The sequence below is a fragment of the Acinetobacter sp. 228 genome, assembly GCF_048147885.1.
The window spans coordinates 57672-98883 of sequence record NZ_JAYWYV010000011.1 but is presented as its reverse complement, the minus strand read 5'-3'; the positions used below and the strand labels follow the sequence as shown (position 1 = coordinate 98883).

The window sequence follows — 41212 nt, the reverse complement described above, 5'->3', positions numbered from 1 at the left end:
TGGCGCAGCGGACGGGGCTCGAACCCGCGACCCCCGGCGTGACAGGCCGGTATTCTAACCAACTGAACTACCGCTGCATCGCAAAAGAATCTGGTGGGCGCTGACGGGATCGAACCGCCGACATTCTGCTTGTAAGGCAGACGCTCTACCAACTGAGCTAAGCGCCCTCAAAAGGTCTATCGTATAAATGGCGCAGCGGACGGGACTCGAACCCGCGACCCCCGGCGTGACAGGCCGGTATTCTAACCAACTGAACTACCGCTGCACTTACACAATGTCGCTAATGTGGCAAACGAAAATCAAGATCTTAAAGTGGCGCAGCGGACGGGGCTCGAACCCGCGACCCCCGGCGTGACAGGCCGGTATTCTAACCAACTGAACTACCGCTGCAACTATAAGGTCTCAACATGAAAGAGCTTGGTGGGCGCTGACGGGATCGAACCGCCGACATTCTGCTTGTAAGGCAGACGCTCTACCAACTGAGCTAAGCGCCCTTTCTAAACGTCTATCATCGTTTGATGGGTGCATTATAGAGAATCTGCACAGCCTGTCAAACGCTTTTCGGAATGTTTTCCACTTTTTAGGTGTGAGTGATTAAAAAATAGGTTGTTTGTTAAAAAAAACAACACTTTTTGTTTATTTTTTAAGTCTCTACCGAAATTTTTTAATTTTCAAAATGAAAGTTGAAGCAAAATTTTGTGTCTTACCCTGCGAAGTTTCAGTCTTAGCGATGCCATGTGCTGCGATTCTGATTAAGAATTATACAAAGCTTTAAAATACTCGACGTTGGGTTCATGTAATCTTTCAGCTGTCATTTATTTTTATTCAGAACATGACAGAAAACCTAATCTGCAACTCATGATTTAATCCGTTTCATGCGAGGAAAATACCAGCTGGGTCAGATTGATGAATTTCTTCTGCTGTCTCAAACAAGCAGATTCAACCCATAAAAATAAAATCATTTTCACATGATCTTAAAATCTACATTTTATTCGCTCTTCGAAAAATCCAGCAAATTTAGATCCAATGGCTGCTCTGAAATATAAACCAGTGCATCCTCACTGATCAGGTCAAATAGTTCAGCGATCTCTGGATTACGCATGCGGATACAGCCATGCGACAGTGGCTCCCCCATCTTTTCAGTTTCTGGAGTGCCATGAATATAGATATATCGTTGATAGGTATCACAGCCCGGGCCTTGATTAAAACCAGCTTCAAGGCCACTCAGCCATAAAATGCGTGTCAGAATCCAGTCCCGCTGCGGGAATTCTGCCGCCAATTCGGCATTATAAATTTCACCTGTCGCCTGACGTGCCACAAATACACTATTTAAGGGAGCATCCTGACCAAATTTTTCGGCGACCTTGTGCCAGCCACGAGGAGTCTGGCCACTGTTTTCAGTTTCGCCAATTCCATTTTTACCCGTAGAGATCAGATATTGCCTGTCTAGACGTGGCAGATACAGTTTTTGTTGAGCAAGGTCAATCAGGATGTCGGCTTGATCCAGCTGTAAGTTATTCATGACTTGTTATTCTCTGACTCTACTTTCTTTAATTCTGCTTTGTTTGACTTTTCTGGATTTAACTGGCTCTCTGCAGACTGCGCTGCCGGCATATCTGTCTTTTCTAGGTCGACTGCATTTTGCTGAATGATGACCGGATTGGGTTCAGGGCGTCGCCATAACCAGATCGCGACAATGAGCATGGTAATATCAGTAAATGCTTTGACTGCCAACGGCGCCGTGGTAAACAGCATGATAATTCCACTGATCAGCATCATAATACTGGCTAACCATTTGGCCTTACGCGGCACAGTACCATGGGCACGCCAATCTCTTAAGGTCGGGCCATATTTAGGATGATTCAATAACCAGGCATCCATTTGTGGCCAGCCTTTGGATGAGGCCCAGGCGGCCAGAATCAAAAAGACCGTTGTTGGCATACCCGGCAGGATTGCACCGATAAAGCCCAGGATCACAAACAGCACCACCAGACTTCGCCAAAACAACACTTTCATACATCAACCCTAACCGCAGAATTCAGGTAGTATAAAGCGTTTTCCGATACTGTCCGTTGTATTTCTGCACTTTTCACAGGTTGTACTATGCCCTTTTCCAGTTTAAACCAAAATCTTGTAGAAGTATGGCAACGTTATCAACATCCTCTGGTGCGTCAGTTGGCATTCGCTGTCGGCAGTCCGAATATCTTGTCCGGTATTCCGGATAAACTTGAGCTTATGCATCACTTTGAACTGCATGACAGCCAGACCTGGCAGCACTATCTCAGCCGTTACCATCCACGTTTAGAATTTCTTGATCAGCATCCAGAAGAATTAATCGAATTTGTGCAGCAACTGAAAAGTACACGTTTAGGGCTGCGCTTTGAAATGCTGATCTGGTTCTGGTTACTGGATGATGCCTATCATCCGTATCAGCTGCTTGCTCATAGTCTGCAAAAGATTGAAGGCGCAAAAACCCTGGGGGAGCTGGATTTTCTGTTATTAAATACTGATACAGGACAGATTGAACATTGGGAAGTGGCATTAAAATATTATCTGGCCGAAGCAGATTTTAGCCTGCCACATTGGTATGGCCTGAACCGTATCGATACTCTGATCAGAAAAATGAAACATTTCACACAAAAACAATTCCAGTTTGATGAGGCTTTGCAGTATTCTATTCAAAGACGATATTGCGTCCTGAAAGGACAGTTATATCTGCCTACACATCGTGCTGACCAGCCGATTCCTGCGTGGATCAATACCGAACGTCGTCTGGGTTTATGGGGACAGTATATTCCTGCAGCCCGGCACGGTTTCTACCGTCTGCAACGACATGAATGGATTTATCCGCAAGCCCAGCCAAGTAGTTTGACTGCGCGCTGGTGGACGAATGGACTTTATAAAAAAGCCGACAGCAACGATTTTTATATGTACCGACAACCGGTGCTGATTCTGAACTCATCGCATAAGCCCCTATAAAGCATTACATTTATTAACCGAAGCGCTATGAAAACCACATATTTTTTAGAGCGTATATTTTTTACTCTAAGTCCCACATCATAATAATTTTATTATTGATTATACGGAGATGATGATGAAAAAAATTCTTGCTGCTTCATTAATGATGGCTTTTGTATTGACTGGCTGTAACACCGTAAAAGGCATGGGCAAAGATGTGTCTAAAGCGGGGAATGCAGTAACCAACACTGCTGAAAAAACTTCTGATGAAATTCGTCAAAACTAGTTTTTTCCTGATCGTTCACAGAACCCTATCTTAGATAGGGTTTTTTTTATCTCATTCATTCACATTCAAGCTCATATTCGCCTATCATAGGGCCGAGAAAATTATCGACTGTTGAAAACTGCATGAGCTCTTCCGCTACCCTCGATTTAAGTCTGCAACTATTACGCCAGCCTTCCGTTACCCCTATCGATCATGACTGCCAAAATATTATGGCTGAACGTCTAGAGAAGGTTGGTTTCAATATTGAATCCATGCGTTTTGAAGATGTAGATAACATCTGGGCACGCAAAGGTACAGAAGGCCCGGTATTCTGTTTTGCTGGCCATACCGATGTCGTTCCAACAGGGAATCTTGATGCCTGGAACTCAGATCCATTTTTACCTGAGATCCGTGATGGCAAGCTTTATGGTCGTGGCAGTGCCGACATGAAGACCGCTTTGGCAGCTATGGTAGTTGCAACAGAACGTTTTGTAGAAAAACATCCAGACCATAAAGGCTCGATTGCCTACCTGATCACTTCAGATGAAGAAGGTCCGTCGATTAATGGTACGGTGAAAGTGATTGAAACACTCGAAGCGCGTAATGAAAAAATCACCTGGTGTCTGGTTGGTGAGCCGTCTAGTACCAATACGTTGGGTGATATTGTCAAAAATGGCCGTCGTGGTTCGTTAAATGCCAATCTCACAGTCAAAGGCAAACAGGGTCATGTGGCCTATCCCCATCTGGCGGTAAATCCGATTCATACTGCCTCTAAAGCGATTGCCGAGTTATGTGACACAGTCTGGGATCATGGCAATGAATATTTCCCGGCAACCTCTTTCCAGATTTCCAATATCAATGCAGGTACAGGCGCAACCAATGTTGTTCCCGGTACCATGAACCTATTGTGCAACTGGCGCTATTCAACCGAAGTGACTGCCGAAGAACTCAAATCACGTACCCTGGAAATTCTGGATCGTCATGGTGTGGAATATGATGTTTCCTGGACTTTGTCGGGATTGCCTTTCCTGACTCCTGTCGGCGAACTGGTGAATGCAGCTAAAAATGCCATTCTGAATGTAACAGGCACTGCAACCGAACTATCCACTTCAGGTGGTACTTCTGATGGCCGCTTTATTGCACCTACCGGTGCACAAGTACTGGAACTTGGCGTATTAAATGCTACGATCCACCAGATCAATGAGCATGTCGATATTGCCGACCTAGAGCCACTGGCTGAAATTTATGAGCAGATCCTGATCAACTTACTTGCGAATTAAATAAATAGATAACGTAATAAAAAAGGAACTCTATAGAGTTCCTTTTTTAGTTGATGCTTTTAGTTACAGTCCGATTGAAGCCTGAATATGGGTCATATTGGGAATATGGAACAGCCGCTCATCCATGCGTACATATTGAAAGATGGCAGGATCATTTACCTGCTGATCGACATCGACTACTTCGGAAATACGAATCCGAATAGTGTTCGGCATTTCATTGCACATCAGGGCAAAGCGCTGATTGATTTCATCGCCCTCAATCACCAATGCCACCCCATTTTGACGTAACGGATCATTCACTGCATAGACCGGCAACTGTGCCTCATGCCATTCCACGGTCTTGACCTGAGTATTGCTATCCAGGGCTGACAGAACAATGTTTTGTGGCAACAGCATCGGTTCTTTACCATGACAGTCAATAATATAGGCATCAATAAATCCGGTCGAAACCGTAATCAGATGCTGAAGTTCCTGCTGGCTAATCTGATCAGCCAGTTTGCCGCTTGAATTGGTCTGACTCATGTATTACCCCTGTTTTTCAGCAATCAGTTGTTGAATATTGGCCAGCAGTTCCGCTTCCTGGAACGGTTTACCCATATAGTGCGTTACGCCCAGGCTAAATGCACGTTCACGATGTTTCTCACCGGTACGTGAGGTAATCATGATAATCGGCAAGTCACGGTGAATATCATGGTGACGGACCAGATTGGTCACTTCAAAACCGTCCATGCGCGGCATTTCGATATCCAGCAACATCAGATCCGGTCTGACGTTTTCAAGCTGCTCGATCGCATCCACACCATCTTTGGCAGTGACAATATCATAGCCTTGACGTTCAAGCAGACGCGACGTTACCTTACGTACAGTCACCGAGTCATCGACAATCATTACCAGACGGCGTGCATTGGAATAACGTGATCCATCACGCTGATCATGCAGCTGTTTGACACGCTGTGTCGCCTGAATCTGACGGGCAATATTCTGTCCATCAAGAATCAGACAAACCTGACCATCACCCAGAATCGTAGCACCCGCCACTACACCGATAGTGGCAAACTGATGTCCAATCGGTTTCACTACAATTTGCGCTCGTGAACCGACCAGCTGATCGACCAGCAAGGCAATGGTTTGACCACTATTACCTTTGATCAACAGCACCGGCAATGAATGTCCAACATTATTCAGACGTGGAATCGGCTGGTTACCCACAAATTCAGATAAATAACGCAGCTTATATTTTTCGCCATCGATCTTGAAATAGTCGTCGTTACTGTTGAAGTACGTTTCCAATGTGATCGGCGCAATACGCACAATTCGGTCAATCTGAGCCAGAGAAATCGCGTATTGCTGATCGCCTACTTTCACCATCAAGGCATCGCTGACTGCTACGGTAGTCGGTACACGAATGGTAAAGATAGTGCCTTGGCCCAGTTGTGAACTGACCGACACATGACCACCCAACAATTTGATTTCACTTTGTACTACGTCCAGACCGACTCCACGACCGGAAATCTGGGTCACTGCTTTCGCGGTACTGAATCCCGGATGGAAAATAAACTGTAACAGCTCTTCCGAATCCAGTGTCTGGTCTTCTTTGATCAGGCCTTGACTTAAGGCCTTCTCACGAATTTTCTCTGCATCAATCCCCTTACCATCATCACTAAAGGACACGATCACATCGGTTCCCTGACGGCTGATATTCAAGACAATCGAACCGACTTCCGGCTTGTTCAGTGCGATACGATCTGCAGTATCTTCCAGACCGTGATCAATTGCATTACGCAGCATATGCTCGAATGGGGTGACCAGACGCTCCAGAATATTCCGGTCCAGTTCACCTTCGGTATTTTGCACGATCAGTTCTGCAGGACGGTTCAGGGTGGTCGAGGTTTGACGCACGATACGCTGTAAACGCGGCAGCATCCGGTCAAACGGAACCAGACGGGTACGCATCAGGCTTTCCTGAATTTCGGCCTGAATACGGGATTGTTGTAATAACAGCCCTTCAGTTTCGCGAATTTTGTCGGCTAAGGTACTCTTGAAGTCGACCAAATCCGATGCAGATTCTGCCAGTGATTTAGACAGCTGGTTGAGCGACGAATACTGGTCCATTTCCAGCGGGTCAAAGTCAGCATAGCGCGAATTCTCTGAACCATGTTTGGCAATAATCTGTGATTCCAGCTCTCCTTCCATTCGACGCAACTGATCGGCAAGACGCTTGATCGCCAGTTCCATTTCGTTCAGTGTATTGCCAAGCTGGCCCAGATCCATCTCGATACGTGAACGGTTAATCGAGTTCTCACCAGACAGGTCAATCATCTTCTCGACCAGATCGGCAGAGATACGGATCATCTCGTTATTGGTATCGCTGGCTCCACTATCCGCCCATTCACCCATCATGTGTGGTGGTTCAGTACCATCGCCTTCAACAAAGCCAAAGTCGCTGACCACCAGATTGTCTGTTTTCGCCAGACGCTCAGGCAATTGTGCCGTGACATCCACAAAGGCGATCTTTTTCAGACTGCTGTGCAGCTGCTCAAAACCGCTATAGTCGCGCTGGAAAATCGCCTGTCTTAACCAGGTCAGGGTTTTCTGCAACAGACCATCATAGGCATTCGAGTTAAACTGATAGACGGCAAACTGCTCGAAAGACGTTTCCAGCTCATAGGCAACGCTGGCCACTTCTTCAACATCTACCATACGTGCGCCACCCTTGATACTGTGGGCAGCACGCTGTAATTGCAGCAATAAACTACGGTCACTACGCTGGTCAAACCATTGATTGAGCAGCTTCTCGGCATTTACCAGAATTTCTTCGGCTTCTTCGAGGAAAGATTCTTCTACAATGGATTTCAGTTCATCTTCTTCAGAACGTTCCACTGAACTATCATTAATTGCATCAGCAGAAGGTTGCGAAATTGCCGGTAATTCTTCAGTTTCAGCCAGATCAGCAACTGGTTGCTCCGTCGTTGCTGATTCTGCCAGTTGCGGTTCAGAAATTGCTGTAGCTTCAATCTCTTCCACTTCAATTGCAGCAGCTGCGCTTTCAACAGCAGTCCCAGCCTGTCCAGAAACTAGCGACTGAATATTCTGCAGAATTGAAATCGCTTCCGTTGCAGGATAGTCAATGCCTTCATCACGAATGGATTGAATCCGGTCCGAAACGTTGTCCTGTACCAGACGGATAACCTGGATTAAAGCAGGGGTCACGGCAATTTGCTGGCGGATTACACGTTCATAAATGCTTTCCAGTTCATGCGCAATCAAGCCGATATGTGAAGCTGAGATCATGTTTGCACCACCTTTTAAGGTATGCAAATGACGCATCAGGTTATTCAGCGAAGCTGTATCATCCTGCTTTTTGCTCCAGGTATTCAGGTCTTCATCAATGCCTGCAAGCAATTCATCCGCTTCTTCCAGGAAGATACTTAATAATTCTTCATCAAAATCACGGTTGGTTTCAGCACTTTGCTGCTGCTGACGATCCAAAGCAATACGCTGGCTCAAGCCTGCAAAATCGACACTGCCTGTTGCCACAGGTTCGGCTGCCTGGGTAACTTCTGTCGTTACCTGAACATGCTGAATTGCATGATCTTCAGCAGGTATTTCAAGATCCTGCTGCACAAATGCAGACAATTCACTGAGTATTTTTTGAATTTCTTCATTCAGAATGACACGCTGCCCTGCGGCCAGGGTATCAAACAAATGAATAAACTCTTGATGCGCCTGTGCAAACAGCTCATAGGCATAATTGCTCTTCAATAACACTGGCTTTTCAAGCAATGCATCATAAGCCGATTTCAGATCACTGGTAAATTCATGAATGCCCTGGGCTGCCCGGCTCTCTGTATGGGCCAGCAATTCTGCAGCCTGCTGACTGAGTGCCTGAATATATTCCGGATAATCAACCTGGGCGCGTTTATCAAATTCAAACTCGGCATCCAACAACAGATCAATATCCAGTTCAACCAGTTTGGACACCAGACCCTGGGTCTGAATGCTATTTTCAGTAACGGCAAAGCCATAATCATGCCAGACACGTTCAAAGGTCGCATAAACCGTATCCAGTTTTGCGATATTGCCCTGACGTAGCAGGTGCAGATAGTCACTCACGAACTCCGCATACTGAATCAGTAAAGCAGTTTCTTTTGAAGTAGAAGCAATTTCATCCTGTAGCAAAGTTTTGAACAGATGTTCCACCTTGGAGCTGGCTTCAAAAATCTGCTCAATCTGCGCCATGGATGAACTGCCGCGCAGGGTATGAATCGCACGGATCAGGGCATTATAATCTTGTGATTTTTCATCTTCAGTACGAAGGAAAGTCGCAATCGTATCCAGATGCTCTTCTGCTTCTTCAATAAAGATTGCCACTGTCTCTTCAATATCACTGCGAACAGGGATTTCTACTTGAGCTAGAGCTGGCTCAGCTGCACCTAACCCATTGTCTGCATTATCTGCAAATTCAAGACCTGTTATTTGACCTTCTGCAGTTAAATGATCTGCCAATATCAATAATTCCTGCAGCGCAGGTTCAGGTGTAATTTGTTGTTGTAATTGTTGCCCCAACAGCACCATTGGGCGCAGATCGAGATCAAGCGGCTGGACTTGTTTGAATTTCGGATATAAAGCATATTGATAGATATTCAATACTGCTTGAGCAAATTTCTGCACGGTCGGTGTCAGTGGAATTGAACCCGACAAAACCCGATTCAGGGTATCTTCCACCGCCCAGGCCATCTCTCCTGCCGATTTGGCACCGACCATACGGCCTGAACCTTTCAAGGTATGAAAATGGCGACGAATAGTCTTCAGATTTTCTTGATGATCTGGATGACTTAACCATTCTGGAAATAAAGCATTTAACTCAACGAAGATTTCTTCAATTTCTTCAACAAAAATTTCAAGAATTTCTGCATCTTGGTCAAGATAACTATCTTCAGGAAGCGTTGTCGTTTCAACTAAATTTTTTAATATTTCTTTCATAGCTCATGCTTCTTACGTTATGCCGCCAAGAAGGGCGCTCAAACTTAATTGTGACCGTCACGCGATACCTAACGTATGAAGTTAAGTACATCTTGTCGAGGCTTTATCTGTATTTCTTGAACGTGTCTCAACCGCAGTCAAGACACATTTCCCCCATCATTTCTGACTTTATTCAGGCAGTTTAAAGTCAGCTACAGATTCACGTAATGCATCGGCCATGTTTGCCAGTTCAGATACCGAACGCGCTGTATCGAAAGTCGCACTGGTGGTTTGCGAGGTAATTTCCTGTACGACATTCATCGTGGTCGCAATATGACCCGCAGAAGCCGACTGCAGTTTCGCAGCATCAGAAATGTTCGCAATCAGTTTTGCCAGGTTATTCGATACCGTTTGAATCTCATCCAGTGCCACACCGGCATCTTTAGACAGGTTCGCACCACGTACAACCTCAGCCGTGGTTTGTTCCATCGAGATTACGGCTTCGTTCGTATCCGTCTGAATGGTTTTTACCAGACCTTCAATCTGCTTGGTTGCAGAGGCAGAACGTTCCGCAAGACGCTGTACTTCATCGGCAACGACCGCGAAACCACGACCTGCTTCACCCGCCATCGAGGCCTGAATCGCTGCGTTTAATGCCAGGATGTTGGTCTGGTCGGCAATATCGTTAATCAGGGCTACGATGTTACCAATTTCCTGAGAAGATTCACCCAGACGTTTAATACGTTTTGAAGTTTCCTGAATCTGTTCACGAATCGTGTCCATACCCTCAATCGAGCGATGTACAACATCAGCACCATTCGCAGCAATTTGTACTGAACGCTCTGCTACCACCGCTGATTCATCGGCGTTGGCAGATACCTGGTCAATCGACATCGCCATTTCGTTAATCGCTGCAGAAGCACCGGCAATTTCTTGTGCCTGATGTTCCGATGCTTCGGCTAACTGGTTGGTAATGCTTTGTGTGGTCGCGGTATATTGCGCAACTTCTTGTGAAGTTTCGGTAATACGCGATACCAGGTCACGTAACTGGTCGATCGCAAAGTTAATCGAGTCGGCAATCGCACCGGTAAAGTCTTCAGATACCGTTGCATATGAACGCAAGTCACCATCTGCAAGGTCGGCGATCTCATCGAGTAAACGTAAAATCGCATTCTGGTTACGGTCGTATTCTTCTTGTAAACGGCCTACACGCTGCTTATCTGACAAGCCACGCAGAGAAAGTAACTTGAATACACACAGCAAGAAACCGACTAATAATGCAATCAGCAGGACAGCTGGAACTACCGTTTTAAGACCTGAGTTACCTGATAATTTATTCAGGTTGTCTAAAAGCACATCAGACTGGGAAAAAATTGATGCAGCGGCTTGACGAACTTTTACGATCTGTGCAGAGTTTTTAAGAATAATTGCTGATGCAGATTCCAGTACGTCATCATATTCAGCCTTGATTCCTTCCAGAGATTCACGCAGGGTTGGATCATCAATACGCTGTACACCCAGTTCAGCAGAACCATTTAACTGAGCGTTTAAATATGAGCCGAAAGTTTCGGTATCGGCACTGAAGTCATCTGCAGATTCACGTGAACCATCAGTACCTGTCAGTACCAGACTGATCGAACGCAAGATACGTTCCGCAATAAATACCTGGTTTTTGGCAATAACAACCTGGTTCGACGGCATGTCTTGACGTGCCATCTGGTCAACCATCAAGTTATATTCAGCCTGAATCCCCGGAATTGCCTCACCAATCGCGATGTTGGTATCGTATAACTGGTTAATAATCTTTTGTTGCGAGGTAATCAGATCAATACTGCTGGAAACTTCTGTCCACTGTTTATCAACCGCCTGCAACGCATCATTATTGGAGTGAATACTTTTAACTGTCTCAAGATTTTCAGCAAAGGCTTTTTGCGAGTCAGTCAGGTTTTTCATAGCTTCTGGCGTACCGGAAGCGGTCGCCTCAGTCGCCTGGCGCGAAATGGTTTGCGAGAGGAGACGCAGGTCACCCAGACTCTGAGTAAGTTCGTTGGTACGTGGTACACTATAAAAAAGATACAATAAAGTGATCAGTGCGGCTAAAAGACAGCCTGCTGCTCCATAGATCAGCGGTTTTGATTTCTCACTATCACCGAAGACACGTGATAACTGATCTATTTGCGTTTGAATCTTAGCTAAAAAAGCATTACCGCCCTTGCGGCCAGTGCTCTCACCTGTATTTTTCTTTTTAAGTTTAAAGCCCATGCAGCCTCTCCCCGGTTGACGCCTTGCTTACTTTCGAGCGCGACATTTAATTTATAAATTTTATAGATGCGTTCATAAATTTTGGATTTTGCAACAGACGACTGAATAAAAACACATGCCATTGTTGGTTGTGCTGATGGAAAAACCCCTGACAATATTCTTGTAAGTTTTTATCCAATTCAGATTTCTTCGAAAAGAAACTTTTCTTATTGAAATGTTGTATACCCAAAACTTGATCTACGACCAAACCCACATACTGGTCATTATGGTTGATGCATAATACTTTTTGAGTCGGTGAAAATTGGCTGCTTTGCCCTGATACATATTGCGTCAGATCAGAAACAGACAACAGTCTTCCCCGGATATTCGCCAAACCCAATACCCAGGCTTGTGTCTTGGGTACCGGCGTATATTTTGGGGGATAAATCACTTCTGATACTTCCCCCAGCGGAGCAACAAAATATTGCCCCATCATCTCAAAAGCAATGCCCGACCATCGGTTAACTTCATTGCCATTGGAAACGTAGTTTTTATTTCCACGTTTCGCAATGCGAAGCAATTCGATAAATCCATTTGCTGCCATAGAGCTTATCCTGCATTGAGGTGCTGCTTAATTACATCTATTAATTGTTTTTCATCGACTGGTTTTGTTAGATAGTCCGCTGCGCCTTGACGCTTGCCCCATACGCGGTCAGTAGCCTGATCCTTGGTACTCACAATCACGATTGGAATGTGTTTGGTTGTTGCCCCACGTGCAATCTGGCGGGTCGCCTGAAAGCCATTCACGCCCGGCATCACTACATCCATCAGAACCAGATCCGGCAGTTCTGCCTGTGCCATGGTGACCCCATCTGCCCCATTAGCTGCTTCAATCACATCAAAGCCATGTTTAGAAAGAATCTCTCTAAAGCGAAAAGTTTCTGTCGGTGAGTCATCCACAATTAGGATACGTGCCATGCCAATTCCCCAAAAAAATCAAATATATTAAGCACTAATATGGTTACGGATTGCAGTTAGCAATTCATCTTTACTAAAAGGTTTGGTCAGGTATTCATCGGAACCCACGACACGACCTTTGGCCTGATCAAATAAGCCATCTTTACTTGATAGCATAATCACAGGAATATTCTGGTAATTCTGAGAGTTTTTGATTAAGGCGCAGGTCTGATAACCATCTAGGCGCGGCATCATAATATCTACAAAAACGATATCCGGATTTGCTTCGGCAATTTTTGATAAAGCCTCAAAACCATCTACCGCAGTAATGACTTCATAACCTTCACGCTGAAGAAGAGTTTCTGCAGTACGACGAATGGTCTTTGAGTCATCAATAACCATAATTTTTAGATTTTGGAATTTATCGTCCATTTGTTTAACCCTTCCCATTTTAGAAACTATATGCCATAAGGCTCATAGGATTATTTTATTACGATCGATAAACATTTTTAACATAAAGTCACTTGCATTATCAATGAACATTTTCTACACAAGTAGACAAAATCATTTATTTTTAACAACAGCTTCACATTTTATTATGGTTATTGGTTTTTTTTTGACTAACGGTAGTTTTTTATTGATAAATTTAAGTCTAATATAACAAGATTATTACTTTAAAATAAGTAATTTAGCCAACTTTAAATTCGGGGAGCCAATGATGAGTCAGTTTTCAACAAAACTTGCTGTCATTGATAAAAATAAAATGACTGGTCAATTCATTGTTGCTGTATTGTTGCTCTTGCAGCTCAGCTTAACTTGTGCGAGCAGTAACCAGCTCCCACAAAAAGCCACTTGGTATCGTTATTACGACAGTAAAGGTGTGGCCAATATCAGCACCAATGTAACGCCCAATCATATCCGTTATGGTTATGAGGCACTTGACCAGAATATGCAGGTCATAAAACGTGCCCGTCCTTATAACGCTGAAGCCGATATCAGACAAGCCCCGCAACGTGCTCAACAGGCGCAGCGGATTGCGGAAGACCATAAACTTAAGCGAGCCTATAACAATAGTCAGACTGCCTTGCAAAAAAAGAATGACAGCCTGACCCAGTTAAAAAAGCAGATTGATTTTCAGCAAGAGCAAATTAAGCAATTGCAAAAAGATCGGATCATGTTCGTTCGCCAGGAACGGGAATATTTACGTAAAGGTCAAAATCCACCGGCGCACCTCAAAACCATGCTGGAAAATAATCAGAAAAATCTCATTTCCCAAAAAGAGAATATTCAATCTTTACAAAGTCGCTATCGAAATCTGGAAGCAGAATACGACAAAATTATCGCCCGTTTAAAAGCACTTGAATAAATGCAAATAGTTGGCCAAGGCTTTGATTCATAGCCAGCTAAAAGGACTCATATGCAACCTGCACCGCACTCTCATGATTTAAATATGCTTTCGCCGCGCTCTGTGCTAATCGTGAGTGCACTTTGCTTAAATATGTTTTCAGTGGCTTGCGACAAAAATGAACCTGCAGTGCAAGCCGAAACCCCAAAATCTATTGAAGTCATTTCACAGGATTTAGTTGCGGTTCAATCTGGCAATTCAGTTCAAAAAACCGCATTTACCGGCACCATCCGTGCAGTCAATCAAAGCAGCATACAGGCACAGGTCTCTGCCACTGCTACCAGCGTAAACGCGCAGGTAGGTCAATCAGTTAACAAGGGACAGGTACTGGTACGCCTGAATAACCAGGACAATGCAGCCCGTCTGGCACAGGCACGTGCCAACCTGGCCTCCACTCAAGCGCAAGCCAATCAGGCCCGCAATATGATGCAGCGTAAAAAGCGCCTGCTAGATCAGGGTTTTATTTCAAAAGTAGAATATGAACAAAGTCAGGTGGACTATCAGGCACAGCTGGAAAATGTCCGTGCCCAGCAAGCCAATGTTGATATTGCCCAGAAAGCAGATCGTGATGGCATCATGACCAGCCCGATCAGTGGTGTAATTACCCAGCGCCAGGTTGAGCCTGGCCAGACCGTTGCAATTGGACAAACCCTGTTTGAAATCGTCGATCCGAAACGGCTGGAAATTCAGGCACGCGTACCCAGTGATCTGCAATCAGGTTTAAGGCTGGGCAGTAAAATCGAATACACTATTCAAGGTAATCCAAACCGGCTCACTGCCGTAATTAGCCGGATTTCCCCTATTGCAGATCAGGCCAGTCGCCAGATCGAATTCTTTGCCACGCCAAATGAAACCATTCCCTCGCTAAGTATCGGCTCCTTCGTTGAAGGCAACATTCTGAGTTCACAACAGATTTCCGGACAGCTGATTCCATTGGATACCATTCAGGATATCCAGAACAAACCCTATGTCTGGGTGATTCGCCAGAATAAAATTATCAAGGTCAATGTTCAGGTACTAGAACAGCGTTATAGCGATAACATTGCCGTGGTTCAAGGACTGGAAAATGGTGATCAGGTCAGCCGGGTTAAGTTTAGCGAAGCCGATCTGCAAAAAACTGTCACCCTTCGCGCCAACTAAAGCCATTCATACAGGATCATTGATATGTGGTTTACCCGAATTAGTGTGAAGTATCCGGTTTTCACCATCATGATGATGTTCTGCCTAATGGTGCTGGGGCTGGCTTCATGGCAGCGGATGGGCGTTGAAGAATTCCCTGATGTCGATTTCCCTTTTGTGGTGATCTATACCAATTATCCAGGCGCTTCTCCGGAAACGGTTGAATCGGAAATCACCAAGAAACTCGAAGATCAGATCAATACCATTTCCGGTTTGAAACAGGTGATTTCCCAGTCTAGTGAAGGCCTGTCCATCATCACCACCGAATTTAATCTAGATGTGACCTCTACCACAGCAGCTCAGGACGTGCGGGATAAAATCGCCTCTGTGACTGCTGAATTCCGGGATGAAATTCAGGAACCGATTGTCGAACGTTATGATCCGACAGCAAATGCAGTGATGTCGATTGTATTTGAATCTGACAATATGGACGTAAAAACACTGAGTTCATATCTGGACCAGCGGATTGTGCCACAACTGCGTACAATCCCAGGGGTCGGTACGGTCAATCTGTTAGGTGATGCACAACGCCAGATCCGGATCCAGGTAGAGCCGCAAAAACTGCAAGCTTTTGGTATCGGTGTAGATAGTGTCATTAATACCTTAAAGACAGAAAATATTGAAGTCCCGGGAGGCACTCTCAAGTCTGGGAATTCGGAACTGGTTATTGAAATCAATTCCAAAGTGCTGCATCCCCTCGCCTTCGGTGATCTGGTCATTGCCAATAAAAACGGCGTACCGATTTTTCTCAGACAAGTGGCCAATATTCAAGACAGTCAGGCAGAGCTGGAATCCGCTGCCTTTTTGAATGGGAAAGCTGCAGTTGCAATTGATATTTTGCGCAGTTCAGATGCAAACGTTATTGAAGTAGTAGACAAGACCTACGCAGTTTTAAAAAATATTGAAGCGCAGCTTCCACAAGGCACTACCTTACAGGTGGTGGTGGACGCCTCCAAAAGTATCCGTGGCACCATTGGCGATGTAGCCCGCACTATTGTGGAGGGTGCAGTACTGGCTGTGCTGATTGTCCTGCTGTTCCTGGGTTCTTTCCGTTCAACCGTAATTACCGGTTTGACTCTGCCGATTGCACTCTTGGGCACGCTGACCTTTATCTGGGCCTTTGGCTTTAGCATCAATATGATGACTTTGCTGGCGCTGTCCTTGAGTATTGGTCTGTTGATCGACGATGCAATTGTGGTGCGTGAAAATATTGTCCGGCATGCCGATATGGGCAAAGATCATGTGACTGCTGCACTCGATGGCACCAAAGAAATTGGACTCGCTGTGCTGGCCACCACACTGACCATTGTTGCCGTATTCCTGCCTGTGGCCTTCATGGGCGGTATTATTGGCCGCTTTTTCTACCAGTTCGGGGTCACGGTAAGTATAGCCGTGCTGATCTCAATGTTTGTCAGCTTTACCTTGGACCCGATGCTCTCTGCACACTGGGCAGAAAAGAAAAAAGATCCGAACAGAAAGCCAGGCCGGATACAACGTTTCTTTAACTGGATTTCCGGCAAGCTGGATAATTTAAGCCATGTTTATGAAAAACTGCTAAAACTGGCACTGCGGTTCAGATTTATCACCCTTCTGATTGCCGTTGCTTCATTATTTGGTGCCTTGGGGTTATCCAAGCTGATTGGTACCGAATTTGTACCAGTTCCGGATAAAGGCGAAATCCGGATCAAGTTTGAAACACCAGTCGATTCATCGCTTGAATATTCACAAGCCAAACTGCAGCAGGTGGATCAGATTATTCGTCAGCATCCGGAGGTCAAAGCCACCTATGGGGTGATTAATGGTGCAACCGACCGCGGTAAAAACCATGTCAGTTTACGGGTGACCGTGACACCGCGTACCGAGCGTGAAAAAACCCTGAATGAGCTGAATAATGAATTCCGTCAGCGTCTGCAATCGGTTGCCGGAATCAGCATTACCTCGGTGGCATCCGCTGATGAAACCGTATCAGGTGGTCAGAAACCGATCATGATTTCGATCAAAGGACCTGATCTGGATGAACTGCAAAAAATTTCCGATCGTTTTATGACGGAAATGGCTAAAATTGATGGCATTGTTGATCTGGAAACTTCATTGAAAGAGCCCAAGCCGACGCTTGGTGTCCAGATCAATCGTGTCCTGGCCAGTGATCTAGGCTTATCGGTGAATCAGATTGCCAATGTGGTCCGTCCACTGATTGCTGGTGATGATGTCACCACCTGGCAGGATGAAAAAGGTGAAACCTATGATGTAAATCTGCGCCTGACCGAAAACCAGCGTAGCTTGCCAAGCGATTTACAGAATATGTATATCACTTCGAATAAAACCACTGCCAGCAATCAACCAATTCTGGTTCCTCTTTCAAGCGTGGCCAAATTTGAAGAAAAGCTCGGCGCTTCGCAGATTAACCGACGTGATCTGGCTCGTGAAGTACTCGTAGAAGCGAATACGTCTGGACGCCCTGCAGGCGACATCGGGGCTGATATCAGCCGCTTGCAAGAAAATTTCGATATGCCACCGGGCTATAGTTTTGACACTCAGGGTTCCAATGCCGATATGGCAGAATCTGCAGGTTATGCCTTGACCGCGATTACCCTATCAATTGTATTTATCTATATTGTACTCGGTTCGCAGTTCAACAGCTTTATTCACCCTGCGGCAATTATGGCTTCATTGCCATTGTCGCTTATTGGGGTATTTCTGGCCTTGTTCCTGTTTAATTCGACCATGAACCTGTTTTCGATTATCGGGATCATCATGCTGATGGGACTAGTGACCAAGAATGCGATTCTGCTAATCGACTTTATCAAGAAAGCCATGGACCGCGGTGAAGACCGTTATGATGCGATTATTGAAGCAGGTAAAACCCGTCTGCGTCCCATTCTGATGACCACCAGTGCCATGGTGATGGGGATGGTTCCGCTGGCCTTGGGACTAGGCGAAGGGGGGGAACAAAGTGCACCCATGGCACACGCCGTGATTGGTGGCGTGATTACCTCTACCCTGCTGACTTTGGTGGTGGTCCCGGTGATCTTTACCTATCTGGATGACTTTAAGAATTTTATGCTGCGTCAGGCATGTAAAATCATGGCATAATTTAATGCAACACAATGAGGTGACATTCCCAAATGCTCACCTCATTTTTTATTGTATAATCCCTGCTTTAACGCTTAATTTTTTAGGACAGTTTCCATGCGCGCGAGTCGCTTTTTATTTGCAACTTTGAGAGAAACCCCGAACGACGCTGAAGTTATTTCGCATCAGCTCATGCTTCGTGCCGGTATGATTCGTAAGTTGGCTTCAGGTTTATACACCTGGTTGCCGATGGGCGTTCGCGTATTAAATAAAGTTGCAGCGATCGTTCGCGAAGAAATGAACAATGCCGGTTCTCTTGAAGTATTGATGCCTGTAACTCAACCGGCATCACTTTGGGAAGAGTCTGGACGTTATATACAGTATGGTCCTGAACTGCTACGTTTCAAAGACCGTCATAACAATGATTTCGTGCTTGGCCCAACACATGAAGAGGTCATTACTGATCTTGCACGTAACGAGTTGAAAAGTTACAAGCAATTGCCTGCCAATTTCTACCAGGTACAAACCAAGTTCCGCGATGAAATCCGTCCGCGTTTTGGTGTAATGCGTTCACGTGAATTCATCATGAAAGATGCCTATTCTTTCCATGCCGATCAGGAATCTTTGCAAGAAACTTACGACAAAATGTACGAAGCCTACTGCAAAATCTTTACCCGCTTAGGTTTAGATTTCCGTCCAGTACAAGCGGACACTGGCTCTATTGGCGGTTCAGGTTCACATGAATTCCACGTCTTGGCTTCAAGTGGTGAAGATGATATCGCGTTTTCGACTGAATCTGACTATGCCGCCAACATTGAAATGGCTGAAGCGGTGCTTGTCGGTGAACGTGCAGCACCAACACAAGAACTTAAACTGGTAGATACGCCAAATCAGAAAACCATTGCTGATGTATCTGCCTTCTTAGGTACAGATCCTGCCCATTCAGTAAAAGCGTTGCTTGTACAAGGTGTTGCGGCTGAAGAAGGTCAGGATGCACCCGTAGTGGCGCTATTCCTTCGTGGCGATCATGAACTGAATGAAATTAAAGCTGAAAAACATCCTTTAATTGCAGTGCCACTGACTTTTGCAACCGAAGAACAAATTCAGGCTTTAGGTTTAACTGCTGGTTTCGTTGGTCCTCAAGGTCTGGTAGAAAAAGGTTTAACTGTCATTGCGGATCGTGCAGCATCTGTATTGTCTGATTTTGTTGCCGGTGCAAACGAAGCAGATCAACACGCAACTGGCGTAAACTGGGAACGTGATGCACAGTTCACTGAAGTTTTTGATCTGCGTAACGTGGTTGAAGGCGACCCTTCTCCAGATGGCAAAGGTACACTTCAGATCAAACGTGGTATTGAAGTGGGTCACATCTTCCAGTTAGGTCAGAAATACTCTGAGGCTTTGGGCTGTAAAGTTCTTGGTAAAGATGGCAAACCATTTACTGTAACCATGGGCTGTTACGGGATTGGTGTGACACGTGTGGTGGCTTCAGCAATCGAGCAAAACTTCGATGAGAAAGGTATTATCTGGCCTGAAGCGATTGCGCCTTTTGAAGTTGCGATTGTGCCAATGAATGCGCATAAGTCACCACGTACCATGGAAGCAGCTGAAGCACTGTATGCAGAATTGACCGCAGCGGGTTATGACGTCATTCTTGATGACCGGGATGAGCGCCCAGGCGTGAAGTTCTCCGATCTTGAAATTACCGGTATTCCACACCGTATTGTAATTGGTGAAAAAGGTCTGGATGCGGGTACGTTTGAGTATAAAGGCCGTCGTGATGCTGAATCTGTAAATATTTCTAAAGAAGAGTTATTAGCGAAAATCGCAAAGTAATTCCTTCTTACCATAAAAAATCCCGCTTCATGCGGGATTTTTTATGGTTATCTCGGCCTCAACAGAATTTATGACCACCAAAGCAGTTCGGCTTAAAATCTTGACCTTGTAATTTTAAATTGTTTAGAGGGAAATCAATTAAAGTCGGGTTTTTAATTTCACTTACATCCAGTGAACCGCCAACAATACAACCACTGATAATGCCTCCACAAATTCGGACATTATTAGTCAAGTCATGGTTAATTCCTGCAATCGTTTGTTGTAAAACCTCATTTGTAATTTGTACTTTATCTGATGGAGAGATACTGCCTAAATCTACCTCATCCTCCATTGCCAGCCACCATCCTTGATTCGCAGCGACTGCCGCGCCTGGCCAAAGAATTTTTTGTGATTGTAATGATAAGGATGCCGGGTTATTTAAATATAGAGCATGGATTAAGCCAAGATTTTGATTTACTGTAATATCAGTCTTGAGACCTGTTAAATAGCCCGTAATTTGCTTATCGAGGGTCAGAGCACCATTTAACAACTGCGCTTTTAATGGACCACTGAAATCTATACGCTCCACTGTGCCTGTGCCTTTCAAGACGATTTCCTTCATACGTGTTCCTGAAACAATAGTAGAAGGAATAGCAAATGGGGCTGTTGATTCCTGCAAAGTGAAGGAATAATCATTTGATTTATAATGCAAATCAAGAGGCAAGGTTAAATTCCCTAATTTACCCCTCACAGTACCTTCAATATATTGGCCCGTAGATGCATAGTCCATAACCCGAGAAGCTGTGTTTGCTACACCTGATGCTGCTTTAGTCTTCATATAACCACTAAAACTGTTAATCCCATTAGGTGTATTGCTATTTTCAGCACCCAAAGTCAAAAGACCCTGAATTTTTTCGGCGCTTAGACGAAAGCCTAGGACTTCACGAGTAGATGCCTGATTTGGATTTTTAATCGCAAATTGAAGAAATGGATTGGTGATCAATGCTGAACTACTTGCGCGATCATCGGCAGTATAGTTCGAATTCGCGGGCAGACCACTTAATGCGATATTATCAATATCAATATCACAGCCTGCCGCCCCATTCACGCCACCGCAACCCAGTTGTAGCTTTTTAATATTGGTATTGATCTCCATCTCGGCTTCTAAACCTAATTTATAGAAAGAAATATTGGACTGATCATAGTTATTACCAAGATTATCTATTTGTTTAAAACCTTTTTGTACTTCCATCGAAAGAAGTGCCTGACCCTCTACCGTAGATAATTCTTCATCATTTAAGCTGGTCATTGCAAAACTTTGTTGTGTAATCGCACACATTGCTACAACCAGACTATTTAAAAGTATTTTTTTCATTTTAATGTCCTTATATTCTTATTAGCGTGGCGTAATACCCATCGTGCTACGAATCGTCCCACCAGTCAGCGCAATATTTGCTATGTTTTGCATATTGCCATTGGTGGCCATCGCAAAATTGGTTTTAAATGGTGTCGCAATATTATTTGTATAATTCAGTTTGACCTGATTATCTAAAGTTACTGTATCGGCACTGACACGGACTTTCCCTTTAACACCCAAATGACCTTCCATCCGGTTAAAGTTAATTGAAGAAGTTTTTAATGCACCGGTTGAATCCATATCTTCATTGGCAATACTAAAATAGCTCCCCAGATTATTTTTGTCTGCATTTTCTTCTGCAGTAAGGGGTCTGAATTTAAAGTTTGCATCAAAAGATAAAAAATTAGTATCTGGTGAATCGCTGGTTGGATCCACTCCTGGAATGATGAGGAGCTCGCCATTTCCATCGAGTTTAAAAGCAATATTGGTCAAAACATCATCACGTTTAGAAAAATTATCGTAAGGCACATAGCCCCCGCACTTAGCGACCGATGCATTGGTACAATTGTATTTAGAGCCTGGTAATTGACCAATCGCAAGCTCAGCTTTAGCCCCTATCAGCAGTTTATCGGCACGAATATAAATACCTTCATCTTCATAGCCAATAATACCTTCCGACTTGATCAGGGCATCGATATTCCTAAAACCCGCATAATAGTTAACTGCCTCACCATGATCGCCATTCTTGCCATCAATCAATATAATTGAGGTTGTGCTTGGCAAACCGGTTTTTTTATCAATTCCGTAACCTTCTGTAGATACCATCATGTTATAAGCAATTGCCTGCTTATTGTCTGCTCCATAAGTCGTTCCCGACAAGGCAACATTGGCATTCAAATTATAGATAGGAATACCGATTCCCCAAGAACCTCCGTCCCCACCAATTTCCGCCAAAGAGTTATCTGATATAAAGCGTGCTTTCGCAGCAATGGATTGAAAATCCATTCCACGCACGGCGATAAAGGCAAAATCTTCTCCATTCGCGGTAGTACTGAGTATTTGTTTAAGCACATTACTACTACTGCCTAGCGTCTTTTGCATATTCTCATTGATTATAAAATCGAGATTTTTTGCAGTAATGGTATTTATATATATATTGCCAAAGTCGATATAAGCATTTTTACCATGTAAGGTTCCGTCAGCATTACGTGTAGTCAATGGTCTAATATTAGAAAATTGCACAGCATGACTTCCCTTACCAGTATGCCCAATCTCAAATGTTGTTGGGGCCATAGTGGCTGGACGTCCGGCACTATTAGCACCAGTAAAATCCGCAGATAATCCTAGGTTCAACCCGCCTTCCCCAACCAGGCTACTGTATCCTGTAGCAGTTTTGTCCTGACGCTCCAGTACCCCATTTACTTTATTACTCACATCAAAAGTACCGATCTGGGTTTGATCAGCACTCATGGATAACCTTGCATTGGTCACGGCACCCGAAGCACCTAAACGCATAATATTTTTACGTTCGTTATTTGGCGTGTTATAACGCAAGTCTATATTGACCCCAGGATTGGTCGGATTAACCCGACCAGCTACGAGATCAGTTGTATCTTCAGCACGCTTAAGATCCACATAATGATCTTGATTACCATTTCTCGTAGTGAGCACCACACCTTCAGCCGGGTCAATATACAAATATCCCTGACCCGCGAAATTAAAATTAAAGTCATTTAGAATTAAGCTATTTTCACCCAATTTATGACTAATCGTGGCATTTTTAAGTTGAAAATCGATACTGGCAATTGAGTCTTTATTAAATAAACCGGCACTGGTTTGTAATAGAACACTCAGCGGTGTAGAAGTACTCATTCCCAATACACCTAAGCTTTGATTAGATTGTTCCCCAGCAGTCCGAATACTATTCGCAGATTGGCTACATGGATTAGTGGTACAGGCAACCTTTACCAACTTTAAATCTGCAGTGGCTTGAAATGGGGAAATACTTGCCGCAAGCCGGAGACCAGCTCCCTGCTGTGTGGCACCTACATCTATTTCAAGTTGACTAATAATTGGTTTATTATTTTTTCCAGTAATTTCAAAATTATGTAAACCTAAACCCATTTTAGTACTGGGGTTTAAGTTTGGATCGTACCAATTCACTTGGGCAATAGTGGCTTTAGAAATTTCATGGGTAATGACCATACCGTCTTGTCCAGTCACCTCACTCAACTCCTGCTCTTCGATAATTTCAAGTGCATAACTTTGTTGTATAAGACACATGCATACCGTCAGCAACTTCAACTTTATTGTTGTTTTTTTCATTTCTATATCCTTATGCTGTACTTAGCGTTGTTACTAACAACGACTTTGTGCTCCACCTGTACAGTTATAACCAAATATTTTCAAATTGCCTGACATATGCAGATTTCCATGCACGTTCAACCCCATAAATCCTTTTTCAGCACCTTTATCAAATGAAGGAACATCTTGGGGCGCGGTTGTATAAGTTCCATCAGCATTATAAATACGGCCAGTATAGGTACTATAAACACCTGTATTGGCATAACCTTCTAAGGCGCCAGCACCTGTGCCCGTTTCAATCGAAACCGTATTAAAACCCAAGTCCCTGATTTTTAAAGGCTTGTCATCGTAAAAGGTAATTTGCATCGCCGTCTGTGGTTCATTACGGTGATTAATAATGGTTGTACCATCAATTGAAAACTTATCAATCTGAATTGTGCCTTGAATGCCTTTAAAGACTAACCACTTCTTATTTCCATTGGCATCAACATGGTTATTCGGCGCTATTGCCAGACGGCAAAATTGTTTTGTTGCTCCACAAGCGGTGGGATCTAGAACATAAAATACTTCGAGCGGATTACCACTTCCGTTAAGCCGGGAAATTTGAGCCTTACTTAAATCTGTTGCATAGATATGGTTCAAGGATAAAGTCCAGCTAAGGTCAGCTCCACCCTGCCCCACTGTATCGGTTAACTCTTGCTGATCAAGGGTTTCCAATCCGGCAAAACTGATCATAGAAGTACACAATAATGTACAGAATATGGTTAATTTGGACATTTTATACTCCTTTATAGACCAGTTGTTTTAATTTTCAGATGCTGAATCAGGACACCATCAATGACAGCAGATCCAAAATTCTTACTTACACCATCAGTATTTTTAAATACGATTCCTGTTGAATTCACACCATCCTTGGCTCGCAGCATATTGGTCCCCGGGACACGCTCTGTAGTCCCTATCGAGATGCTACTGTGAGTCGCATTGCGCCCCTGATAAAGTGCGCTAGTATCTGCAGCATTATTTTTAATTGGTGTACCACAACTATAGACATTACAGGTTGAACCCTTTAGATCTGTGGTTCCCAGTCCGCCTCCATAATTCTGATAGATTTGATTATAGATAGCAGGAATTTTAGGAATACGTGTCACTTCTAAAATAATATTATTACCTTCTGAACCGACTACAAAAGGCTGGTACATATTACCGAGCACCAAGTTAATATTAGGACTATAGAGATATAAACCTTCAGAATCATGAAATATCGGAGCAACACTGCCGTTCAAAGCCGGAGTCGGTCCATCACCATCAAGTGCATTGGTTTTTGCTGCAGTACTGAGACGAATACCTTTACTGTTAAGATTAGCGTCACTACTGCTGAGCGTTTCTGGCCGGTCATTAGTATTTAGCCGGATTATACTTGTCATACCTAAGGTTTGGCTGTAATCCTTATTATCAGATTCCAGGGTTTGAAATAAACGAACTTGCGAGCCATTGAAACTCAAACCATTGGCAACAAATTGGGTTCTTAATCGGTAATCCGTATCAAGCCCTGATGTTGGCCCACCTGTTATAGGATCTACCAGATTAGAGGAGTCAAGCGCGCGAGCAAAAATATCACTCCAGAAGCCCAGCTTGATATTATTATCACTTTCGACGCCTGCGATGGGGCTTAATGGGGCTTCCAAAGCAATATAACCTACATCTTTAGCAGCATCCTTAAACTGTTTGACATTCTCAGTTCCTGCCCGGAATAACCAGGGATTATCTGCCGATCCCCAACTAAAACCCTGATTACTATATCGCGTGCTTAGAGAACCATCACTTTTTGATAATGCCAGACCATAAATAAATACATCGGCTTTAGTTCTTAAAGAACTAACTGACGTGTTTTTTGCCTCTAACAAAGCAGCAGTTTTCGCATCACTCAGAATGCTTGCATAAAGAGCTTCTGTCTGCTTTTTTGCTTCTGCTTCTGCAATTTGACCCGCTTCAAATTTTGCACGAATGTCGGCTGCTTCTTTAGAATATTTTTCTAATTGATTAACAAGTGCTGTAATTTCTGATGCAACTGCATTGGTACGAGTAAAATTACCTAAACTTCGATAAAAAGCAGAACCTGTTAAATTGTTATTGACTTCACTTGCGCGATTACCAAACAGCAACTGAATCATTTCCATAGTATTTTGAGTTGCGTACTCAATAGCCTTTGCTTCAGAACCAGGCAAAGTATTTGCTGTAACTGAACGCATTGAATGACGAGTTGTACCATCTTGGGCTAAACTTTCGCCATCCAGCCAAAGCCAGCCATCCCTATACCCCCAAGTACCGTCCATGTAATCCGAGAGCCTTTGAGTATAATAATTTCTAATGATCGTATTCGACTCAAAGTATTGTTGCGGAATTTCAGACTCTAATTTGGTTCTTTCAGCAGTCAATTTATCCGGAATAGACTGGGTATAGGTACTGTATAGGCTTGTGTAATTCGTATCGTAAGTTGAATTGTAGGTAGAAGTATATAAAGTGTTATATCCTTTATCTATTTTGCCTTGGAGAACATTGCTGTCATAAGAGGTTTTATAAATTTTATCGTAAGCACGCTGACCAAGTTGGTTATAGTTTTCGCCGGTTGGAATAATCCGAATAAAACCGGTATCAGCCTGCCCCGGATTTTGAATTCCTCTCGCGTAACTGGAACCATCAGAAAGATCTTTGGGTCCCTGAAACACCATTTTAAAATCATCAAGTACCAGTGCAACACCCTCACCAGTGGTGTCAGAAAGAGAAGAGTCTGATAATTCCTGCATCGCATGTGCAGAAGGCAACAGGCTGAAACCGATGGTCATCGCCAAATAACTTTTGCGAAATTTTAATATAGCTTTGATCTGAGTCATCTCGCTCTTTCCTTTTTATCTGATGCTCCGCACCTTTATACTTCAGCTTCCCAGCCGCGTCTTTTTTATGGTTATGCGGAATCCATTATGCTGATTTTTAACACAGATGCCAAAGCCAATTAGGCGAAAAATAGCAGTTTCCGATGAATGAAAATCTCAAAAAAATAAACGGGACATAAAGTCCCGTCATTCAATAGCTTAAAGCAATTAGGTCTTTGGTAAAGTAACACCTGTCTGACCTTGATATTTACCGCCACGATCTTTATATGAGGTTTCACAGACTTCATCAGATTCAAAAAACAGCATCTGTGCCACACCCTCACCTGCATAAATACGCGCAGGAAGATTGGTAGTATTTGAAAACTCTAAAGTCACGTGTCCTTCCCACTCTGGCTCAAGCGGCGTCACGTTGACAATGATGCCACAACGCGCATAAGTCGATTTGCCCAAGCACACGGTCAAGACATTACGTGGAATGCGGAAATATTCGATGGTACGCGCCAAAGCAAACGAGTTCGGCGGAATGATACAAACATCCGACTCGATATCAATAAAGCTGCGTTCATCAAAGTTCTTCGGATCGACAATTGCAGAATGCACATTGGTGAATACTTTAAATTCACGTGCACAACGCACGTCATAGCCGTAGCTGGATACGCCATACGAAATCAGCTTTTGACCATTTTCATCCAAACGTACCTGGTTTTCTGCATACGGTTCAATCATGCCGTGTTTTTCGCTCATTTCGCGAATCCAACGATCAGACTTAATTGCCATTGATATAATCCAAAAATCTTAAGAACAAGTTATTGCGACGTACTTTAACTGAAATTGCCACTAATGAAAATAAGTGAAAGTCTGAGAGCTCATGTTGCCCAAAAATTGCTGATCGAGATCAGCTTATAAACTTAAAAGTGCAGAATAACTTAAAGGAATAGAAAAGCTCATTAGCACCAGCGAAGCCGTTTTCTGCAGGTTTTTCTGATTGAGCCAGCGGCTATTTTTTCTGGCTAGGATTGAGCCTAAAAAAGTCCAGAAGAATGCAATCGGGATCAGTAAAAGCAAGAAAACGAGCATATGAGCCACATAATGTTGGCTGCTTTTCCAGACAATCACAGGAAAAATGGCTGAGGCAAACAAAAGTGCCTTGGGATTAAGTAAGGTTGCTAAAAACAATTCACGTGCGCGAATTGAGACCTTATCAAAATTTTCACTCAGCTCTGCAGTCCGCCATAATTTCACAGCAAGGAACAGAATATAGCCAGCACTAAAAAGTTTGAGAATGGTCGGTAACAGCGGAAGATGAACGGAAATTTTCCCGATCAGAATACCCCAAAAACTGATAGCAATCAGATAACCAAAGGCTTCAGCAGGAATTAAACGAAATGTTTTTTTAAATCCGACCTGAATGCCTGAAGATGCCAATAAGGTATTGGTTGGGCCTGGTGTTAAAAGAATGGTTGCCACTAAACCAATAAAAAACCATGAAATCATAGTTTGACCTCGCTCTAATCCGCGTAGCATAGAATAGTTAAGTCAAAGCTGCAAAAAAATAATTGTAAGAGAAGATATAAACCCAACCAAAATCTATTTTTATTCAATAAATTCAAATATCTATATAATAATTTAGAGTAAAAACCAGACAGTCATTTCAGTCAATTTCAATCATTTAAATCGAGCTATTTTAAAAATGAATAATAAAAAAGCCCTAACTTTTAGTTAAGGCTTAATGATTTTAATTTTCTGTCTTTTAATTAAAATATCCGGCTATGATCTTTTTCCACTTTTGGTAACTGTGCTGCGATTTTCTCTGCAATTAACATATAGCTATCTGCTGCCTCGTCCCCTGCAATCACGGAAGGTTTCCCTGCATCGGCATTTTCACGAATTTTAGCGTCCAGAGGTAAGCGGCCCAGTAATGGAATTTGATATTGCTCAGACAGTTTATCGCCACCACCTGTACCAAAAATCTGTTCCTCAAAACCACAATTTGAGCAGATATGGGTCGACATGTTTTCAATCACGCCCATGACTGGAATCTGTACACGGTTAAACAGCTCAATGCCTTTGGTCGCATCCAGCAAGGCCACGTTTTGTGGTGTTGTCACAATCACTGCGCCTGTTACAGGAATACGCTGTGCTAAGGTCAACTGGATATCGCCCGTGCCAGGCGGCATGTCGATCATCAATACATCCAGATCTGGCCAAAGAGTCTGATTAAAGAGCTGCATTAATGCACCCGTAGCTTTTGGACCACGCCATGCCACTGGAGTATTGTGATCACCGGTTAAATGTCCAATCGATAATACCGCCATTCCATAGGCATCAAGAGGTACAAACTGCTCTGCTTCGATCATCGGTGTTTTACCGGCATTGCCGAGCATGGTCGGAATACTTGGACCATAAATATCAGCATCCAGTACACCTACCCGCAGGCCCATTTTTTTTAGAGCCAAAGCCAGATTGACAGTAGTAGTCGATTTACCCACCCCACCTTTGCCAGATGACACCAGAATCACATTCTGAATACGAGGATGTTTCGGGACATCACGCTGTTGTGGTGCAGCTTTTTGAATCGGTGGATTATTCGGATCAGCATCTTCTGCCTTTTCAGCTTGAGCCGAAGCATCCACCACAGGAGGAAGATCTGGTTTTTGTGGTGCTGCAGGTTGGCTTGAACAGCTTTCTCCCTCAGCATGGTTATGTCCGCAACCACCCGAATTTTTACTTTTAGGCCCAGTTTTTTGCTGAATCACATGCATATTCAGCTCTTGAATACCACATTTTTGCAAAGCTTCTGCCAGCTCATCATGAATCTGTTGCAGTTGTTCTTTTTCTTCTGGATAGGTATTCAGGGTAATTTGCAGAATCTCACCCTGTACATTGACCTGTGTAATGCGATCTTTCAAGGCATTACTGGAATTTGGCAAAATATAGTTTTGCAGTACGTTCTGCACAGCTTCTTCGTTCACCTCCTTGGAAGGCGAAAAAACCGATTTAAGCGAAGAAAGCCACGACATAGGTTACTCCAAAAATGTAGATCGACATCTGAATGGCCTAGTTTAACGGGGTTTTAGGCGAAGGTTAAGCACTGTATTGGAGAAGATGAAACAGATATGTTCAATTTCCAACTATTTCACTTGGTTTTATAAAATGTTTCATGAAATCTTGGCACATATAAATAATGAAAAATGAATGAGAAAGAAGTAAATGAAGACATATTATTTTTGATGTAAACATTATTTTTTATATTAGGTTTCTATATTTTAAGCCACTCTAACCTGCTGTGATTAAAGTGGCTCTATGATCATAAATTACTTATGATTTTTACTGTTTTCAGACTTGCCCTGTTGTTCCTTGGTGTTTTTATCCTGATCCTGTTTTGATTCATCTTTTTTGGATTCGGAATCATTTGCTGAATCTGTATCTTTCGCGTCTTTCTGCTGATCAGCATCACTGTCTTTAGCTTGAGTATCCTTCATCTTGTTCATGGTATCCGTCGCCATCTGTTTCAGCTCGGCGAATTTAACAGAAGCTTCACTTACTAATTCCGTGATTTTTTGTTTAGTATCTTCAAACTTATGCATGGCTTCGTCTTTCAAATTTGCCATACCGGCCTGCTGATCGTTCTGATCATCTTTAGAATTCTGTTTATCTGACTTATCCGATGATTTGTCTTGAGATTTATGATCGGCTTTGGCCTTTTTCGCGTGATCTGTCTCTTGCTCACCATTTTTCTGGCTGTCAGATTTGCCATGTTTTAGCTCATTCAGAAGCTTTTCACCTTTTTGCAAAAGCTCCTCACCAATTGCAATTGCTTTGGCTTTTAAGTCATCCATTTTGAAACTTTCAGTTTTTTGATCTGACTCATTCTCTTTAGAACTGTCTTTTTGCTCAGTATTTACATTTTTGCTGCTATGCTGAGTATCAGACTTCTCCTCGGCATTGGTCTGAGCATTTTGTCCATTCTTGTGTTCCTGATTATGCTGTTTATCGATCTCGTTCTGCTTTTGCTCTTTTGAAACCTGATCATTCATTTCACGTGCATGTTGTTCTTTATCTTGGTTCTGCTTTGAAGTACTTGTCTGGTTATTCTGAGTCATGAGTACCCTCCTAAGGTGTCATAAATAAATTATCAGACAATTTTTTAGCACAAAGCATGCAATGAAGTAGCTGAATTAAGCAAACTGCAACAAAGCCTGTACATGTTGTTGCTGATCATTGCATCAGATAGCACAAACCTCACGATCTCAAACTTTAATCACTGCCAGCCGCAAAAAAATCGTGATTTGTGTTTTGAACATTCTGTTCATCTTCATTCTTTACACTTCTGCTAAAACATTTTTCTGTCATTCTGACATCGCATTTCCTGTAGCTCGCCCATTCAAATACTGTTATAGCCTGATTGTTAAAGCTAAAGGATGCTTGGTGTTAATCTACATTAAACCTTTACAGGATGATTAAAACTACTGGTAACCAGAGATCTTAGCTTAAGCACGCACGGTACTCATAAAACTTAATACCGAGAACAGCCAGATAAACAGGATAAAACTACGCGCTTGGGTGAAATGTGCCACATCTGTGCCATGCAAAATGTTATGACGACTTGCGGTCACATTCGAGCTTGAATCCATCTTATAGGCTGCCAGTTCGGCAAAGTATGGATTCATTTCCGTGGCAATTTTCGATTTATGCCACAGACTCTTAATTTCATTGCCTTTTAAACCGGGAACAATTTTATAGACATCAACAAACTTGGTTCCATTTTGTTTTAAGTAGCCTTGTTGAATCAGCACATCGGTCAATAAGCCTTCAAGCTGTGCATAGAGCAAAGGCACACAACCTGCATAACAGCCCAATTTATACATTTTAAAGGCTTCAATGATCACTGGACGGCGTAAGGCTTTATGGGCTTCATCTATCTGCATCGCATCAAAAGCCGTGAGCAGCTCTTTTTGAAAGTCTTCGCTATTGATGACATCAAATAAATGAAAGGTTTGGACATCTTCATGACGATGCCTCTGTTGCCAGAAGTGCATCAGGTTCAAGGCATCATTGGCGACTTTTGAACCGACAGGTTGATCGAGCTGATCTGCCCACACATTAAAGTATTCATCTTGCTGTGCCAGATCACGCAAGGTTTCGATTAAAAATGTATGTTCGCCTTGCGAGATTTGTTCTAAATAGCTTTGAGCATCTTCAAGAATGCGTTTGCCTAAAGTCTGTTGTTTGATATTCGATTTAATCCGCGTGACGGGTTGATCGTCTTCATAGTCGTCGTAATCGTCATACATGGTCAAGCACTCAAGCAAATAGCGGATGAGCTATTATCCCCGATAATTTTGCCATAAAGTAGCATTTCATCTCGATGCAACTTTGTTATTGAAAAAGAATTCACCAAAAGCCTTATGCAAGTCTTCTCCATCTCATGTAAAATTATCGCCCATTGCATAAAATACGAATGAGAGAGTGAATCCGTGCGTAAAATTTTAGTCACTAATGCCCTTCCTTACGCCAATGGCCCGATTCATATGGGTCACTTACTTGGCTATATCCAAGCAGATATTTGGGTACGTGCCATGCGCGCGATGGGTCATGACGTGACTTATGTCTGTGCGGATGATGCTCATGGTACAGCGATCATGCTGCGTGCTGAAGCGAATGGCATTTCCCCTGAAGCGCAAATTGCCAATGTGCAAAAAGAACATATCCGTGATTTTGACGGTTTCGGTGTGCATTTCGATCATTATGATTCTACGCATAGTGATACCAACCGCGTCCGTGCTTCAGAAATCTATATCAAAAACCGTGAAGCTGGCAATATTGCTGTTCGTCCTGTAACGCAGTTATTTGATCCTGAAAAAGGCATGTTCCTGTCAGACCGGTTTATTAAAGGTACCTGCCCGAAATGTAAGGCTGAAGATCAATATGGCGATTCATGTGAAGTGTGCGGTACGACTTATAACGCAACTGAACTACTGAATCCAAAATCGACTTTAAGTGGCGCAACACCAGTCGAAAAATCATCTGATCATTACTTCTTTAAATTGCCAAATTTTGGTGAATACCTGCAAAAATGGACCCGTGATGAAGGTCGCCTGCCGGTATCGATTGCCAACAAGCTGGACGAATGGTTTGAAAATGGCTTAAACGATTGGGACATCTCACGTGATGCACCATACTTTGGTTTTGAAATTCCTGATGCGCCAAACAAATACTTCTATGTGTGGGTCGATGCGCCAATTGGCTATATGTCGAGTTTTGAAAATTACATCAAGACTAAACGTCCTGATTTAAGCTTTGATGATTTCTGGAAAAAAGATTCTAAAAATGAAGTCTATCATTTCATTGGTAAAGACATCGTGTATTTCCACGCCCTGTTCTGGCCGGCAATGCTGGAAGGTGCAAATTACCGTACGCCATCAGGCTTATTCGTGAATGGTTTCCTGACTGTCAACGGTCAGAAGATGTCTAAATCTCGTGGTACGTTCATTAAAGCTGAAACATATTTAGAGCATTTAAACCCAGAATATTTACGTTATTACTTTGCTTCTAAACTTTCTGACAAAGTTGAAGATTCGGACTTGAATCTTGATGACTTCGTGCAAAAAGTAAATTCAGACCTCGTCGGTAAAGTTGTGAATATTGCCAGCCGTTGTGCAAAATTCATCAATACCAAATTTGATAACAAGTTAAGTGCAACATGTGCAGAGCCTGAACTGGTTCAAAGCTTTATTGATGCGGGTGATTCTATTGCAAAAGCATACGAAGACCGTGAGTTCTCGGCAGCGATCCGTGAAATCATGGCACTTGCGGACAAAGCCAACCAGTATATTGACGAGAAAAAGCCTTGGGCACTTGCTAAGCAAGAAGGTCAGGAACAACAAGTGCATAACGTATGTTCTGTGGGTATTAACCTGTTCCGTCAATTGGCAGTGTATTTAGCACCTGTATTGCCGACACTGGCTCAACAGGTTCAAGATTTCTTGCAACTTGAAAGCTTCGATTTTGCTTCTCGTGAAACGATTCTGCTGAGTCATGAAATTGCCTTATTCCAGCCGTTAATGCAACGTGTAGATCCAAAAGCTGTTGCTGCTATGGTGGATGCATCTAAAGATTCTTTAGCTGCTCCTGCTGCTGAGCCAACTAAAGCTGAAAAGAAAAAAGAGAAGAAGGCTGAGAAAAAATCTGAGCCTAAAGTTGGCGAAGCTGAAATTATTGGCATCGAAGACTTTATGAAAGTTGACCTGCGTGTGGCTGAAGTTCTTGAAGCTGCTACGGTTGAAGGTTCTGACAAGCTTCTTCAATTGACTTTAAATGTCGGTGAAGCTGAGCCACGTAACGTATTTAGCGGTATTCGTGAGTTCTACCAACCTGAAGACCTCAAAGGCAAATTGGTGGTAATGGTGGCGAACCTCGCACCGCGTAAGATGCGTTTTGGTATTTCAAACGGTATGGTTTTAGCTGCCGGTAATGGCGAAGGGGTTTGGGTGATTTCACCTGAATCTGGTGCAAAACCGGGTGATAAGGTTTCTTAAGATTTAGATTTTAAGATGGGAAAAGCCTCTACTAATGTAGGGGCTTTTTTATACCATTTGTACAATTTATTTTCTTGTTTTTTAAAATTATATCTATAGAATCGAAACGCTTTTTATTTTTTATAATTATTCGGGGTAAACATGAAAAAATTATTAGTTTCAGTTTTAGCAATGTCAACACTTGTATTTACAGGCTGTTCAGTTCGTATGGCTGATATGACTGTGGCTTCAACTAAAAACTATAACCTAAACTCCAATCAGTTTGTTAAGGGCGAACGTGTTAAAGGCGAAGATAAAGTTCCAGTAATTTTATTCCCACTTGGTATTCCTAATTTCAAAACAGCAGTAGATCGCGCTATTGAAAAAGACCGTTGTACGGTAGCACTTTCAGATGTGGTCATCACTCAATTAAATCAGGCATTCCTTGTTGGCCAAATTGGCTATCGCGTAGAAGGTACTCAAATTATTGACCGCTCTCAACCAGAATGCAGTAAATAATTTATTTAAAAAGCCTCTACTAATGTAGGGGTTTTTTTATTGGGTATTTCCCTTTCCCTAAGGGAGAGGGAGAATCTTTGAGAATTCGACGACAATATTTAATCAGATGATTTTCGACATGGATGTCGCTCGTTCGTTAGGGGCATACGGACGTGCCCTCTAACGAACAAAGGGGTTTTGTTACTTTTGCCCCGACAAAAGTAAAGACTGATATCTATTCTTCTGAGATTTTTTCCCACTGATAAACGCAGTAACTACAATATCCTTCATTCCAAGTAACTTCCTCTGGAGATAAACTTGCAGGACATCTTTCACACTCATGGATAGCGCTTTCCTCACAACATAGACAGATTTGCTCTTCCATAGAATATGTTTCTTCACCACATTCTGGACAAATTGCGTAAGGTTCTGAACCACCATCTTTATAATGGTAATAACCATAGTTTCTTTCACAATCGACTGAAACTGCTGAATTGATTACTTGTTCAAATGAAAGCTCATCATGACAAGCCACACATTCATACGAGGTATATTTAGCTGAAACTTGTGTATCAATAGGCTTTAACAAATCTGAACCGCAATTTGAACATATTGCATTTTATATTAAGTCTTCTTGTTTAGCTGAAAAATAAGTATTTTTTTCTAGCGCGTGTAAGCATTCTAGCTTTTCTTTATCATAAACATTTTTGACATCAAGTAATTTCTGCCAATAATCCTGCCCTAGTAGTTTAGACGGTTCTTCATTCAAATATACTCGAACAAAATCATTAATAATATTAAAACTATGAGTCAACATTGCCTCTATAGCCTTAGGATTATCCGTACTGAAATAATGCTCAATATTATTTCGATATTTTTGTATTTTCTCTAATTCCTTCCAATTAACTTCAATATCTAAGCTTTTAAATCTCTCTTGAATTCCTTGAACATCGACTGTTTTTAATCCATCACCCACAAAAAATAATTCGCCATTTATAAATTTGGGTTTAATTTTTTGTTTTATTAAAACTTCATCACTATTAGGATCACTTAGTTCTGAAAGGTGGTGCTTGAATAGTAGCAATATTCCAGAAAATAAATTTCTTGTACAAGAAATTAATCTTTTAGGATTTTCACCAATTAGTTCATAATCTTCAATTCCAAGCTGAATAGAATCAATTGCATTATTTAATATTGTCATTTTCATTCCATATAATTGTTTTAAATAATTTATCTATTCACTTCATTAATTACAAATGCTAAAACTACATATCTCTTTAAAATATATAACAAATCTATGAAAAATTTAAGCCCCCTATTCCTCGCACTCGCTCTTAGCACCACCGCCTTCACCACCCAAGCGGCTGAACCCACCATCACCCAACAAAAATAAGTAGCTGGCTACTCTACCATCACCAAATCGGTAACACCCAAATTACTGCACTACTTGATGATACAAACTATTTAAATCCATCTATGCTTTAAGACTTAATCAATACATAAAAAAGCCCCTATCTCTAGAGGCTTTTTTATTGCTGGGTTTACTTAGCCTTGCAGGATAAATTCCCAGATGACATACCCTAGTCCGAAACCAATCAGCCCATACAAGGTAATGATAAAAAATACAAAGCTGGCATTGTTTTTTCTTTTCCAAAAACTCATATTGATACCCAAAGCTGTTCGTGATATCTCATGTTAACGGGCTTTTTTAAAAAAGTGAAACTTATCTAAGTAATTTATTTATAAAAATATTTTAAAATAAAGACATTTTATTTTTAGAAAAAAATCAATATACAGTTTTCAACTTAATGCTTAGTACAGATGTTCAATTCGTTATCTCTCTTTAAAAAAAGTAAATGTTTTTATATTCTTTTTCCGTAGTTTGCATGCTAATACATAGAACAAACTCCACAACATAAGAATTGTCATGAATATTTTAAAAACTTCCCTCTTCACCTCTCTATTTTCATTGTCTGTTTTAGGGGTGAGTATCCACAGTCAAGCTGCTAAACCTGTATCTCCTGCTCAACAGAAACAGGTGGCCGGTTATTATCAATATCCATTTGGAAATTTACAGATCACCGCCCTGCTGGATGGCACAAATTATCTGCCCAAAGCTTTATTTAAGGATATTCCGCCAGTCCAGGCGGATCAGATTTTAAAAAAATACTATATCGATCAGGCTAAAGGCATTCAAACTTCTGTAAATGCTTTTCTGGTCAATACCGGCTCAACACTTGTGTTGGTAGATAGCGGTGCCTCTAGCTGTAACGGTCCCAATTTTGGTTCGGTTCTAACCAATCTGAAAGCAGCAGGTTATCGTCCTGAACAGGTCGGGGCAATTTTATTAACCCATTTACATGCTGATCATGTCTGTGGCATTAGCAATAATGGCGTGGCAAATTTTCCAAATGCGACCATCTATATTTCCCAATCTGAAATGGATTTCTGGATGAATCCGAAAAGCGTAGAAAGTTTGCCGCAGCAAAGACGAGCAAGCTTTACTAACACAGTCGATAAAATTAAAAATGCCATTGCTCCCTACCAAAGCAAGAATCAGCTAAAAACCTTCAAAGTTGGCGACAAGATTCAGAATTTCAATGTAGTCAGTTCGGCTGGACATACACCGGGACATTTTGGTTTTAGCTTAAAATCACAAGGTCAGGAAATGGTGTTTATTGGGGACATCGTGCATTCGCACAGTATTCAGTTTGACCGTCCACAGACTGCGGTAGATTTTGATATAGATCCCAAAAAAGCAGTAGATACCCGTTTAAAGTATTTTGCTGAATATGCAAAACAGGGCCAGACCATTGCAGCACCACATTTACCTTTCCCGGGCATTGGTCATATCTATTCTACGGACAGTAAAAGCTATCAGTGGATTCCGGTACATTTTAAAGATTAATTGAATACTTCAATAATTTGATCTAAACATGAAACCCTAATTTTCTAGGGTTTCATTTATTTCTAAATTTTTTCTTAAAAATCTTTCACTTTTCATGTGCACCTTTAGCACGCTTATTTAGCACCGTTTTTCTTACGATAAATATAAACATCTAAAAATATAATATAAATTTCAACTTTATGAATTTTTCCCATGGCTTAGTTTGGTGCACAAAAATTGTATTGTGCTTTATATCGAGTCTTATCAATTTCAAGAAATTCTTCATCAAAATTTCCCTTGTTCCTGCCTCTTTTAGAATCAGTTTGCCTCTATATACTGGGTTTCTTTTGTGATTCTACGCACTAAATTGGAACGCACAATGCAAAATGTAGACTTATTATTTCTTCTTCTGGGTGCAGTTCTAGTGCTTGCCATGCATGCAGGATTTGCTTTTTTAGAACTAGGGACAGTTCGGCATAAGAATCAGGTGAATGCCTTAAGTAAAATTTTAACTGACTTTGCCATCTCCGCCATCGCTTATTTTTTAGTGGGTTACTATATTGCCTATGGTCAGCATTTCTTCCACGATGCCCATACGCTGGCAGCCGATCATGGCTATAACCTGATGCGTTGTTTCTTCCTGCTCACCTTTGCTGCGGCCATTCCAGCGATCATTTCAGGAGGAATTGCTGAACGTGCCAACATGCGTGCTCAAGCTTTAGCGACATTATTTCTGGTTGCCCTGATCTATCCATTTTTTGAGGGCATGATCTGGAATGGTAATTTAGGCTTTCAGGACTGGTTAGCTCATACATTCGGCGCCAGCTTTCATGATTTTGCAGGTTCAGTGGTGGTGCATGCCATAGGCGGCTGGATCGCATTGGCTGCAGTAATTCTGCTCGGTGCACGTCATGGCCGCTATAAAAATGATGGCCGGATTACTGCACATCCGCCCTCTTCAATTCCTTTTTTGGCCTTGGGTTCATGGATTCTGATTGTCGGCTGGTTTGGTTTTAATGTCATGAGCGCACAACGCCTCGATGCTATTTCCGGACTGGTTGCGATTAATTCCTTAATGGCAATGGTAGGGGGAACTATTGCTGCCAAAATAGCAGGGAAAGATGACCCGGGCTTTCTGCATAATGGACCATTGGCCGGACTAGTAGCGATCTGTGCAGGCTCTGATGTGGTACATCCGCTTGGTGCTCTTTTCATCGGCATCAGTGCCGGCATAATTTTTGTAAGACTTTTTACCTATACTCAAAATAAACTCAAGATCGATGACGTATTGGGAGTCTGGCCTTTGCATGGGGTATGTGGTGCTTTTGGCGGATTAGCTGTGGGTGTTTTCGGTCAGCAATGGCTAGGCGGCATCGGAGGTGTTTCTATTCTTTCACAACTATTTGGTACAGCTCTGGCGATTATTACTGCTTTGGCAGGTGGCTTCCTGGTTTATGGTTTGCTTAAAGTTTGCATCGGTATTCGTTTGAGTCAGGAAGATGAATTTATGGGTGCAGACTTGTCTATTCACCGGATTTCTGCCAACTCCGACGATAATATTTTTTAACGACCAAATTAAAAATAGCCCCAAGAATAGCGGCTATTTTTATATCTATAAGCTGAACTTATAAGAAATAATTACTTCATCCCAAAAATCAGCTTCAAACCTAATACGGTCATCACTGCTCCTGCTGCGCGATCAAAGATGGCCTTAAATTTCAAGTAAACACGACGCGGCTTTTCTGCAGACAATGCCACTGCCACCAGAGAACACCAGCCTGCATCAATAAAAAAACACAAGATAGGCAAGACAAAATAAAAATGCGTTGGAATCTCTTTAGGTAATAGCGCAGTAAAAATACTGGCTAATACAATGGCAATTTTGGGATTGGACAATTGTGTAATCAAGCCGGTGGTAAACGCACGGCGTAACGACATCTGCTTGGTAATGGCAGCATCTGCCTCAATCGGATCTTTGGCATGTCTAATAATTTTAAAAGCCAGCCAGAGCAGATATAAACCACCACAAATTTTTAAGGCCAGATAGGCTGAAGGTACAGCCAGTAAAAATGCCTGTAAGCCCAGCACTGCCAACAGACCAAAAATGGCAGCCCCAGTCCCCGTACCTAAAGCGGTGAATAAGCCATGCTTACGTGAAATCGCAATTGAATTTTTTGCCACATATATAGAAGTCGGCCCTGGGCTCATCGCACCTAACATCAGGGCGAAAGCAATAGAACCTAAAATCCAGAATGATTCCACGTGACTATCCCAGCTTAAAAATGAATGCGTTATTTTAAGTAAAAATAATTAATTTTGCTTTAATATTTCTACACAAATCTCTTAATATTTCATGAGGTCATCTTATTCTTTCAGTTGATCTCGTGCGGTCACCGAGGAGTCAATCATCTTATAATCCCGATCATGGACAGGCACACCACCGATGATCATTGTGCGGCTTTCGGTTTTAGGCTTATTCATCGCATCATCACAGCCCGATAAACCAAGCAGTACACCGGCTAGAACAGCATAGGATAATATTTTCATTATTCTACCCTCCTCAAGGGAGTTCCTATTTCTAGATTAACATTCCTGCTCAAATAATCAGCAAAATATTTGTGACATTCTGCATCAAAACCGATGTCTAGCTATAAGAAATAACCTATCCTAAGCCTCTAATTCTTTTATTACCTTCGTCATACGGGTAAAACAACCTACTATCTTGATTTTTATGTTTGAAATGATTGCTCATAATATTCCCGATCAACAGATTTTTATTAAAGATGTTTCTGTGACCCTACGGCGTCTGGATCTGGTACATCCCCAGATCTCGGGAAACAAGTTCTTTAAATTAAAATATAATTTTCTTGAAGCGCAAAGACAGGGTTATCAGCATATCCTGAGTTTTGGAGGCGCTTACTCCAATCATATTGCGGCAACTGCATTTGCTGCGCAGCACTTTGGCTTTAAATCTGTCGGAATTATTCGAGGGGAAGAACTGGCTGGTCGACCATTGAATCCAACATTAGCCACCGCCCAAAAATTCGGAATGCAACTGCATTTTGTCAGTCGTGAACAATATCGACGTAAGCATGAGGCTGATTATTTATTGGAATTGGGACAAAAATTTCCTAGGCCTTTTGTCATTCCTGAAGGTGGAACCAATGCTTTGGCCATTCAAGGTTGTCAGGAAATTCTAAAAGAAGATGATACTCAATTTGATGTCATTTGCTGTGCGGCAGGAACTGGCGGAACGATTACAGGTCTGATTGAGGCCAGTCAGGCCCATCAGCAGGTTTTGGGATTTTCAGCACTCAAAGGTTCATTCTTAAAAGATGAAGTCGCCCGACTTACCAGCAAAACCAACTGGAATATTCTCGATGACTACTGTTGTGGTGGTTATGCCAAAACCTCACTGGAACTAATGCAGTTTATTCAGGAGTTTGAATCCCGGTTTTCAATTCCACTGGAGCAGGTCTATACCGCCAAAATGCTGATGGGGATTTTAGATTTGATCGAAAAAAATTATTTTCCGACCGGATCAAGACTGTTGGTGATTCATAGCGGTGGTCTGCAAGGCCGTAATGTTCCCTTTGCTCCGATTCAGGCCTGAACCGGCTGATT

General features: G+C 42.5%; 34 protein-coding genes, 5 tRNA genes and 2 pseudogenes (1 of these 41 running past the window's edge). 13 read left to right on the top strand and 28 right to left on the bottom strand.

Annotated elements, in window-relative coordinates; genetic code table 11:
* The 7 genes and pseudogenes from VXQ92_RS10165 to VXQ92_RS10135 form a co-directional block, all read right to left on the bottom strand.
* Nucleotides 1-77 (bottom strand) — tRNA-Asp (locus VXQ92_RS10165).
* Between the two features lie 14 nt (nucleotides 78-91).
* A tRNA-Val gene (locus VXQ92_RS10160) sits at nucleotides 92-167 on the bottom strand.
* A gap of 21 nt (nucleotides 168-188) precedes the next feature.
* Nucleotides 189-265, bottom strand: a tRNA-Asp gene (locus tag VXQ92_RS10155).
* 48 nt (nucleotides 266-313) lie between these two features.
* Nucleotides 314-390, bottom strand: a tRNA-Asp gene (locus VXQ92_RS10150).
* A 28-nt stretch (nucleotides 391-418) separates the two neighbouring features.
* Nucleotides 419-494 (bottom strand) — tRNA-Val (locus VXQ92_RS10145).
* 494 nt (nucleotides 495-988) lie between these two features.
* Nucleotides 989-1522 carry a cell wall-recycling L,D-carboxypeptidase ElsL gene (gene elsL, locus VXQ92_RS10140; protein ID WP_064096404.1) on the bottom strand — a complete coding sequence of 178 codons (534 nt, stop codon included), beginning with the start codon at nucleotides 1520-1522 and terminating at the stop codon, nucleotides 989-991.
* A 140-nt stretch (nucleotides 1523-1662) separates the two neighbouring features.
* Nucleotides 1663-2016: pseudogene (locus tag VXQ92_RS10135) on the bottom strand (YbaN family protein); the annotation flags it as partial.
* An 87-nt stretch (nucleotides 2017-2103) separates the two neighbouring features.
* On the opposite strand from VXQ92_RS10135, the gene VXQ92_RS10130 reads away from it, so the two are divergent.
* The 3 genes from VXQ92_RS10130 to dapE all read left to right on the top strand — a co-directional run bounded on the left by VXQ92_RS10130 (nucleotide 2104) and on the right by dapE (nucleotide 4503).
* Nucleotides 2104-2979 carry a DUF1853 family protein gene (locus VXQ92_RS10130; protein WP_416681367.1) on the top strand — a complete coding sequence of 292 codons (876 nt, stop codon included), beginning with the start codon at nucleotides 2104-2106 and terminating at the stop codon, nucleotides 2977-2979.
* Nucleotides 2980-3094: 115 nt separating this feature from the next.
* Nucleotides 3095-3244 carry an entericidin A/B family lipoprotein gene (locus tag VXQ92_RS10125; protein ID WP_064096407.1) on the top strand — a complete coding sequence of 50 codons (150 nt, stop codon included), beginning with the start codon at nucleotides 3095-3097 and terminating at the stop codon, nucleotides 3242-3244.
* A gap of 122 nt (nucleotides 3245-3366) precedes the next feature.
* Nucleotides 3367-4503, top strand: coding sequence for a succinyl-diaminopimelate desuccinylase (dapE, locus tag VXQ92_RS10120; RefSeq protein WP_416681365.1), 1137 nt, complete (start codon nucleotides 3367-3369; stop codon nucleotides 4501-4503).
* A gap of 63 nt (nucleotides 4504-4566) precedes the next feature.
* Here dapE and VXQ92_RS10115 read toward each other — a convergent pair whose 3' ends face one another.
* The 6 genes from VXQ92_RS10115 to pilG all read right to left on the bottom strand — a co-directional run bounded on the left by VXQ92_RS10115 (nucleotide 4567) and on the right by pilG (nucleotide 13095).
* On the bottom strand, nucleotides 4567-5025 hold the full coding sequence (locus tag VXQ92_RS10115) for a hypothetical protein (RefSeq protein ID WP_416681362.1): 459 nt from the start codon (nucleotides 5023-5025) through the stop codon (nucleotides 4567-4569).
* Between the two features lie 3 nt (nucleotides 5026-5028).
* Nucleotides 5029-9486, bottom strand: a complete 4458-nt coding sequence (locus VXQ92_RS10110) for an Hpt domain-containing protein (protein WP_416681359.1) — start codon at nucleotides 9484-9486, stop codon at nucleotides 5029-5031.
* A 168-nt stretch (nucleotides 9487-9654) separates the two neighbouring features.
* Nucleotides 9655-11727 carry a methyl-accepting chemotaxis protein gene (locus VXQ92_RS10105; protein WP_064096411.1) on the bottom strand — a complete coding sequence of 691 codons (2073 nt, stop codon included), beginning with the start codon at nucleotides 11725-11727 and terminating at the stop codon, nucleotides 9655-9657.
* Nucleotides 11728-11773: 46 nt separating this feature from the next.
* Nucleotides 11774-12310: a chemotaxis protein CheW gene (locus VXQ92_RS10100; RefSeq protein ID WP_064102470.1), complete on the bottom strand. Its 537-nt coding sequence runs from the start codon at nucleotides 12308-12310 to the stop codon at nucleotides 11774-11776.
* Between the two features lie 5 nt (nucleotides 12311-12315).
* Nucleotides 12316-12684: a response regulator gene (locus VXQ92_RS10095; RefSeq protein ID WP_064096413.1), complete on the bottom strand. Its 369-nt coding sequence runs from the start codon at nucleotides 12682-12684 to the stop codon at nucleotides 12316-12318.
* Between the two features lie 27 nt (nucleotides 12685-12711).
* Complete coding sequence (gene pilG, locus VXQ92_RS10090) at nucleotides 12712-13095, bottom strand: twitching motility response regulator PilG (RefSeq protein ID WP_064096414.1); 384 nt, start codon at nucleotides 13093-13095, stop codon at nucleotides 12712-12714.
* A 286-nt stretch (nucleotides 13096-13381) separates the two neighbouring features.
* On the opposite strand from pilG, the gene VXQ92_RS10085 reads away from it, so the two are divergent.
* The 4 genes from VXQ92_RS10085 (at nucleotide 13382) to VXQ92_RS10070 (ending at nucleotide 20155) form a co-directional block, all read left to right on the top strand.
* Nucleotides 13382-14029 carry a hypothetical protein gene (locus VXQ92_RS10085; protein ID WP_416681355.1) on the top strand — a complete coding sequence of 216 codons (648 nt, stop codon included), beginning with the start codon at nucleotides 13382-13384 and terminating at the stop codon, nucleotides 14027-14029.
* 51 nt (nucleotides 14030-14080) lie between these two features.
* Nucleotides 14081-15208 (top strand): efflux RND transporter periplasmic adaptor subunit, encoded by a 1128-nt coding sequence (locus VXQ92_RS10080; protein ID WP_416681352.1) that lies wholly within the window; start codon nucleotides 14081-14083, stop codon nucleotides 15206-15208.
* A gap of 24 nt (nucleotides 15209-15232) precedes the next feature.
* Nucleotides 15233-18340, top strand: a complete 3108-nt coding sequence (locus tag VXQ92_RS10075) for an efflux RND transporter permease subunit (RefSeq protein ID WP_416681349.1) — start codon at nucleotides 15233-15235, stop codon at nucleotides 18338-18340.
* 96 nt (nucleotides 18341-18436) lie between these two features.
* Nucleotides 18437-20155 (top strand): proline--tRNA ligase, encoded by a 1719-nt coding sequence (locus VXQ92_RS10070; protein WP_416681346.1) that lies wholly within the window; start codon nucleotides 18437-18439, stop codon nucleotides 20153-20155.
* A gap of 58 nt (nucleotides 20156-20213) precedes the next feature.
* Here VXQ92_RS10070 and VXQ92_RS10065 read toward each other — a convergent pair whose 3' ends face one another.
* The 9 genes from VXQ92_RS10065 to VXQ92_RS10025 all read right to left on the bottom strand — a co-directional run bounded on the left by VXQ92_RS10065 (nucleotide 20214) and on the right by VXQ92_RS10025 (nucleotide 31980).
* On the bottom strand, nucleotides 20214-21509 hold the full coding sequence (locus tag VXQ92_RS10065) for a hypothetical protein (protein ID WP_144724007.1): 1296 nt from the start codon (nucleotides 21507-21509) through the stop codon (nucleotides 20214-20216).
* A gap of 21 nt (nucleotides 21510-21530) precedes the next feature.
* Nucleotides 21531-23816 (bottom strand): hypothetical protein, encoded by a 2286-nt coding sequence (locus VXQ92_RS10060; protein ID WP_064102475.1) that lies wholly within the window; start codon nucleotides 23814-23816, stop codon nucleotides 21531-21533.
* Between the two features lie 33 nt (nucleotides 23817-23849).
* Nucleotides 23850-24572, bottom strand: a complete 723-nt coding sequence (locus VXQ92_RS10055; protein ID WP_416681344.1) for a hypothetical protein — start codon at nucleotides 24570-24572, stop codon at nucleotides 23850-23852.
* A gap of 11 nt (nucleotides 24573-24583) precedes the next feature.
* Nucleotides 24584-26686, bottom strand: coding sequence for a hypothetical protein (locus VXQ92_RS10050; RefSeq protein WP_416681342.1), 2103 nt, complete (start codon nucleotides 26684-26686; stop codon nucleotides 24584-24586).
* Nucleotides 26687-26893: 207 nt separating this feature from the next.
* Nucleotides 26894-27463, bottom strand: coding sequence for a dCTP deaminase (gene dcd / locus VXQ92_RS10045; RefSeq protein ID WP_004280726.1), 570 nt, complete (start codon nucleotides 27461-27463; stop codon nucleotides 26894-26896).
* A gap of 123 nt (nucleotides 27464-27586) precedes the next feature.
* Complete coding sequence (locus VXQ92_RS10040) at nucleotides 27587-28180, bottom strand: LysE family translocator (RefSeq protein ID WP_064096423.1); 594 nt, start codon at nucleotides 28178-28180, stop codon at nucleotides 27587-27589.
* Between the two features lie 260 nt (nucleotides 28181-28440).
* A complete protein-coding gene (gene apbC, locus VXQ92_RS10035; protein WP_416681339.1) occupies nucleotides 28441-29706 on the bottom strand; it encodes an iron-sulfur cluster carrier protein ApbC in 1266 nt (421 codons plus the stop codon).
* 294 nt (nucleotides 29707-30000) lie between these two features.
* Nucleotides 30001-30789, bottom strand: coding sequence for a hypothetical protein (locus VXQ92_RS10030; RefSeq protein ID WP_416681338.1), 789 nt, complete (start codon nucleotides 30787-30789; stop codon nucleotides 30001-30003).
* 387 nt (nucleotides 30790-31176) lie between these two features.
* The gene (locus VXQ92_RS10025) at nucleotides 31177-31980 is read right to left on the bottom strand and encodes a hypothetical protein (RefSeq protein ID WP_064096426.1); all 804 of its coding nucleotides are present in this window, start codon (nucleotides 31978-31980) and stop codon (nucleotides 31177-31179) included.
* A gap of 183 nt (nucleotides 31981-32163) precedes the next feature.
* Here VXQ92_RS10025 and metG point away from each other — a divergent pair, with 183 nt between their 5' ends.
* Together metG and VXQ92_RS10015 are read left to right on the top strand one after the other, a co-directional pair.
* Nucleotides 32164-34224: a methionine--tRNA ligase gene (gene metG, locus VXQ92_RS10020; protein WP_416681334.1), complete on the top strand. Its 2061-nt coding sequence runs from the start codon at nucleotides 32164-32166 to the stop codon at nucleotides 34222-34224.
* Between the two features lie 141 nt (nucleotides 34225-34365).
* Entirely contained in the window at nucleotides 34366-34722 is a 357-nt protein-coding gene (locus tag VXQ92_RS10015) for a hypothetical protein (RefSeq protein WP_074383447.1), read from the top strand.
* A gap of 214 nt (nucleotides 34723-34936) precedes the next feature.
* Here the strand turns inward: VXQ92_RS10015 and VXQ92_RS10010 are convergent, their stop codons facing one another.
* Together VXQ92_RS10010 and VXQ92_RS10005 are read right to left on the bottom strand one after the other, a co-directional pair.
* Nucleotides 34937-35290, bottom strand: coding sequence for a hypothetical protein (locus VXQ92_RS10010; RefSeq protein ID WP_141667080.1), 354 nt, complete (start codon nucleotides 35288-35290; stop codon nucleotides 34937-34939).
* A 30-nt stretch (nucleotides 35291-35320) separates the two neighbouring features.
* Complete coding sequence (locus VXQ92_RS10005; RefSeq protein ID WP_416681329.1) at nucleotides 35321-35902, bottom strand: hypothetical protein; 582 nt, start codon at nucleotides 35900-35902, stop codon at nucleotides 35321-35323.
* A gap of 96 nt (nucleotides 35903-35998) precedes the next feature.
* Here VXQ92_RS10005 and VXQ92_RS10000 point away from each other — a divergent pair.
* Nucleotides 35999-36180: pseudogene (locus tag VXQ92_RS10000) on the top strand (MBL fold metallo-hydrolase); the annotation flags it as partial.
* 66 nt (nucleotides 36181-36246) lie between these two features.
* On the opposite strand, the gene VXQ92_RS09995 reads toward VXQ92_RS10000, so the two are convergent.
* Entirely contained in the window at nucleotides 36247-36363 is a 117-nt protein-coding gene (locus tag VXQ92_RS09995; protein ID WP_404793566.1) for a hypothetical protein, read from the bottom strand.
* 265 nt (nucleotides 36364-36628) lie between these two features.
* Between VXQ92_RS09995 and VXQ92_RS09990 the strand changes: the two genes are divergently transcribed.
* Together VXQ92_RS09990 and VXQ92_RS09985 are read left to right on the top strand one after the other, a co-directional pair.
* Complete coding sequence (locus VXQ92_RS09990; RefSeq protein ID WP_416681327.1) at nucleotides 36629-37609, top strand: MBL fold metallo-hydrolase; 981 nt, start codon at nucleotides 36629-36631, stop codon at nucleotides 37607-37609.
* 358 nt (nucleotides 37610-37967) lie between these two features.
* Nucleotides 37968-39155, top strand: a complete 1188-nt coding sequence (locus VXQ92_RS09985) for an ammonium transporter (RefSeq protein ID WP_416681324.1) — start codon at nucleotides 37968-37970, stop codon at nucleotides 39153-39155.
* Between the two features lie 71 nt (nucleotides 39156-39226).
* On the opposite strand, the gene VXQ92_RS09980 is transcribed toward VXQ92_RS09985, so the two are convergent.
* Complete coding sequence (locus tag VXQ92_RS09980; RefSeq protein ID WP_064096433.1) at nucleotides 39227-39850, bottom strand: LysE family translocator; 624 nt, start codon at nucleotides 39848-39850, stop codon at nucleotides 39227-39229.
* A gap of 102 nt (nucleotides 39851-39952) precedes the next feature.
* Nucleotides 39953-40135: an NF038215 family lipoprotein gene (locus tag VXQ92_RS09975; protein WP_416681322.1), complete on the bottom strand. Its 183-nt coding sequence runs from the start codon at nucleotides 40133-40135 to the stop codon at nucleotides 39953-39955.
* Nucleotides 40136-40319: 184 nt separating this feature from the next.
* Between VXQ92_RS09975 and VXQ92_RS09970 the strand changes: the two genes are divergently transcribed.
* A complete protein-coding gene (locus VXQ92_RS09970; RefSeq protein WP_416681320.1) occupies nucleotides 40320-41201 on the top strand; it encodes a 1-aminocyclopropane-1-carboxylate deaminase/D-cysteine desulfhydrase in 882 nt (293 codons plus the stop codon).
* On the opposite strand, the gene VXQ92_RS09965 is transcribed toward VXQ92_RS09970, so the two are convergent.
* On the bottom strand, nucleotides 41192-41212 hold the 3' end of the coding sequence (locus VXQ92_RS09965; RefSeq protein WP_064096436.1) for a DUF4870 family protein. 303 nt of this gene lie beyond the right edge of the window; 21 of the gene's 324 nt are visible here — the last part of the coding sequence; its start codon lies off the right edge, out of view — the gene reads right to left on this strand; it ends in the stop codon at nucleotides 41192-41194. The two genes, VXQ92_RS09970 and VXQ92_RS09965, sit on opposite strands and share 10 nt — an antisense overlap.

Bases quoted from the DNA above. Each gene is read 5' to 3' on its own strand.
- elsL (WP_064096404.1), bottom strand. From the start codon at position 1,522: ATGAATAACTTACAGCTGGATCAAGCCGACATCCTGATTGACCTTGCT.
- VXQ92_RS10130 (WP_416681367.1), top strand. From the start codon at position 2,104: ATGCCCTTTTCCAGTTTAAACCAAAATCTTGTAGAAGTATGGCAACGT.
- VXQ92_RS10125 (WP_064096407.1), top strand. From the start codon at position 3,095: ATGAAAAAAATTCTTGCTGCTTCATTAATGATGGCTTTTGTATTGACT.
- dapE (WP_416681365.1), top strand. From the start codon at position 3,367: ATGAGCTCTTCCGCTACCCTCGATTTAAGTCTGCAACTATTACGCCAG.
- VXQ92_RS10115 (WP_416681362.1), bottom strand. From the start codon at position 5,025: ATGAGTCAGACCAATTCAAGCGGCAAACTGGCTGATCAGATTAGCCAG.
- VXQ92_RS10110 (WP_416681359.1), bottom strand. From the start codon at position 9,486: ATGAAAGAAATATTAAAAAATTTAGTTGAAACGACAACGCTTCCTGAA.
- VXQ92_RS10105 (WP_064096411.1), bottom strand. From the start codon at position 11,727: ATGGGCTTTAAACTTAAAAAGAAAAATACAGGTGAGAGCACTGGCCGC.
- VXQ92_RS10100 (WP_064102470.1), bottom strand. From the start codon at position 12,310: ATGGCAGCAAATGGATTTATCGAATTGCTTCGCATTGCGAAACGTGGA.
- VXQ92_RS10095 (WP_064096413.1), bottom strand. From the start codon at position 12,684: ATGGCACGTATCCTAATTGTGGATGACTCACCGACAGAAACTTTTCGC.
- pilG (WP_064096414.1), bottom strand. From the start codon at position 13,095: ATGGACGATAAATTCCAAAATCTAAAAATTATGGTTATTGATGACTCA.
- VXQ92_RS10085 (WP_416681355.1), top strand. From the start codon at position 13,382: ATGAGTCAGTTTTCAACAAAACTTGCTGTCATTGATAAAAATAAAATG.
- VXQ92_RS10080 (WP_416681352.1), top strand. From the start codon at position 14,081: ATGCAACCTGCACCGCACTCTCATGATTTAAATATGCTTTCGCCGCGC.
- VXQ92_RS10075 (WP_416681349.1), top strand. From the start codon at position 15,233: ATGTGGTTTACCCGAATTAGTGTGAAGTATCCGGTTTTCACCATCATG.
- VXQ92_RS10070 (WP_416681346.1), top strand. From the start codon at position 18,437: ATGCGCGCGAGTCGCTTTTTATTTGCAACTTTGAGAGAAACCCCGAAC.
- VXQ92_RS10065 (WP_144724007.1), bottom strand. From the start codon at position 21,509: ATGAAAAAAATACTTTTAAATAGTCTGGTTGTAGCAATGTGTGCGATT.
- VXQ92_RS10060 (WP_064102475.1), bottom strand. From the start codon at position 23,816: ATGAAAAAAACAACAATAAAGTTGAAGTTGCTGACGGTATGCATGTGT.
- VXQ92_RS10055 (WP_416681344.1), bottom strand. From the start codon at position 24,572: ATGTCCAAATTAACCATATTCTGTACATTATTGTGTACTTCTATGATC.
- VXQ92_RS10050 (WP_416681342.1), bottom strand. From the start codon at position 26,686: ATGACTCAGATCAAAGCTATATTAAAATTTCGCAAAAGTTATTTGGCG.
- dcd (WP_004280726.1), bottom strand. From the start codon at position 27,463: ATGGCAATTAAGTCTGATCGTTGGATTCGCGAAATGAGCGAAAAACAC.
- VXQ92_RS10040 (WP_064096423.1), bottom strand. From the start codon at position 28,180: ATGATTTCATGGTTTTTTATTGGTTTAGTGGCAACCATTCTTTTAACA.
- apbC (WP_416681339.1), bottom strand. From the start codon at position 29,706: ATGTCGTGGCTTTCTTCGCTTAAATCGGTTTTTTCGCCTTCCAAGGAG.
- VXQ92_RS10030 (WP_416681338.1), bottom strand. From the start codon at position 30,789: ATGACTCAGAATAACCAGACAAGTACTTCAAAGCAGAACCAAGATAAA.
- VXQ92_RS10025 (WP_064096426.1), bottom strand. From the start codon at position 31,980: ATGTATGACGATTACGACGACTATGAAGACGATCAACCCGTCACGCGG.
- VXQ92_RS10015 (WP_074383447.1), top strand. From the start codon at position 34,366: ATGAAAAAATTATTAGTTTCAGTTTTAGCAATGTCAACACTTGTATTT.
- VXQ92_RS10005 (WP_416681329.1), bottom strand. From the start codon at position 35,902: ATGACAATATTAAATAATGCAATTGATTCTATTCAGCTTGGAATTGAA.
- VXQ92_RS09995 (WP_404793566.1), bottom strand. From the start codon at position 36,363: ATGAGTTTTTGGAAAAGAAAAAACAATGCCAGCTTTGTATTTTTTATC.
- VXQ92_RS09990 (WP_416681327.1), top strand. From the start codon at position 36,629: ATGAATATTTTAAAAACTTCCCTCTTCACCTCTCTATTTTCATTGTCT.
- VXQ92_RS09985 (WP_416681324.1), top strand. From the start codon at position 37,968: ATGCAAAATGTAGACTTATTATTTCTTCTTCTGGGTGCAGTTCTAGTG.
- VXQ92_RS09975 (WP_416681322.1), bottom strand. From the start codon at position 40,135: ATGAAAATATTATCCTATGCTGTTCTAGCCGGTGTACTGCTTGGTTTA.
- VXQ92_RS09970 (WP_416681320.1), top strand. From the start codon at position 40,320: ATGTTTGAAATGATTGCTCATAATATTCCCGATCAACAGATTTTTATT.